We start from the raw sequence: 56,856 nt of genomic DNA, 5'->3' as shown, positions 1-56,856 counted from the left end.
TCTATGCGATCGCCTCGGAGGCGCGCGTCGCCGCGGCCTTGCGTACGACGTTTTTCATTTCCTTCGCGGCGGCGGTCGTCGATCTATTCTTTGGCCTGATCGTCGCGTGGGCGCTCACGCGCTATGAGTTCGTTGGGCGTCGCCTCCTCGACGCCTTCGTCGATCTGCCCTTCGCGCTGCCGACCGCCGTCGCCGGCATTTCGCTTGCGGCGCTCTATGCGCCCAATGGCTGGTTTGGCGCGCCGCTCGCTGACTATGACATCAAGATCGCCTTCACCCGCTGGGGCATTCTGGTCGCGCTTGTCTTCATCGGCCTGCCATTCGTGGTGCGCACCGTGCAGCCGATCCTCACCGAGTTCGAAGTCGAACTGGAGGAGGCTTCCGCGACGCTCGGCGCGGGCCGGCTGCAAACCGTTCTGCGCGTGATGCTGCCGACTTTGGCGCCGGCGTTATTGACCGGCTTCGCGCTCGCCTTCGCCAGAGCCGTCGGCGAATATGGCTCGGTCATCTTCATCGCCGGCAATATCGCTTACGTATCCGAGATCGCGCCGCTGCTGATCGTCGAAAAGCTCGAACAATATGATGTCGCCGGCGCGACCGGAATCGCGACGATCATGCTGGCGATTTCGTTCTCCGCGCTGCTCCTCATCAATCTGGTTCAGGCCTGGAGCGGCAGAAGGTTCGGCCATGTCTGAGATGACGATTGCGTCTGCGGGGCGCCGCGTCAAACATCGGCCGGTCACTGAGGACTCGCCGCTTGCGCGTTATGCGCTCATTGGCATAGCCGGGCTGTTTCTCGCGCTCTTCCTGTTCGCGCCGCTTGCAGTCGTGTTCGTCGAAGCGCTCAGCAAAGGGATCGTACCCTTTCGCGCCGCGTTCGATGATCCGGATGCGCAGGCCGCGATCCGTTTGACTCTTCTGGTTGCGGGGCTTGCCGTGCCCGCCAATCTCATATTTGGGCTTGCGGCGTCCTGGTCGATCGCCAAATTTTCCTTTCCAGGCAAGAGCGTTCTCGTCACGTTGATCGATCTGCCCTTTTCAGTGTCGCCGGTCGTCGCCGGCCTCGTCTATGTATTGGCGTTTGGAGGTCAGGGCCTCTTCGGCCCATGGCTCGCCGATCACGATGTGCGAATCATCTTCGCCATCCCGGGCATCGTGCTGGCGACGATTTTCGTCACCTTTCCTTTCGTCGCGCGCGAACTCATTCCGCTGATGCAGGAGCAAGGCAACGTGGAGGAAGAGGCGGCGCTCACGCTCGGCGCCTCTGGATTCAAGACGTTCCTCACAGTGACGCTGCCCAATATCAAATGGGGCCTGCTCTATGGGGCGCTGCTTTGCAACGCGCGCGCCATGGGAGAATTCGGCGCCGTTTCCGTCGTCTCCGGCCATATCCGCGGCCGCACCAACACGATCCCGCTTCAGGTGGAGATACTCTACAATGAATACAATGCCGTCGCCGCTTTTGCTCTCGCGGTTCTTCTTGCAGGGCTGGCGCTCGTCACGCTGGGATTCAAGACCTTCCTCGAATGGCGGCACGCCGACGCGCTCTCCGGACGAACGCGCCGACATTGACACGCGCAAGCGCGGCGCTGCGATCCGCATTGAGGGCGTCGCGCAGGACTTCGGCGCCTTCGCGGCGTTGCGCAACGTCAGCCTCGACATTCAATCCGGCGAACTCGTCGCGCTTCTCGGACCATCGGGTTCGGGCAAGACGACGCTGCTGCGGGTAATCGCAGGCCTCAATTCTCCCGACCGGGGGCGCGTCCTGTTCGATGGCGAAGACGCGACCAATCTTGCCGTGCAGAATCGCCGCGTCGGCATGGTCTTTCAGAACTATGCGCTCTTCAAACATATGACTGTCGCCGACAATATCGCCTATGGCCTGCGCGTGCGGCCCAGACGCGAGCGTCCCTCTCGGTCGGCGATCACGGCGCGCGTCGCGGAGCTTTTGCAATTCGTTCAACTCGACGGGCTTGGCGATCGCTATCCGGCGCAGCTCTCTGGCGGCCAGCGTCAGCGTGTGGCGCTGGCGCGCGCATTGGCGATCGAGCCGCGCGTGCTGCTGCTCGATGAACCTTTCGGCGCGCTCGATGCGCGCGTGCGCAAGGATTTGCGCCGCTGGCTGCGCGACATTCACAAGCGGACCGGCTTGACGACGGTCTTCGTCACCCATGATCAGGACGAGGCGATGGAGCTTGCCGATCGCGTGGTCGTGCTCAACGAAGGCCGTATCGAGCAGATCGGCGCGCCCGAGGAGCTTTACGATCGACCGGCTTCGCCTTTCGTCATTTCCTTCGTCGGCGAAGCGGTCGCTCTGCCGGTGGCCGTCGCCGACGGCCATGTCGAATTCGGCGGCCGCCGATTGCACGTCGACACGCTTGGCTTGCGTAGCGGTCCGGCGAAAGTCTTCTTCCGCCCGGCGGACATCGCGGTCGCCGCCGAAGGAAACGGCGATCTAGAAGGACGCATTGAAAGTCTGCGCCGCACCCCCGCCGGCGTTCGCGCCACCATCGCCATCGACGGCTATGATCAAACGCTGGAAATCGACTCTCCGCTCGATCGCTCGGCCTCGCTCGGCGGCCGCATTCCGCTTTCCTTGGGAAAAGCCCGCATCTTTCCGACTGATGAGAATCGCCAATACCTCAATATTGGAGACGGCATTTGAGTCCCGCGTTTGCCGAGGCGATCGATGCGAAGAACGCCCTCAATGATTGGAATTCGGCGCTCTATCTGAAATTCGAAGCGGAGCGCACGCGCGCCGCCCGCGATCTGCTTGCGCGCGTGCCCCATTGCGAGACGCGGCGCGTTTTTGATCTTGGGTGCGGACCCGGGAACAGCACAAGGCTTCTGGCGATGAGCTTCCCCGGAGCCGACATCGTCGGGATCGACAGGTCCGACAATATGCTGTCGGTCGCCCGCGCCTGCACGCCGACGGCGACTTTCATCAAGGAGGACATCGCGGATTGGCGGCCGTCGGAGCCGGCCGATCTCATCTTCGCCAATGCGGCGCTGCATTTCCTCCCCGACCATCGTAGGTTGATGACCAGGCTGGTAAGCTATTTGCGGCCCGGCGGGCGTCTCGCCGTTCAAATGCCGAATAATACGCATGAGCTTTCGCATGCCGCCATGCGCATGGTCGCGGCGGACGGACTTTGGGCGCCGCGTCTGCTGCCGGTCGCCAAATCAATCATGACGCTTGGTCCGATCGAGGAATATTACAATCTGCTGGTGCCGCTGAGCAGTAAGTTCGACATTTGGCAGACGGTCTATGTTCACCCGCTCGATGGTCCCGACGGGGTCGTCGAATGGTTCGAAGGATCGGGCCTCCGTCCATTTCTCGATTTGCTCGACGAGGATGAGCGCGTCGAATTTCTCTCCTGTTACAGAGCGAGGCTCGCGCAAGCCTATCCACGCCAGCCGGACGGCAAGGTGCTCTTGCGGTATCCGCGCATGTTCCTCGCCCTGCAGAAATAAAGGCAGGCGCCCCTGGGGCGCCCCTGGGGCGGGCGTGCGGCGCGGCGCCAATCGATCCGACAAAGTGTGACATTTCTGTAACAACACGCTTCGATCGCGCAAATAGTCTATAAAGTCGATAGACAAAAAGCAGAGTTTCCGGTTGACTGACTCACGCAGCGTTGATGAAGCAGTCGCGGAGGAACAGCCTCAGCGACAGACGTTAGAGAGCTGGAATGTCAAAGCGGAAGTTAAAACTGAGCTCTGCCGTGGCGGCGATGGCGCTTGCCCTCGCGCCGGATTTGTCTTTCGGCGAAGAGGCGACGGCCGGACGAAATGAAGCGCCGCAAAAAGCCGCGGTGAAGACGAACGCCGCCGAGAAGAAGGCGATGCGCTCGCCAGCTGCGCCCGCCGCGCCGGCGGAGAAGAAGAGCTATTACGTGCCGACGCGCGGCTATCGTTTAGAACCGCAGCCCGACATCCCGCCCTATGTGCGCAATCTCGCCAAAACCTACAAGGAATTCGAAGGCGTCGATTGGCTGAATGTTGGCCTCGACTCGCGCGTTCGCTTTGAATATCGCAAGGACGATTATCGGCCATGGACGAGCACGACGACCAATCCGCCGACGTCGCAGCGAAAATATTTTCCCAATTCGCTCTGGCTGTCGCGCACCCGCGCCTATCTCGGCGTCCAGAATATCCTCGATCCTTTCAGGTTCGCCGTCGAATTTCAGGACTCCCGCGCCTTTAACAGCATCTATGAATATCAAGGTCAGGAGATCAATCAGACCGATCTCATTTCGGCCTATGGCGAACTCTATTTCAAGAACGCCTTCGGCCAGGACGACCTCGGCAATGATCGGCCCTTGACCCTTCGCGCCGGCCGCTTTCACCTCGAACTGCTTGACCGCCGGTTGATCGCGGAGAACGAGTTCCGCAACACCACCAATAATTTTGACGGCTTCCGCGTCAAAATCGGCAAGAAGGAAAACGACTGGGATATCGACAGTTTCCTGATGCGGCCTGTCATTCGCTATCCCTATCAATTCGATCGGCCTGACTGGCAGAACTGGATTTACGGCAGCGTGTTCAGCATTCGGTGCTGGTCGGATTATGCGACGATCCAGCCGTATTTTCTGGGGCGCAAACAATTTGCTGATCCGTTCAACGTCTCGAACGCGCTGAAGGTTCATCGCGACACTTATGCGCCCGGCTTGCGCGTTTACGGCGTGATCGACAATTTCGATTATGATTTCGACCTCAATAAGCAGTTTGGCGAAACTGGCGAATTCCGCCAGCTCGGAAATATCCAAAACGCGGTGCAGACGACGGTTCAGCACGACGCCATCGCCTATGCGTTCGAGGCCGGCTACACATTTTCAGACCATCCGTGGAAACCGCGGATCAGCGCCAATTACGCTTATGGCTCCGGCAACAAGAGTCCTTACGACAGCGTCAACCAGACTTTCGACGTCTTCTATGGTTTCAACCAGCCGTTTTCGCGCGACGACTATATCGCATGGAACAACGTCAAGGCGCCCAAGGCGCGCATCGAATTCACGCCGTTCAAGAATCTGCAGGTTGACACGGCCTTCAGCGCCTATTGGCTGGCGAGCGCCGCCGCGGCCTGGGACCGCGTCAATCTCTATGCGCCGCTCGGCAATAGAGGCACGTTTCTCGGCACGGAATATGATCTTCGCATTCGCTACAGGCTTAATCAGTTCATCAATATGACGGCGAGCTACGCGCATTTCTGGCCCGGCTCATTTACGTCAAGCTTTGCGCAGGCGGTCGCGCTGCAGCCGTTTTTCCCGCAGTCTTTTCCCGGACAGACAACGACGACGAACGGCCTGACCGCGCGCCCGACCGACTTCTTCTATCTCGAAGTCTCCGCCAACGCCTTCGGCGACGGCAATCCGATCACGAAGCCGCCGGGCGCTGATTTCCTCGCCCTCGTTTCGTCTGAGGGGCCGCCTCCGCCGCCCGCCGCTCCGCCGAGCTGGCGCGATGTTTACGTCGGGCTTAACGGCGGCGGCGCCTGGTCGAGCCCGCGGTCGATCGTGCAGCCCTGGCCGTTTGGCGCCGCCGTGGCGAGTCCGGACATTGCCGTCAGCGCGACGCCGATCGACCAGAGCAACCATCTTGCCGGCTTCGTCGGCGGCTTCCAGAGCGGCGCAAATTGGAAATTGGCCGACAGCGTCCTGGCCGGCGTCGAGGCCGATCTTCATGCCGTCTCGGGCAACACCGACACGAGATGGCGAGCTTCAGCGACCTCCGCCGGCGGCAATAGTTTCGCCACTTATGCGCAGCGCACCGCGACGCTCAATTATCTCGGAACCATCCGCGGACGATTGGGCTATCTCATTACGCCGACGCTCGCCGTCTACGGCACGGGCGGCATGGCCTATGGCGGGGTCATCTCCAATGCCGCGATCCTTACCCGCCGCATTGGCGGAACCAATCAGACGCAGGTCAATCCAGCCTATCAGGATAGTCTCATCGGCTGGACCGCAGGCGGCGGCGCCGAATGGATGTTTACGCCCGAATGGAGCGTCAAAGTCGATTATCTTTGGTACGATCTTGGCGCCGCTCAGGCCTCCAGTTTTGCGGTTCAGCCGAATGGCTTTTACGCCACCGGAGCGTCGAGTTCGACGCGGTTTAATGGCAACCTCATTCACGCCGGCGTCAACCGCCACTTTGATCTTAGCAGCCTCGTCACGGCAAAATAGGTCAAGTCAAGCGCAAGATCGGTTCGACCCGTGGGTCCTCGGCCAAAGCTAATCAGAATGGTCGGAATGGGCGCCTGCGCAGATGCGTGAGCTTTTGGTTGTCTAACTTCGACAAGCAGCGCCTGCGCCGTGACGGCGCCGGCAAACTTCTTGCTCTTTAAGCTTTGGCGGCCGATAGATCAAAAACGCCGGGCTGGCGGGCCAGCCAGATGCAGGAGTTTGCTCATGTTCGTTGCGATGAACCGGTTCAAAATCGTCAAGGGAAAGGAGCAGGCTTTCGAAGACGTCTGGCGGTCGCGTCAGTCTCGCCTTCAGGAAAGGCCCGGCTTCATCGTCTTTCACTTGCTCAAAGGGCCTGAGCGGGAAGACCACACGCTCTATGCGTCGCATGCGCTGTGGGAGTCGCGGCAGAATTTCATCGACTGGACGCATTCCGAACAGTTTCGCGAGGCCCATAAAAACGCCGGTCAAAACCGCGATCTCTATATCGGCGGTCCCGAATTCGAAGGTTTCGAGGCCGTCTTGACTGAAACAAATCCAAACTGCGCGTCGTCCGCCGCGCAGACGGATCGCTCGGCTTGAACGAGCCGCATGAGGCTGAGCGCGGCGGACGCAAGTTCGGCGCTCCCGCGACTGCGATTGTCGTGGACCGAGCAAACTGAACAAGGCGCCGAAATCTGATTGCTGACGCCGCGCGAATGCGCGCGCGGCGTTTGCGGCCTTGCGCGGCTCCGACCGCTCAGCCATTCGGGAATGATTCTCCTGACAGATGCCTCGGCAGCCGCGACATTCGGAACCGCTTCCTTCGAAGCGCGGCGCGTTCAATCTCTCTCGAGCGAGCGTCAGTTCGCCGGGCCGCTCGATTCGCGACTCACAATCGTTCATCGGAGCGTCGCCTGCGCGCCGAGCGATATGCAGCCGCGAAGTGATCGCCTCGTCGTCACTGTGATTATGTTTTGAACAATAGCTACGTTTTCTTCTTTGAAAGTGAAATAAATCCAAACTGCTAATTGTAGATATTTAAAATGTTTCTGAATTTTGACTGACTCAATTGACCACAAAAAAGTATGTACGTTATCCGTAATCACTCTTTCGACGAACTATGCGCTGCAAAGCAGTAAAGGCGGAAAAATGAGCAAGTACTATTCCGAGACTTCCTGCTTCAATGCAGTGGAAATCGGGAAAAAATCCCTGCTCACTTGTGGCCTCGGCGCGTCGATCGCCTTTTCGTTCGAAATCCCTTCCGCCGGGGCGCAAAACGCCTCGCAAACCTTGCCGCCGGTGACCGTCGACGCGCCGCGCGAAAAGCCGGCATCGAAAGTGCGGCAGCCAACGCCGCGCCCGGTCGCGTCGAATGCGCGCGCCAGCGCGTTTCGTCAAAGCGGCCCGCGACCGCATGTGGCCTCGACGCCGAGCGCAACCTCCGGCGCCGGACAGGGTCTGGCGCTGCCCTCCGGGCCGAGCGTCGCGCCGTCTCCGCCGACGGGAGAGATCGGCAATCTGCCGCCCGCCTATGCCGGCGGCGAGATCGCACGCGGCGCGCGACTGGGCATGCTCGGCAACCGCGACTTCATGGATACGCCGTTCAATGTGACGAGCTACACGTCGGCGCTGATCGAGAATCAGCAGGCCCGCACGCTGCAGCAGGTGCTGGAGAACGACCCGTCGGTTCGCATGGCCACGTCGGCGGGGCAAATCCGCGAGAATTTCAGAATTCGCGGCTTTCCGGTGCTCGGCAGCGAGCTCGCGCTCAACGGCATGTATGGCCTTGCGCCCGACGGCCATGTGCCGACGGAGTTTCTGGAGCGGGTCGAAGTGCTCAAGGGTCCGGGCGCGCTGCTCAACGGCATGGCGCCGTTCGGCGCGGTCGGCGGCTCGATCAATCTCGTCACCAAGCATGCCGACGATACGCCGATCACCAGCGTCACCACGGATTACACGTCGAGCTCGCAATTCGGCACGCATATCGACGTCGGCCGGCGCGGCGGCGACCATAATCAGTTTGGCCTTCGCTACAATGGCGTTTACCGCAGCGGCGGGACAGCGCTCGACGAACAGTGGAAAGTGCGCGGGTTGAATGCGCTGGCGCTCGATTTCCGGGAAGAGCGCATCAGGCTGTCGATCGACGCCTATCACAGCCAGGAAATCTTCAAGAACGGCAGCTCATTTGTCGCGAGCTTCGCTGGAATTGGAGCGGCGGCCGCGCCAAGCGCAACCAGGAACATGTTTATCGGTTCGAACTCCCGCTTCGAGAACGCGGCGATCGAAGCGCGCGGCGAGCTCGACATTGCGGAGAATGTCACCGTTTTCGCCGGCATCGGCTTCCTGGACAGCCGGAACTTCGGCTTTACCAACGGCGTTCAGGCTGTCGGCGTAAATCTGCTCGGCAACTATTCCGGAAACCGAATCGTCAATCTGCGCGGCTATACTAGTTCGCTGTCGACGCAGGGCGGCATTCGCGGCCAATTGGACACGGGACCGCTGCGCCATCAATTCGTGCTGAGCGCCTCGGCGCTGAAATTCAGTCAAAGTTCCGAATTCGGATTTGTCTCGCCTTACAGCTCCAACATCTATCTGCCCGTCGTGCCGCCTCAGGCGCCGCCTCCTTCGGTCGTTCCGGGCACCGCTTTCAATCCCAGTCGGCCGTATTTCGTCACCGATCCGCGGAAGACGAGCGAGAACTATCTGGCAAGTCTCGCTTTCGCCGACACGGTTTCCGCCTTCGACGAACGCATCCAGCTTATCGGCGGTCTGCGCAGCCAGCGGGTGATGACCAAGAACTTCCAAGCGAATACGGGCATAGAGACGAACTCCTATGACAGCGATCGGCTCTCGCCAGCCTTTGCGCTGATCGTCAAGCCGTTCGATAAGCGCCTCTCGCTTTACGCCAACTATATCGAGGGCCTCACGCAAGGCCTTCGCGTCACCAATCCGCAGGCGGCCAATTTCAACGAGTCGTTTCCGCCCTTCGTTTCCAAGCAGATCGAAACCGGCGCGAAGCTCGATCTGGGCGTCCTTGCGAATACGCTGAGCTTCTATGAGATTACGCAACCCACTCTTGCGACCGTGACCACGGGAGGCCTGATCTCCTATAAGCCGGTCCGGCAGCGCAACCAGGGCATCGAATGGAGCGTCTTTGGCGAGCCTGTCGAAGGCTTCCGCGTGCTCGGCGGCGTCACCTATATGATCGGCGTCATCACCCAGAGCGCCGACGGAAAAACGACCGGCAAGAACGCCTTCGGCATTCCGCGATGGCAGGCGAATCTCTATGGCGAGTGGGATCTTCCCTATCTCGTCGGCGTGACGGCGGAAGGCCGCGTCATCTATACGAGCGCGCTCTATGTCGACTCGCAGAACTGGTATCGCATTCCTGAATGGACGCGTTTCGACGCCGGCGTGCGCTACGCCACGAAGGTGTACGGCGCGGATATGACGCTGCGGGCGAATGTGAACAATCTGTTCAACCACAGCTACTGGTCCGGCGCCTTCAACGACGGCTTCGCGACGCTCGATGCGCCGCGCACCGTCCTTCTATCGGCGACCGTCAACTTCTAGAAAATCGGGAGCGGACGATGGACCTCTCGCCCGCCGCCTTTCAGTCCGCGGCCTGCGTCGCGATCGCCTCGGGAGCCGCCAGCCTCTATCTCGGCGCGCCAAACCAGCGGTGGCTGTCGCGACGCTTGTCCGCCTGGCCGAGCCGAGCCGCTGGCGCGGCGCTGCTGTTGCTCGGAGTCGTCCTGTGGCGTGAGACGGTTCAGCTCTCGACCGCGATTTTCGCGGCGTTCGCCCTGACCATGCTTCTGTTCATCATTTTTCCGTGCCTGGGGGCGCTGCGAACCATCGTTGGAAAAGCCCCATGAGTCAGATGAGTCAGATCAGACGCGACTGGATCAGCAAGACTTCGGCCGGAGCCATTCTGGGCTTCACCCTCGCGATTGCCTTTGCCGGGCTGTTTGCCTGGTTGACGCCCGGAGGATTGGCGACGCCAAACAAATTTCAGGTCGTGATGTGGCTGATCGCGCCGATCTGGCTCACGACGCTCAGCCTTTGCTTCCTTTTTTATAGCGGCATGCGCGCCTGGCTCTGGCTCGGCGGCGCGAATCTCATCGCCTACGCCGGATTGTTCGCCTGCCGTCATTTTCTTCGCTAATCGAGACAACGCACGATGCGCAGCGACGTTGTTCGGCTCTATAAGACTGTCCATACATGGACCGGCATCACTGCCGGCATGTTTCTGTTCATCGCCTTCTACGCGGGCGCCATCACGGTGTTCGCGGAGCCGCTCGCGCGTTGGGCGTCTTCGCCGGCTCCGATCAGTCGCACGAAGCTCGAGCAGTCGGATCAATTGATCGCGCGTACGCTCGCCGCGCGGCCTGACGCAGCCAAAGAATTCACGCTCCATTTGGGCGAGACGGAAGATCTGTGGGCGCGCCTCACCTGGCGCAAGGGCAGGGATGATAAGGCGCCCTGGTCCGCGGATCTCTCCGCCGAAGGCAATTTGCGGCTGGCGCAGTCGCATCGCTCGAACCTCGCTGATTTCATCGACAAGATTCATCAAACCGCCGGCATTCCCGGCGCCAATGACATCGGCGAAACCGTCATGGGCGTCGTGAGCGCCGTCTATGCCGTCGCGCTTGTTTCCGGATTGATCATCGTTCTGCCGTCGCTCGTGAAGGATCTCTTCGCGCTGCGCATCGGTCCGAACCTCAAGCGCTTGTGGCTCGACGCGCATAATGTGGTCGGCGTCGTCAGCCTGCCTTTCCACATCGTCATCGCGCTGACGGCGGTCGTCTTCTGCCTACACGAGCAGCTCTATGACGCGCTCGATCATGTCGTCTACGACGGCGGTCTAAAGACAATCATCGCCGCCAGCAATCCTTTCAACGTGATCAAGAAGGACGAGCGGCCAGCGTCCATGCTGCCGGTCGATGCGCTGCTTGACCGGGTGAAGGCGGCCTCGCCAAGTTTCACGCCCGTCGAGATGCGCTACCGCAACGCCGGAACTCGCGGCGCGTCAGTTCAGATTTGGGGATATGACACGCGCCATATGACGAGAGGCATGGGGTTCGCGGTCGTCAGCCCGGTCTCCGGCGAGATCGCCAACACCGACTATTTTCCAGGCAAGGAGGGAAACTGGACAGGCATCGTCGCGACGTTCTTCGCCCTGCATTTCGCCAGCTTTGGCGGCGACGTCGTGCGCTTCTGTTACTTTCTTCTCGGCGTTGCGGGCGCGTTCCTGTTTTACTCCGGCAATCTGCTCTGGATCGAATCGCGCCGGCGAACCGAGCGGCGACACGGCGGGCCCGTCGTTCAGAAAACATCGACGCGTCTGATGTCGGCGGCCACGGTCGGCGTCTGTCTTGGCGCCATATGCGCGATATCGATGACGATCGTCGCGTCGAAATGGCTCGATGGAACCGTCGCCGACATCGAACATTGGCACAACGGCGTATATTATTCCGTCTTCGTCGCCAGCGTTCTCTGGTCGTTTTTCAGGGGCGCCGCGGCGGCGGGCGTCGAACTTCTCTGGCTCGCCGCGCTGGCGACAGTGGCGATTCCCCTCACGACATTGGCCGGTTGGACTTTTCCAGCGCTCGGGATGCATGCCTCGGCGAGCATCGCCGCGCTCGGCGTCGATGTCGTCTCGCTCGCCGCCGCCTTGTCCTTTGTCGTCATGGCGCGCGCGGCGTCGCGCCGCGCAAAATATGGGCCGGCCGACAGCGTATGGGCCGCGCCTCGCCGGTCGGCTGCGGAAAACAACGCGAACACTATGCCCTGCGAGCAATGGCTGAAGTCACGCTTCGGCGAAGATGTGGGATCCGATCGTTGGTGGCGTCGAGTCGCCGTCGAAGGCTGTCCAATCGTCTCGGCGATCGGCAGGCATCGCGCGCGCGTCTCCTTCCTGTGGCGCGATCCCGACGGCGATGCGACGAGATCGCGTACGCGGCGCGTCTATATCGATATTTGCTCGGTCACCGATCATCATCTCGGCGATCCTGTTTCGCTCGAGCGAGTCGCCGGAACCGATGTCTGGCGTTGGTCCTTTGAGGTGGAAGCCGACTGGCGCGGAAGCTACGGCTTCATTCCCGTCGATGATCGTCATCCTTCGCCGCCCGAGCGCGGCGCCGCCCGCGAAGTCGCGATGCGGGACTGGTGGCGTTCGGCGCTGAAGCTCGCGCAAGCCGATCCGCTCAATCCGGGCGTTTGTCATGTTGGACTGCGCGGACAGAAGTTCTCGCCGGCGCATCTGCCCCAGGCGCCGTTCCAAGCGGCGTGGCGGGACGTCGACCGAAAAAACCGCATCGCCGCGGATCAAGGCCGCTTGCGTCAAATCTCATGGGACAGCGCCCGGCTGCGCAATTCCCGTCGCGTTTGGATCTATCGCGCCGGCGCCGGCGTGGGTCGAGAACTTCCGCTCGTTCTGCTCCTCGACGGACAATATTGGGCCGAGGCCATGCCTGTCTTCTCGGCTCTGGATAATGCCACGCAGGCCGCTCTGCTGCCGCCGAGCGTCTTTGTGCTGATCGATTCGCTCGACGAAAATACGCGGATGCGCGAACTCGCCTGCGACGAAGCATTTCTTGAAGCGCTTCAGCAGGAGTTGTTGCCGCTGGCGTCGCGCGTTGCGCCATGCGCCAGCGATCCGCGCAGCACCGTTATCGCGGGTCAGAGCTTCGGCGGGCTGGCGGCGCTGTTCGCGGGACTGCGCGCGCCCGATCGGTTTGGATGCGTGCTCGCGCAGTCCGGCTCGTTCTGGTGGCCGGGAGCTTTTGCGCCGGAGCAATGGCGACCTTTGACGGAAGATATTCGAGGCGATGCGCCGGACGTTCTCTCTCGCCTGATCGAGGACAGCAAGCGCCGGTCGTCTCATCTTCGCATTTTCCTCGAGGCCGGAAGCTTTGAAAAAATCATACAGCCGGAGAACGACCGCGTGCATCGGGCGCTCATCGGCGCCGGGCACGACGCCTTCTATCGCGTCTACTCAGGCGGTCACGATCCGCTGTGCTGGCGAGGCGGATTGCTTGACGGACTTGCCCGCCTGCTTGCCGATCGGCGCGCAGCGTCCGCTGGCGCAAGGGCGTTGCGGACAGTCGTTTCGGCGTCGGCGACTTCAAATGCGATGGAGCAGTTGCATGAATGACTCTCAGCCCAATCCCTTTGACGACGAGAGCCTTGCCTTTCTCGTCCTGGTCAATGCGCAAGGGCAGCACAGTCTCTGGCCGACATTTGCGCCGGCGCCGACGGGCTGGCGGCAAGCGTTCGGTCCAAGCGATCGCGGCGCCTGTCTCAACTTTGTCGATGAACATTGGACCGATATGCGTCCCAAGTCGGTGCGGGACGCTGCTCAGCCTTGCTGATCGGCGATCGTCGTCAGACGGCATTTCCTTCGAATGGAACGACAGTGCTTCTTGCTCCGCCTTTGCGATCTTCCACGCCGAACGAGCTTGAACTTCCGCTTATCGCCGCTCAGCCCGGCATATGGATGGGCGACCAGCTGTCCTCGGCGCGAAACGCCTTCATCGTCGCGCAATATGTCGAGCTCGACGGCGAGCTCGACGTCGAACTCCTGCGCCAGACCATTCGTATCGGGCTTGCTGAGGCCGATACGGTTCACGCCCGCTTTATCGAGAAGGACGGCCGGCTTTTACAGATCATTTCTCAGCGCAAAGACGCCGCCGATATTCCCGAACCGGACGTCATTGACGTAAGCGAAAACTCGAGTCCGGAGACTGCCGCGCTTGCTTTCATGCGCGCCGATCTCGCGTCGTTCCTGCCGCTTGACGGCGATCGGCCGCTCTTTCGTCACGCGCTGATTCGTCTTGGCGAAACATCGAACGGCGGGCGTTGGTTCTGGTATCAGCGCTACCATCATCTGATGGTCGACGGGTACAGCTTTACCGCGATCGCACGCCGCATCGCCGACGTCTACACGGCGCTCAGACGTCGAAAGCCCGTGGGGGATTCGCCTTTCGCCTCTTTCGCCGAGGTGGTCGAGGAATATCAGTCCTATGAAGGCTCGCAGGCGCAGGCGGCGGATCGGGGCTTTTGGCTGGACCACGCATGCGATTTGCCGGCGCCGATCGCGCTGTCGCAGCCAATCGCGACGCCATCGCGGTCGGCGGATACGTCATTGCCGTTGCGGCGCAGAATATCGCTTGCGCCAAACATTATGGCTGCCTTTGAGACACAGGGCGCATCGGTTCGCGTCTCCGGCGTCGAAATGGCGATGGCGGCCGTCTTCGCCTATCTGCATCGAATGAGCGGCGCGACTCAATTGACCGTCGGCATGCCGTTCATGCGACGCATGGGATCGATCGCGCTTTTCGCCGTCGGTCCTGTCGTAAATGTCCTGCCGGTCCAACTCGCCGTCGAACCCGCAATGTCGCTGTCGCGGGCGGCGGCGCAGCTCGCCTCTGAACTGAAAGCGGTGCGGCGGCGCCAACGTTACGAAGCCGAACAGTTGCGACGCGATCTTGGATTGGTCGGCTCGGATCGGTCGCTCTATGGACCGATGCTCAATCTCAAAATATTCGACTACCGCCTCGACCTTGATGGCGTCGCGGGCGTGACGCATCAGCTGGCCTCAGGGCCCGTGGAAGACATCGAATTCGACCTTTATGTCGACGACGGCGGATTGACGATCGATCTCGTCGCGAATTGCGATCGTTATGACGAAGCGGCGTTGAACCTTCACGCGAACCGGCTCGCCCGTCTCACGCAGCGGCTCGCCGAAGATCCAAAGCTGCCAATCGGAGCGGCGCCGCTCCTTGCCGAAGACGAGCGTGCGCTGATCGCGGCCGCGAACGACACGGCGAAGGACATTCCGCGGCTGACATTATGCGACATGCTCGCCGCCCAGGCCGACAAGACGCCGGACGCGACAGCGCTGATCGATAAAGAGCATCGGCTGACCTATCGAGAGGTTCGGCGCAATGTGTCTCGGCTGGCGCAAATGCTGGCGGAAGCGGGCGTGGTCTGCGGGGACCATGTCGCCGTCGCGCTGCCGCGCACGGTTCACTTGAGTCTTGCCATCATGGCGGCGCTGGAGACTGGCGCCGCCTATCTGCCGCTCGACATAAATTATCCCGACGAGCGCCTGGCCTATATGGTCGATGACGCCGCGCCGCGCCTGATCGTCACATGCGAAAGTCTGCGCAGCCGCTTCGAAGCGATGGGGCCGGTTCTGATCTTTGATGAACTTGCGCCCGATGTCGAACAACATGACTTTGCATCGAAGATGGCGCCGACGCCCGATCATCCGGCCTATATCATCTATACCTCCGGTTCGACCGGGAAGCCGAAGGGAGTCGTGGTCTCTCACGGCGCCGTGGTCAATCTGCTGCTTTGGCTGCAAGACGAATATGCGCTGAACGCCGACGATGTGGTCCTGCAGAAGACTCCCTGCAGCTTCGACGTGTCGGTCGGTGAGTTTTTCTGGCCTTTGACTTGCGGCGCGCGTCTGGCGATGGCCCCGGAAGAAGCGGACCGCGATCCCGAAGGTCTGCTTCAAATCATTCGCGATTATCGCGTCACCACGATGAATTTCGTGCCGTCGCTGCTTGCCGCCTTCATCGCAGGCGTGCGGAGGACGACAAACGCCGCGCGCCACGCCAAGAGTCTGCGCGCGGTGTTTTGCATTGGCGAAGCGCTGTCGAAGGAATTGGCGCAAGCTTTCGAAGATCTGTTTCACGCGCCGCTGCATAATGTCTACGGCCCCACGGAAGCCACGGTCGAGGTCACCTATCAGCCGGCGTTCGGAGAGGCGTTGGCGTCGGCGCCTGGGCCGGGCGTGCCGATCGGCCGGCCTTTGTGGAACACCGGCCTGCGTATCTTGGACGCGCGGCTGCGTCCGACGCCGATCGGCGTCGCCGGCGATCTCTATCTGACCGGCGCGCAACTTGCGCAAGGCTATTGGCGTCGCGCTTCGCTGACTGCGACGCGATTCGTCGCCGATCCGCAGGCGGACGGCGAACGCATGTATCGCACCGGCGACATCGCCCGCTGGCTGCCGAATGGCGCCGTCGACTATCTTGGCCGTAGCGACGATCAACTCAAAATTCGCGGCCAGAGAATCGAACTCGGCGAGATCGAAAGCGCGTTGCGCGATCAGCCCGGCGTGGGGCAGGCGGCCGTCGTCGCGCGAAGGCTTGGCGGCGGGGAAGAGTTGGCGCTCGGCTCTGACGCGCGCCAACTGATCGGCTATGTCACGCCCGCAGCGCCCGGCGAGACCCTCGACGGCGAAGCATTGCGCGGGGCGCTGGCGACGCGCCTTCCGGCCTATATGACGCCCGTCGCGATCATCGTTTTGCAAGTATTTCCGCTGAGCGCCAATGGCAAGCTCGATCGGAAAGCCTTGCCCGATCCGTTGAAAGCGGCGCAATCGAAAGGCCGTCGACCGCTTCCCGGCGCGGAAACGATGCTTGCCGAAAGCATCGCCAGTATATTGCGCGTGGATGAGGTCGGCGCCGACGACGACTTCTTCTTTCTCGGCGGCGACAGTATTTCCGCGATCGGCCTGTGCGCCGCGCTGCGTCGGCGCGGCTATCTGTTGCGCCCGCGAGATATTTTCGAATGCCGCTGCGTCGCCCGCATGGCGAAGGCGCTTGAATCGCCGTCCGACGCGACCGCCGCGGCAATTCATGAAGCGACCGAAATCAGCGACGCCGAGTTCGATACGCTGCAGGCGCGTCACGGGCCGATCGCCGCCGTTTTGCCTGCATTGCCCCTGCAGGAAGGGCTGCTGTTCCATGCCCGCCTCGGCGAGCAGTCGAGCCGCTACAATGCCATCTCCCGTTTCGACTTCGAAGGGCCCCTTGATGTCGAAAGGCTGCAAGATGCATTGGAGACGCTGCTCCGCCGCCATCCTCAGCTCGCCGCGATTTTTGATGTCGAACAGGGCGCGCCGCTGCAACTCCTGCCGTTGATCGATGCGCGTTCCAGCGAACGTCGCTGGCCGTGGAAGCTCTGCGATTTCGCCGCGCGCGGCGAAGCGCAGCAACTCGCCGAAGTCGATCGCCTTGAGCGCGCCGAGCTTGATCGAGATTTTCTCGGCGGCGCGGCGAAAGGTCGGATGATGGCGCAGGCGACGCTCGTGCGTCTCGCCGCCGAGCGGCATGCGTTGCTCGTCTGCTCGCATCATCTGATCGGCGATGGCTGGTCTTCGGCCATCATGCTGCGCGAACTGCTCGCCGCCTATGCCGGCAATACGCTGCCGCCGCTCGCGCCGGATTATCCAACAGTCGTGCGCCGGCTCGCGAGCCGCGATCCGGCGCCGGCGCGCCGCGCTTGGCGGGAAGCGCTACAGGGCGTCGCGCCGACATTGTTGTTTGAAGGGTCCAATGATTTTGGGGCCATTCATGAGCTGTCGCTCAATCTTCGGCCCGGACTCATCGAAGAACTCGAGACGCTGCGCCGTAGCCGCGGCCTGACGCTCAATACGCTCATGCAGGGCGTATGGGGCGCCTTTCTCGCTACAATGTCAGGCCGCAATGACGTCGTCTTCGGATCGCCGATGTCGGGCCGTTCAGAGGCCGTTGAAGGCGTCGAAGCGCATATCGGGTTGTTCACCAATACGCTGCCGGTCCGTCTGCTTCTTGCTCCAGATCGGCCGCTTCTCGAACAGCTCGCCGATGTCCAGCAGCGACAGATCGGCCTGCTGGAGCATGACGGGATTGGCCTTGGAGACATCCAAAGACAGTGCGGCGCGTCGACATTGTTCGACACCTTGCTGGTGGTGGAGAACTACCCGGAAGACGCGAGCCTGTTCGCGGCGGCGTTCGGCAGACTGCGCTGCATCGGCGCACGCAATCGCGGCTATACGCACTATCCTCTGACGCTGATGGTGTTGCCTGGACGCCGCGGTCTGCAGCTGCGGCTCGAATATCGCGATGGCGTCAAAGAGCCTCATCGCATCGCGCGCCGCATTGCACGACTGATGGAGCAGATCGTCGACCGTCCTGACGCGCCGCTCTCGGCGATGGATTTCCTGCTCCCTGAGGAGCGAGATGTAATCGACAGCGTCAACAATACGGATGTCACGACGCTTCCGACCACTCTAAACGAGTTGCTCGAGGATCAAGTCCATCGCACGCCGAACGCCATAGCGTTGGTCGATGCTGACCATGCGCTGTCGTATCGCGAAGTTCGCCGGCAAGTATCGGCGCTTGCACACAAATTCGCGGCGACGGGCGTCACAAGCGGCGACATCGTCGCGATTGCGCTGCCGCGTTCAGTTCGCCTCGCCATCGCGCTGATGGCGGCCCAGGAAGCTGGCGCCGCCTATCTGCCGTTCGACGTGAGCTATCCCGAAGAACGTCTTGCTTACATGGCGCTGGACGCTCGACCTCGCCTCATCGTCACCACGCATGAACTGATGGCGCGCTTCGAGCGCTTAGGCGCATTGCTGATTTATGATGAGCTATTCGACGGGACGAATGAAGACTTATCGAAAGTCCCGGTCCGTCCGGGCCCGGAGGATGCGGCCTATGTCATCTATACGTCCGGCTCCACCGGCCGCCCCAAGGGCGTGACGATCTCCCATAAGGCGATCGTCAATCGTTTGCGCTGGATGCAGCATGAATATCGACTGACCGCCGATGACGTGGTTTTGCAAAAAACGCCAAGCAGCTTCGATGTTTCGGTGTGGGAATTCTTTTGGCCGCTGATCACGGGCGCCTGTCTCGTCGTCGCGCCGCCGGAGGCGCATCGCGATCCGCGCGAACTGCTGCGGCTCATTCAGGATCAACGGGTCACCGTCATCCATTTCGTTCCGTCGATGCTCGCGACCTTCGTAGCGGCCGCGCAAACGGAATCGCGGGGCGCGGCCGACGCCGGCAGCCTGCGTCTTGTCTTCTGCAGCGGCGAAGCCCTGTCGAAGGAACTGGTCCGGTCTTATGAGACGCTGTTCCACGCGCCATTGCATAATCTTTACGGTCCGACCGAGGCGGCCGTCGACGTCAGCTATCAGCAAGCCTGTGGAGCTGGCGCGGAAGACGCTGCTGAAGCGGCGAGCGTTCCGATCGGCAGGCCGGTGTGGAACACCGCCTTGCGAGTGCTCGATCCCTGGCTGCGGCCGACGCCAATCGGCGCGCCGGGCGAACTCTATCTTTCGGGCGTGCAACTTGCTGACGGCTATCTCAATCGGCCTTCGCTGACAGCCAATCGCTTTGTCGCCGATCCTTTCGCCGAGGGCGAAAGAATGTATCGAACCGGCGACATCGTTCGTTGGCTGACCAACGGTTCGCTGGAATATCTTGGTCGCGCCGACGATCAGATCAAGATTCGCGGTCAGCGGATCGAACTCGGCGAAATCGAAAGCGCGCTGCTGGACCAGCCCGGCGTCGCACAGGCGGCGGTCGCGGCCAGAACGACTGGCCAACGAATCGGCGGCGGCGCCGATGAGCGTCAATTGATCGGCTATGTCGTTCCCTCTGAAGGAACGGAACTCGACGGCGAGGCGTTGCGCGGCGCGCTTTCGCGTCGCCTGCCAAGTCATATGACTCCGGCGGCTATTATCTGCTTGAAGGCGTTTCCGCTCAACGCCAGCGGCAAGTTGGACAGGAAGGCGCTGCCGGCGCCGGGAGAGTTGCAAAGGCGGCAGGGCCGTAAGCCGCTTCCAGGAATCGAAACGAGTCTGTGCGAAATCTTCGCGCGCGTGCTGGGCGTCGATGAGGTCAACGCCGACGATGATTTCTTCGCGCTCGGCGGACATTCCCTGCTCGCCATGCAGCTCGCCGCCGAGTTGGAGAGAGAATTCAAGACGCCGGTTTCGGTTGGCGAGATCATCGTCAATTCCAGCGTCGAGCGGCTGGCGCGCGCGCTGTTCGACGAACAGGCCGGCGAAGAGCGAAAGGCGGGTTTCGGCGAAGCGCTGCATCTGCGCTCGGGCGCCGGCGCGCCGCTGATCTGCATTCATCCAGCTTCCGGCTTTTCCTGGCAGTTCAGCGTTCTCACCCGTTATCTCGAAAGCGAGTGTCCGTTGATCGGACTTCAGTCGCCGCGCCCGAACGGCGTCATCGCGGTCTGCGAGTCGATGGACGAGGTCTGCGCGAAACATCTGGAGACGATCCGAAAGATGCAGCCGCGCGGACCTTACCGGCTGCTCGGCTATTCGCTTGGCGGCGTGGTGGCGCAGGCGATCGCCGCGCGACTTGTCGAGGAAGGCGACGCCGTCGAATTTCTCGGATTGCTCGACACCTATCCGCCCGAAATTCAGGACTGGAGCAGACCGCCGACGGAAGACGAAGAGCGCGAGATCGAAAAGGAGCGCGCGCTGTTCATGAACGCCTCCAAGGACGCGCTCGACTCGGCGTTGGCGAAGGAAAAGGCGGAAATGTTCGGCCATATCATGAAGAACTATGAAGATTCAGTGCGTCTCCTCGCCACGGCGAGGACGGCGCACTATTCCGGCGCGGCAACGCTATTCGTAGCGAAGCGGACCTTGCCGCCCGAAATGGACGTCCAGAAAACCTGGCGTCCCTATGTGGGCCAGCTCCATGTCGTTGAACTGGACTGCGCCCACACGGACATTGTCTCTCCGCGCTCCCTGCAGGCATTGGGGCCGATCCTCAATGACCTGCTGTGCGACGTTGAGGCGAGGGGGTAGCGATGGACGCTCGGCAAGCCACGGAAGCGTCGCAGCAGACGCGCGATGAGGCCCACCACAAACCTGTTCGTGAGCCGGCCGACGCCGCCTCCAAACGCAAATCGTCGCTGATGCTGGACTTCAGCCTGTTGCGCCACAACGCGGCCTTCCGCACGATCGTCATCGCGCGAACATTGTCGGTGTTTTCGCTGGGCATGCTGACGGTGGCGGCGCCGGTTCAAATCCAGGATATGACCGGCGCGCCGATGCAAGTCGGCCTCGCCATGGCGCTCGGCGGCGGCGGCGCCTTCGCGGGGCTGTTGGCGGGCGGCGTGCTTGCCGACAGATTCGATCGGCGCAAGCTGATCCTCTTCGCACGAACCGTCTGCGGTCTTGGCTTCGCCGCGCTGGCGATCAATGGCTTCGTCGCCTCGCCTTCGCTGGCGACCATGTATCTGCTGGCGCTGTGGGATGGATTTTTCAGCGCGCTCGGCGTCACCGCGCTGCTCGCCGCAACGCCTTTTCTCGTCGGCCGGGAAAATCTCGCCGCCGCGGGCGCGTTCAACATGCTGACGGTGCGCGTGGGCGGCATTCTTTCTCCTGCGATCGCCGGAATTGTCATTGCGTCTTACGGCGTCGGCTGGGCTTACGTCGCGGCGACCGTCGGCACGCTGATCACCGTCACGCAGCTCATCCGGCTTCCGCCGATGCCTCCCACGAGAGGCGAGCCGCAGCACCCGCTGCGCGCGCTCGGGGAGGGGATAGGATATCTGTTCGTCAATCGGCTTGTCGGCGCCGTCATCGCGGTGGGCGCGCTTGTCAGTCTGGCCGCCGGCGTTCGCATTCTCTTGCCGGCGCTTGCGGAGGAGGTGTATCGCGTCGGACCGTCGGCGGTGGGTTTCATGTATTCGGCTGCGCCGCTCGGCGCGACGCTCGCCGCCGTGACCAGCGGTTGGCTTGGCAGCGTCGCTCGCCCCGGCGTGCTGCTGCTCGCGAGCGCCGCGTCCGCGTTCATCGCGCTTGGCGCGCTCGGACTCTCAAGCAATCCCCTTGTCGCTTTTGGCGCTCTCGCCGGCTTTGGCTATTTGAGCTCGATCGCGTCGCTTTTGCAGTTCACGCTCGTGCAACGCCATACGCCCGATCAGCTGCTTGGGCGCGTCAACGGCCTGTGGGCCGCGCAGACGGTCACCGGCGACGCCTTCGGCGCGCTTACGCTTGGAATGCTCAGTCGCGCGCTTCCGCCGACGTCGGCCATATTCGATTACAGCCTATTCGCGCTTCTCGCGAGCGCGGTAATGGCGATCGGATTTCGCATTCTGTGGCCCGTCTCGGTCAAGCGAAGCGATGAGGCGCCGACAAGCGTCGCCGACAAAAATCAGCGGCCACGGTCGGCAACGCTCGGGTAGCACAACGCTTGATCCGCGCTGTGGGCACATAAGCGCTCCTTAGTGAGGAAGATAATCGACAGCGACAGAGGTGCGGCATGAATGCGATTAGTCTTAACTCAACCGATGTTCCCATTGAAGCCAATCCCACATTCCTTTTCACGTCGCCCCATCGAAGCATCAGGGCCTATGGCGTCGCCGAAAGGATTTGCCTTTCAGCCTGCGGCGCGGCGCATTCGGACAGTTTCCTGCAGACGGCGGTGCAGGATGCGATCGATCGGGCGCGTCAGGCCGGACAGGCGAATCCCATCGTCGCGGGCGCCATTCCCTTCGACATAAGGCAGCCCTGCGCGCTGTTTGTGCCAATGAGCTATGCGGCTTTTGCCAGGGAGTCGCTGATCGCCGAGGAGCGACGCAGCGTCAACGCGCCCACCGTCCTCGGGATGCGCAGCCTTCCCGATAAGGATGGTTTCAAGGACGCGGTCTCGCGCGCGATCGCCATCTTCCGCGCCGGGACAATGTCGAAGGCGGTGCTGTCGCGCATCCTCGAAATCGAACTCGATCAACCCGTCGACGTTCCGGGGATTTTGAGCGCGTTGGCAAAGCAAAATCCAAGCGGCTATCATTTCAAGGCGCCGTTAAGCGACGGCGCCATATTGCTCGGCGCCAGTCCTGAATTGCTCATCCGGAAAGACGGCGTTTCCATCCGCTCAAATCCTTTGGCGGGCTCCACGAAGCGCAGATCGGATCCCGATGAAGATCGGCTGGCGAGCCGTCGACTGTTGCAGTCGAACAAGGACAATTTCGAACACAGACTCGTCATCGACGAGATACAGGAAGCGCTGGAGCCGGTATGCAAGGCGCTGTCGACGCCCGCCGAGCCGGCGCTGATGAATACCTCCACGATGTGGCACCTCTCGACGTTGATTACCGGCGAACTTGAGAACCGGCACACGTCGGCGCTGCAGCTTGCCTGTCGATTGCATCCGACGCCTGCCGTTTGCGGCTATCCGACCGCTGAATCACGATCGCTGATTGGCGATCTTGAGCCATTCGATCGCGGCGTATTCAGCGGTGCGGTCGGATGGTGCGATTCAGACGGCAATGGCGAATGGGCGGTCGCGATACGCTGCGGCACGGTTCGCGACAGGACCATCAGACTCTTCGCCGGCGCGGGCATCGTCGAGGCCTCTGATCCGGAATCCGAATGGGCGGAAACAGAAGCGAAGCTCGGCACGATGCTGCGCGCCTTCGGCATCGAGACGCCGGAGCGCCCCGCATGCCAATAGAATTCACGCCCTGGCCCGAAGCCTTCGCCCGCCAATATCGCAAAAAGGGCTATTGGCGCGGCGAGCCGCTGACGGAAATTCTGCATTCCGCGCGCCGGCGCCATCCCGACGCCGTCGCGTTGATATGCCAGGATCGGCAAATCACTTACGCCGAATTGGATGCGAAGTCGTCGCGGCTGGCGTCGAGCCTCATGCGGCGCGGAGTTTGTCCCGGAGATACCGCGCTTGTGCAGCTGCCCAACATCGCCGAATTCTACATCGTCTTTTTCGCGCTGCTCAAAATGGGCGTGGCGCCGGTCAATGCGTTGTTCAACCACGACAGGCTGGAGTTGATCGCCTATGTCGAACAGCTACGGCCGAAGCTTCTGATCGTATCTACTCAACATCATCTTTTCGCCGATGACGCTTATGTAAAATGCCTGCGGAGCGTCGCGCTGACGCTGAGCGTCGTCGCGGTCCACGGCCGAGCCGATTACGCTGAATGCCTTGAGTCGCTCTGCGACGGCGAGTCTGTCAGCGCGGTGGACGAACCGCGTCCTTCCGCGCCGGATCAAGTGGCGTTCTTTCAACTGTCGGGCGGCAGCACCGGCGTTCCCAAGCTCATTCCGCGCACGCATGACGACTATTTCTATAGCGTGCGGCGCAGCGCCGAAGTCTGCCGTCTGACGTCAGAGAGCCGCTATCTCTGCGCGCTGCCGACGGCGCATAATTTCCCGCTCAGTTCGCCCGGCGCGCTTGGCGTATTTCAGGCGGGCGGAACCGTGGTGATGGCGCAGAACCCGAGCGCGGACCTCTGCTTTGCGCTCATTCGACGCCACAAGATCAATTTCACGTCGATCGTGCCGACGATCGCTTCTCTTTGGCTCGACGCCGCCGACGGCGCGCTTGAGGCGCCGACTCTCAACGTCATCCAGGTGGGCGGGGCGCGGCTGAGCGAGGCGGTCGCCCGCCGCCTCGTCGCCGTCTTCGGCTGCCAGCTGCAGCAGGTTTTCGGCATGGCGGAGGGGCTGGTGAACTACACAAGCCTCAATGATGATTGCGAGCGAATTTTCACGACGCAAGGCCGGCCGATGAGTCCGGATGACGAGCTGAGAGTGGTCGACGCCAACGGCGAAGACGTCGGGACAGGCGAAATCGGCGAACTCCTAACTCGCGGTCCCTATACAATCCGCGGATATTATCGCAGCTCGGAACATAACGCAGATGCTTTCGACGAAAATGGCTTCTATCGCACCGGCGATCTCGTCGAGATGACGGCGGACGGATATTTGAAAGTCGTGGGCCGCAGAAAAGATCAGATCAATCGCGGCGGCGAAAAAATTGCGGCGGAAGAGATCGAGAATTTGCTGCTGCGGCATGAAGCCGTCGTGCATGCCGCGCTGATCGCCATGCCGGACGTTCTGATGGGAGAAAAAAGCTGCGCCTATATTGTCGCGAGCGACGCCGCGCTGCGGCCGATCGCCTTACGAAAACATCTGCGCGGCCAGGGGCTCGCCGAATTCAAGCTCCCCGATCGTTTCGAATTTGTCGATCGGATGCCGCTCACGGCTTTCGGAAAAATCGACAAGCAAACGCTGCGCAGCGACCTTCAGACGAAGCTCAGCGTCTAATCCGAACAGGAGTGGATCATGGCCATACAATCTCTAGCGTCATACGCTATGCCAAGCCCGGAGTCCTTCCGGATCAACAAGGTCGATTGGCGTCTCGCGCCCGAGCGCGCGGCGCTGCTCATCCATGACATGCAGGACTATTTTATCGGCTTCTATGGCGAGAACAGTCCGCTGGTCGATCGGCTCATTTCGAACATTCAACGGCTGCGCGCCTTTTTCAAATCTCAGGGCGCGCCGGTGATCTATACGGCGCAGCCGATCGAACAGAGCGACAATGAGCGCGGATTGCTGAACGACATGTGGGGACCGGGTCTCAATGCCCATCCGCATCTGCAAAAAATCGTCGAGCCGCTCTCGCCGGAAGCCGACGACATTGTGCTGACCAAGTGGCGTTACAGCGCATTCAAACATTCGACGCTCGCCGAGACGATGAAAAATTTGGGCAGAGACCAGCTGGCGATCTGCGGAGTCTATGGCCACATCGGCTGCCTGACCACGGCGCTCGACGCCTTCATGCAAGACATCAAGCCTTTCATGATTGGAGACGCCATCGGCGATTTCTCGCTCGACGATCATCTCATGACTCTCAACTATGTCGCCGGACGCTGCGGCAAAGTGATTGGCGTCGAGGATGCGCTCGCCGCAAGAAGCGTCCCTGCCGCTCTGCTGACCAGAGAAGACCTCAGGAATCAGCTCCTGGCGGCGCTCGAAGTCGAGGAATCGGAATTCGACGCAGACGAAAATCTTATCGACTACGGCCTCGATTCGGTGCGCGTCATGATGCTGGTCACCGAATGGCGTCGGCTCGGCATTGAGGTCGGCTTTGACGAATTGGCGAAAAAGCCAACCTTTAATGGTTGGTGGGGCATTATCGATCGGCGGCTTCCCGCGGGCGCTTCCGCATGAGCGCCGCGCGCCCGCAGATGGATTTTTCGGGAAAGCGGATTTGGGTCACGGGCGCAGGCCAGGGAATTGGCTATCAGACGGCCGCGACATTCGCCGCGCTCGGCGCCGACGTCGTCGGTTTGGATAAGAGCTTTGCCGCGCCGAACTATCCTTTCGCCACGACGCTGCTCGACGTGGGCGAAAGCGATCAAGTGCAACGCGTCTGTCGGGCCTTGCTGAAAGAGCGGCCTCGGCTGGATGTGCTGGTCAGCGCCGCCGGAGTCCTGCGTCTCGGTTTGACGGAGGAATTGAGCGTTGACGATTGGGCCGCGTGCATGACCGTCAACGCCTCGGGCCCATTTCACCTTTTTCAGGAGACCGTTCCGCAATTCAAGCGCCAACGTTCGGGCGCCATCGTCAGCGTCGCCTCCAACGCCGCGCGCACGCCGCGCATGCTGATGAGCGCCTATTGCGCGTCCAAGGCGGCGCTGAGAAGCCTGACGCTATGCGTGGGCTTGGAGCTCGCGCCCTATGGCGTGCGATGCAATCTCGTTTCTCCCGGTTCAACCGACACCGCGATGCAGCGATCGATGTGGCGCTCGGCCGATGGCGACAAGCAAGTCGTCGCCGGCGATCCGGGATCATTCAAATTGGGCATTCCGCTCGGAAAGATCGCCGCCCCGGAGGAGGTCGCCAGCGCCGTCGCGTTTCTGGCGTCGGATCTTGCGAGCCATATCACGCTTCAGGACCTTGTCGTCGACGGCGGCGCGACGCTCGCGGCTTAAGAGGGCGGCGTTCGGGCTTGTCGCCACCGAGCGGAGGTCCCGCCGCCATCTGGCGCCATCCTTGCGAGTTTTCCCGCAACTGGAGCGGCCCCATCGTGCTCGACGCTAAACAAACTCGCAGCCTCGCAACCGAAAAAGACTTCGAACACCCTGTCGAGGCCGTATGGCGCGCCATGACCGATTCCGAATGGCTCGCTGTCTGGTTCTTTCCAAACGATATCGAGCCAGTGGCGGGCCATAAGTTCACGATCTGGACGCGTCCGATCGAGCGTTGGGACGGCGAATTTAAATGCCAGATTCTCGCGGTCGAGCCTGGCGCCATGTTACGTTTCAGCTGGTCGGGCGGTCACGACGAACTCAAGGGTTTTGGCCGATATATGGACACGACAGTTACATGGACGATTTCGCCGTCGCAAAATGGCGGAACGCATTTCGTCTTTGTTCAGGATGGAATCGATGCCGCCCCAGAGGCGGACGCGGTCTATGACGTCATGCTCAAAGGCTCGGAGAGCGTGTTGAGATCGCTGGCCAAGAGACTTCCTGACCTCATCGAACACGGCGCCTGAGACGCTCCGCGTCGCCGATCGGCCAAGAGCGGCGAATGTTGGCGAGAGTTTTGCTCTCTTTAAAGGCGGCGAAGGCGCGTGACGCATCACATTTGCGCAAAAATTACCAACAGCGCCGCTCGCATGGGAGGAAAAGCATGGCTGATCATAAGGTTACGGTCGAGCAGCTGCCGAATGGAAAATGGGCCTGTTTCTTACATATTCCCGGCCGCGACGAGCCGGTGAATCTCGGCCGAGAATTTAAGAACGACGAACACGCCGAAAACTGGCTCAACGTATCGGAATCGGTGACGGCGATCGAAATGATGATCCGTAAATATCAAGAATAGCGCCGCGCTCGGCAGGAGCATTTTCCGTCGAAGCGGATGGCGGATCGGCGTGGAAAATGCGTCAATTCAAGACATTAGATCACATTCATGGATCGATGATTCATGAATGCGCTTGAGCGCGCATTCGATCGAGAGGTTGGCGAGCGTGGAGCGCCGCCGCTCGGCGCGGGATGTCAGGCGCATTGTCAGTTTCGCCCCACGAGCCTAATTGCCCGATCGAAGGCGCCCGCGCCGAACCTCGTGACCGAGATCGCGGATGATCCGTCCTCAATGAATTTATGGTACGGCGCTCACCGTAGAATAGAGCGTGCGGGTCAGAGGATCGAGACTGCCGAGTCCCAGAAGAATGATGAGCCAAAGCACGGCGGCGGCGGCGAACAGCCACACGGTCGCGCCTTCTCGGCGCAGGTCCATGAATCCAAACGCCGCGACGCACGCCATGGTCGCCGCGACGATGACGATTCCGCCGCGTCCCCAGCCCGGAAAGGCGAAGGCTGCGGCGAGTTCGGCCGCGAGAAGCGCATACATCAGCGATGCGACCGCGACGAGACGAACGATAACCGTCGTCATGATGCGCGTCCCATAAGATAGATGAGCGGAAACAGGATCAGCCAGATGATGTCGACGAAGCTCCAGTAGAGTCCGACGACATGCACCGGACTGTGGCGCTCAGCGGTATATCGTTTAGCCTGCAAGATGATCCAGGCGAGAAGCCCAAGGCCGACGACGAGATGCAGCCCGTGGAGCGCCGTGCCGAAAAAGTAGAAGGCGAAGAAAAGTTGCGCGCCGCTTCTCGCCGGCCCGTGAATGGCGAAGTTCGGACCCGGAAACAGACCTTTCCTTAGGTCCATTTGCCATTCGACTCCGAATTTCAGAACGACGAAGGCGGCGCCGAGCGCCCAGGCGATCGCCAGCCATACCACCATCCCGCGCCGGCGTCCGAATCCGATATAGGCTAGGCCGACGCTATAAGCAAAACTGCTTGCGATCAGCAGCGCCGTATTCGTCAAGCCGATCATCAGTTCGGTTTGTCGCGCGCCCGCGTCGAATGCGCTCGGATCGGCGTGACGCGCATAAATCCACGAGAGGAAGATCGGCCCAAAGAACAACGCTTCGCTCGCGAGAAAAAGCCAAATGCCGGAAATCGCCGTTTCACGCTGATGTTCGGCGCTGGCGAATTGGAAATCATGGGCCGCGGCGTTACTCATCGTTCGACGGCCTCCGCCTGCCGATATTGATAGGGCGCTTGCGTGACGATCGGCGTCAACGGGAAATTCTCGGTCGGCGGCGGCGAGGGCGTCGTCCATTCGAGGCCGGTCGCCCCCCACGGATTGGCCGGCGCGCGTTCGCCATAAAGCAGCGACCAGGCAAGATAGCCGAGCGGCAAGATGTAGCCGACGGCAAGAATCAAAGCGCCAGACGACGACAGCAGGTTCAGCGCTTCGAAATGCGGCGGATAGGCGAAATAGCGTCTCGGCATGCCGAGATAACCAAGCAGGAACTGCGGAAAGAAAGTGAGGTTGAAGCCGACAAAGATGATGATTGCGCCAGCGCGGCCCCACATCTCGGGATAGAGACGGCCCGTGATTTTCGGCCACCAGAAATGAAGGCCGGCGAAATAGGCCGACACCATGCCGCCCACCATCACATAATGAAAATGCGCCACCACGAAATAGGTTTGCGTGAGATGGACGTCGGCGGCGAGCGCCGCGAGGAAGAGGCCGGTCAGACCGCCGGTGGTAAAGAGGCCGATGAAGCCGATCGCGTAAAGCATCGGCGCGTCGAAACGGATGTAGCCCTTATGCATTGTGCCGATCCAGTTGAAGACTTTGATCGCCGATGGGACCGCAACCATATAGCTGAGCAGCGAAAAGACGAGCGCCGAATAAAGCGAGGTTCCCGCCACGAACATGTGGTGGCCCCAGACGAGAAAGCCGATGACGGCGATCGCGATGCTCGCCCAGACGACAAATTTATAGCCGAACAGCTCCTTGCGGGAGAAGGCGGGAATGATCTCGCTGATGACGCCGAAGCCGGGCAGGATCATCACATAGACGGCGGGATGCGAGTAGAACCAGAAGAGATGCTGAAACAGCAGCGGGTCGCCGCCGATCGCCGGATCGAATACGCCGATGCCGAAGAGGCGTTCGAAGACAAGCAGCAGCAGAGTCATCGCGAGCACTGGCGTCGCGAGCACGAGAATGACGCTGGTGGCGTAAAGCGACCACAGGAAGACCGGCATTTTGTACCAGCTCATGCCCGGCGCTCGGAGCTTATGGATAGTGACAATGAAATTGAGCCCGGTCGCGATTGACGAAAATCCGGCGATAAAGATGGCGGCGACGGCCGCAACCACATGTCCCTTGGAGTAGAAGGACGTGAGCGGCGTATAAAACGTCCAGCCGGTGTCGACGCCGCCAATGACGACTGCATAGAGCGCGACGAGGCCGGCGGCCATGAACAGATACCAGCTCAAAAGATTGAGGCGCGGAAAGGCGAGGTCGCGCGCGCCAAGCATCAGCGGGACCAGGAAATTGCCGAGCGTCACCGGGACGGCCGGAACGAGAAAGAACCAGACCATCAATATGCCATGCATCGAAAACAGCCGATTATAGGTCTCCGCTGACCCGATCAGCCCTTTCGGCGAGCTTAAGTTGTAGCGGATGAGAAAGGCCGCAAAACCGCCAGCGAAGAAAAAGAAGGTGATGGCGACGATATAGAGAATGGCGATGCGTTTGTGGTCGGTGGTGAGCAGCCAGCTGCGCAATGTATGGCCGTCGTCGAGATAAGAGACTTGAGCTGGCGCATGCGTCATGTCCGGCTCCCCGAGCGAAGCGATTTGATATAGGCGATGAGCCGCAACACATCCTCTTCGCCGATCTGGCCTAAGAAGGAGGGCATGATCCGCGGATAGCCCGCGATCCGAGTCCTGTCGGGCGTGAGAATGCAGTCGCGGAGAAATTCTTCATCGGCCGTAACGGTCGCGCCGGTTTGCAGCTTGACGAGCCGACCGAATAGTCCGGCCAAGGCGGGCGCGCTGACGCCTGTCGTCGCGGGCGATCCGCCGACTCCGCCTTCGCCATGACAACCGCTGCATCCATGCGCCGTAAAGAGCGCCTTGCCGGCGGCCGCCATGTCGTCGCGCTCGCCAGACGCAGCGGCGCCCGAGAGCCAGGCTTCGAATTCGGGCTGTGTCAAAGCGACGACTTCGCCGGTCATCGAATAATGGCCGACGCCGCAGAGCTGCGTGCAGAAGAGCTCGAAAATCCCAGGCGTCTCGACCTGAAACCAGAGCGATTCATAGCGTCCGGGAAGAACGTCATGCTTGATCCGAAAGGCCGGAATGGAAAAATCATGAATGACGTCTTCCGACGTCATCACCAGTTGAATCGACCGGTTGATCGGAATGTGCAGCGCGTTGATCTCGCGCTGGCCGCCCTGATGTTCGACCTTCCACATCCATTGCTTGCCGACCACATAGATTTGCAATGCGTCGGCAGGCGGCTGGAACAGCCTTACGTAAAGATCGCCGCCCCAGATGAACAACACGAAAAACACCGCGAGCGTCGCCGCCGTCCAACTAATCTCGAAACGCCAGGTCTTGCGCCCCGGCGCGCCGCGGTAGGCGCCGCTCTCGGCCCGATATCGAACCATGTAGAGAAAGATCAGCGCGAAGACGAGGACAAGAACGGCGCATGAGACGAGCGCGAGCGCGAGGATCAGAAAGTCGATCTCGCGACCCTCCGCCGTTGCGCTCGGCAAATAGCCGCTCATGCGCGCGCGCCTTTCCGGAATTCGCGATAAAGGATCGCGGCGAGCGCAAGCGTCATGACGACGGCGCCAAGCCGCAGGAATTTGAGGATGGCGAATGTGTAGCGGCCGGTCGTCGAGTCGAAGTCAAAGCACAGCAAAAGCGCGGGCGAGGCGCGCGTCGTCGCGTTTTCCGCCGCGGCGGCCCGAATCGCTTCGCTCATTTCTGCGGGGGAAGACCCGATGGCGGAGAGGTAGCCGGAGACTGCTCCGCTTGGCGTCGCGACAACGGCGCCGATCGGATGAATGAAGGTCTCGGGATCAGCGCCGTCGCGATAGCGATAGCCAACCGATTCCGCTAGCGCGCGAATGTCCTCTGACTTTCCAGTAAGGTAGTAAAATCCCCCGACGGTTCCGTGCGGCGCCGCCGCGGCGAAATCAATCTCGCGGGCCTTCCGCGCGGCGTCGGCCTTCTCCGCGGGATCGATGCTGACCGCGACGAACAGATAGTCGGCGCCAGCCGACAGACCCGCCTTCTGCGCGGCGCGCAACAAAGCGAGGCGCGCCACGGCGCAGAGCTTCTCGCAATGGAAATAGCCGAGCACGACAACAAGCGGCGCATGATTGAATAATTCACCAATACCAATGTCTCGTCCGTCGGCGTCGATGAAAACGCTTTTTGACGGCATGCGCGCGCCTTGTTTCTGCTCGAACGCAATCCCCGTTAGATTGGGCGTCCGTTGCGCATGGGTCGGAAGGCTGTTGAGAAGAAGCGAGGCCAGCAGCGTAAGAAGCAGCTTCATAGGCGTTCTCCTTTTGCAGCTGAGAAGTAAGCGTCGACCGGGGCGGGACGCTCGGCCAGTCGGGGATCCCATCCTTTGCGATTTTTCGCATCGCGATCGCGATCGGAATATGCGCCGCGCCCTTCGCCTGATCGGTCCAGCCGGCGCTGTTCATGCGGGCCAATTCGCGCCGGTGAAAGTCCGCCATGTCCTCCGCCGGGTCGATCTGCAGCCGCGGCTCCGGGTATGCCGGCAGGGGAAGATTCATCGTCCGGTCGATCATCGCGTCGGGAAAAAGCGCCCATGCGAGAAGCGAAAGAAAAATGACGGCGAATAAGGTTGACGCAAAGCCGACGGCGATGAAGCCGCCGCTCACGTCGCCGCCTTCGTGTGAAGCTGGAACGAGGTCTTTCTCTTGCATCGCGCTCACGCCTCGATCCAATTCCAGCTTCGTTTTCTCCCGCGCGTGACGATCGCAGTCGTGCAGGCCATGGCCAGCAAGGCGGAAAGCGTAAGCAGTGCGATCATTCCAGAACTAGAGCCGGCAAATGGCGCGACCAGCCAGAATTGATGAAGAATCCCGCCGATGGTGATTGAGGCCGCGGCAAATCCGATTGCCTTTCGTGAATGCTGCGCGGCCGACGACAGCAGCGTGAAAAAAGGCGTTACGAAATGGGTGAGGACAATCACTCCGCCGACAATGTCCCAGCCCGGGCTCCAGCGTCGAAGATACCATGCCGCTTCGCGCGGCAGGTCGGACTGCCAGACGATCAGCAGCTGCATGAAGGCGAGATAGCTCCATAGAATGACGAAGGCGAGCAGCAGGCGCGCGATCTGGCGCAAGGCCTCGGGGTCCGGCGACGCCGCTAGGATCAGCGCCAACGCCGCGATCGAGAGAGACAGCGCGCCGATCTCGCTGATCTGAACGAGCCCGAATATGCTCGACGCGAAAGTCGGGTCGAGCGACATGATCGCGTCGATGCAAGCGAATGTCGCTGTCAGCGCAAGCACAATGAGCCCAGGCGGCGCGAGCCGCGCAAGCTCGCTGGCGTCGTTGTCGGCGCGGCCGACGAGCACGGCCAGAACCAGCCAGATCAGCAAATAGATGACGCAGCGCAGCAGGAAGGCGGGGCCGTTGAGATAGAGCGAATTGTCGAATTGCGTCGCGCTGAGCCAAGGATAGACGCGTTGCGCCGTCAGCGCGAAGGGAATGACGAAAAGCGGCAGGAGAAACATGCTGCGCACGCCGGCCGCGAGCGCGCCGTGAATCGCCTTTCCCCAGCGCCCGCCAGTCAGCGCATGGATCAGCAGCAACGCCATGGCGCCGAGCGGCCAGGCGATCCAGACGCTCAACGCGGCGAGCCAGCCAAAGCCAAAGAGTTTCGGCGACAACGCCCAGCCAAGGGCGGCGCCGCCATATCCGATCGCGCCCGCGAGCGCTGCAAACATCAGGATCATGGCGCGCCTTCCGCTTGCGCGGCGGCGAGATCTTCGGCCGACGCATTCTGGCTTTTCTGCAAAGCCCGGATATAGGCGGCGATCGCCCAGCGATCGGCCGGCGGCACGCGCGCGGCGTAGGAATACATGGCGCCATGGCCTTGCGCGATCACATCGACAAAATGCCGCGTCGGCGCTTTCAGCAATCGCTCGCTGGTATAGGAAGGCGGCTCGGGAAAGCCGCGCTGCACGATCATGCCTTGGCCATTGCCAAGCTCGGAGTGACAGGGCGTGCAGAATATGCGAAAGCGCTGCTGGCCGCGCTCGACGAGCGCGAGCGTCAGCGGCGGCGGCGTCGGCGCTCGATAGAGAAATGTCACAACGTCCGGCGGCGTCGGTGCGGGACCGACGAGCGGCGAATAGCTTCGCTGCTTTGGTTGGCTGCTCATGTCGCTGCAGGCGGTCAGCGCGCAAAGCGAGAGCATGGCGAGCGCGCGGATCACAGTTCGGCCTCTTCGATCGCGCGCGCGCCGCAGCGTTCCAAAATGTCGCGCGACCGCGCCAAGGATTCTACATTGGAGGCGCGAATGACGATGACCCATCGATCGATCGTCGCGTCCCGCAGCGCGCGGATTTCGTCGATGGAGTCGTAATAGCGGGTGAAGCCGCAAAGCGCGCCGGCCCCGACGAATGTGGCGAGTACGACGGCGAGGATGCCCGCCTCGAAAGCGATCGGAATGAACGACGGCCAGGAGAAGGGCGGGCGCCCGCCGATATCGAGGGGATAGGCGACGACATTCGCGTAAGCTTGCAGGCCGAAGGCGCCGGCGGCGCCGAGCAGACCGAAGACGAGCGCTAAGGCGGGCAGGCGCGTGCGCTTTGGCGGCCCAGGCGGCGGGAGCGGGCTGAACAGCCGCGCGTCGCCGACGTCGGCCGCGTTCAAAGCGGCGAGCGCGGCGAACGAGGCGTTTTCGGTGAGGAAAGTCGCCGCCAGTCCGTTCGGCGCTTTGGTCTCGGCGTTCATCGATGTCGCCTCGCACTGCGCAGAATGACGTTGCGCATCTCGAACATCGAAACCGTCGGCAGCAGGCGGATGACGACGAGGAGGCCGGCGATGAACAGACCGATCGTGCCAAAGAGCGTCAGCCAATCCCAAATCGTCGGCGTAAAGTCGCCCCAGGCGGAGGGCAGATGCGCGCGCCGCAGGCTCATCACGACGATGACATAGCGCTCGCACCACATGCCGACGATCGCCAAGAGACTAATGAGAACGATGAGCGTTTCGTTCAGTCGAACGCTCCGGCGCCACATCAATTGCGGCGCGAGAATGTTGAAGAGAATCGTCGCCCAGTAGATTGGCGCCAGCTCGCCCACGACCTTATCGATGAAGAGCCGCTTCTCGGCGGCGTCCGGCCCATAGAAGGTGGTGAAGGCTTCCATCAGATAGGCGTAGCCCACGCAAAGACTGCTCGTTAGCAGCAGCTTGCCGAGAATGTCGAAATGACGGCCGGTGATGAAATCATCGAGCCCCAGCAGACGGCGCGCCGGGATGGCGACAAGCATCACTGTCGCGAAGCCCGACAGCAGGGCGCCGAAAACGAAGAAGGGCGGAAACACCGTCGAATGCCATCCGAGCGTCGCCGCGCCCGCGAAGTCCAGGCCGACGATGCTGTGCACGGAAATGACGAGCGGCGCCATGACCGCGGCGAGAAGCCCATAGCCGGCGATATAATAGCGCCAGGCGTTGGTCGAGCCGCGAAAACCCAAGGCGAGCACGCCATAGAAGCGACGCTTCTGCGGCGCGTCGGCCTTGTCGCGCATCGTCGCGAGATCGGGAACGAGGCCGAAATACCAGAAGAGTATTGAGGAAATGACATAAGTGAGAATCGCAACGAAATCCCAGAGCAGAGGACTGTGGAATTGCGGCCAGAGCCCCATGACATTGGGATAGGGGAACAGCCAGTAGAAGAGCCATGGACGGCCGAGGTGCAAGAGCGGATAGATGGCGGCGCAGGCGGCGGCGAAAATTGTAATCGTTTCAGCGATGCGGTTGAGCGCGCTGCGCCATTCGACCTCCACGAGATAGAAGAGCGCCGAAATAAAGGTGCCGCCCGAAGCGATGGCGATCCACCATACGTAATTGATGATCGCGAATCCCCAAACGACGGGCCAATCGATGCCCCAGACGCCGACGCCGGCATAGAACAGCCAGCCGATGGCGACGACGAGGATGAATACAAAGAGCAGCGCCACCCCCAGGCTGAGCTTCCACCACAACGGCCAGTTCCGCTGAAGAGGCGGCGCGCATATTTTCGACGTCATCGACGAGATGGTCTGCGCCGGGGAGACGATCGGGTCGTCGGCGCGCGGCTGGCGATTCCGCGCCGAGGCCACGATCGCCGAGCCGATCCGCAGCAGCGTCATTTCCCCGTCTCTTTCATTTCATCGACATTCAAGATGCGCGCTTCATAGGTGACGCGCGGCTTGGTGTTCTGGTCAGCGAGCAGCGCATAGGACAGCGATCCGGCGCGCCGCGCCGCGACGTCGCTGCCCTTGGCCGCGAGATCGCCAAAGGTGAAGGCCCGAGTGGGACAGACGGCCTCGCAGGCGGTCGTCGCCGCGGCCGCCTTCTCTCCGTCCCGGTCGGCGATGATTCGCGCGGCGGCGATGCGTTGCAGACAGAAGGTGCATTTCTCCATGACGCCGCGCGCGCGCACGGTGACGTCGGGATTGCGCGATTCGATCGCGCGGCGCTCTTCGCCGGCGAAGTCGAAATAATTGAAGCGCCGAACCTTATAAGGGCAATTGTTGGAGCAAAAGCGCGTGCCGACGCAGCGATTGTAGACCATCACATTGAGCCCTTCGGAGTCATGCATTGTCGCGCCGACCGGGCAGACCGGCTCGCAAGGCGCTTCCTCGCAATGCATGCACAGCACGGGCTGGAAGCTCGTTTTCGGCGACTCCGGCGGGCCGTCGTAATAGCGATCGATGCGCAGCCAGTGCATTTCGCGCTCGCGCAGCACCTCGGCCTTGCCGACGACCGGAATATTGTTTTCCGCCTGACAGGCGACGACGCAGGCGCCGCAGCCGATGCAGGCGTTGAGATCGATGCTCATGCCCCAGGCCGCCGGGCCTTCCGGCTTCCAATCATAGAGGGCCGGCCGCGGCTCGTCGCCGCGCCGAATGAATTCCGGATCGTTGAGGAATTGCGCGAGCGTTCCGTCGCGCGCATAGACGCCCCATTCGTCGAATATCGCGGCGTGATGTTGGGCGCTCGCCAATTCTTCCCTCGCGCCAGTTTTCTGAATGTCCGGCGCGGCGCAGGCGCGCCCCGCCAGCTCGAAGAAATCGACGCCGACATTCCGTCCGACCGGGCCCGCGTGACGCCTGCCGAATCCGAGCAGCGCGACGATGCAGTCGTCCGATTGGCCCGGCGCGACGATGATCGGCGTCGTCGCATGCGCGCCATCGATCGCGATGCGTACGACATCGCCGTGCTCCAGCGACAGTTCGCGCGCGCGACGGGGCGAGATTTGGAGCGGATTGCCCCAGCTCATTCTCGTCAGCGGTCGCGGCAATTCCTGTAGCCAGGGATTGTCGGCATAACGCCCGTCGAGAAGATAAGGATCAGGCCGAAACAATAGGACGATCCCGGCCTTTGGCGGCTCGGGCAATCGGACGCGCGCCGCGGCGCTGGACAGGGGGCGATTGCTGATCGAACGGGCGGCGCCTGGAATCACGCCCATTGCGAGAGCATCGGTCCACGCATCCGCTGCGCCGAGCTGATCCTTCCAAGTTTGTCGCACGAGATCGCGCGCTTTCGGCGCATCGGGCCCGAGCAGCAGCCCGAGCAAATCATGCGGACCGACGCCCTGATATAGAGGGAGAGCTTGCGGCTGCATAATGCTCGCCGTTCCGTCGAAGGCGCGCGCGTCGCTCCAGCCTTCCCAAGGGTGAATCATCGGGACTGCCCAGAGCGACGCTTCGCTGGTTTCGTTCGGCGTCGCGCTGAGACAGAGGCTGAACTCAACTTGAGCAAGCGCCTCGGCGAAATCGAGCGCGCCCGGCGCGGCGTAGACTGGATTGCTGTCGATGATCAGAAGCGAGTTGACGCGACCGGCGCGGATGTCGGCGACGAGCGTGGCGAACGAGAGCGCGTCGTCGGATGAAAAATGCGTCGGCTCATCGACAAGCGCATAGGCGGCGCTGCGACCGCCGAGCGCCTCATTCATCGCAAGGACGAGCGCATGCGCTTCCGGCGAATGATCGGGCCCGAGGTGAATGAAGCAACGACCGCGATTGGCTTTGAGGTCCGCTACGATCCGATCGAGCCATGGCGGACCTTCCGCTGGCGGCGCGCCGAGCAGCGCCGAAGCAAGCGCCAACAGAATTTTGTGCGTTTCTCGCGGCCCGGCGATGAAGCGCTCATCGGCCGCGGCGCCGGTGAGCGACGGCGCGGGTTCGATCGCATAAAGGCGATTCATTTTCGCGCGCGTCGGATTGCGCCGGGCCGCGAAGTCGCGCGCGAAGCTCAGATGGCCGGGCGCACCGCTCAAGAGATCGCTGTCGATCGCAAGAATGACGTCCGCGTTTTGAATGAGCGGCAAAAATGCGAGGCGCGCGCCATAGGCCAGCGCGAAGGCGTTCCTGACGTTCTCGCGTTCGATTGGCTCCCAATGCAGCCAGCGAATCTGCGGATAGGATTTACGAAGCGCGTCAAGCTGGGCGGCGAGCGTCGGCGATGTCGAAGCGCCGGTTAAGATGACAAAGTCGGCGCCGCGGGTAGAGGCCAGCCTCGCGCGCTGATCGGCGAGCGCCTGTTCCAGCGCCGGCCGGCTGCGCGGCAGCTTCGCGCGCGTGACCCCCCAGGATCGCCGAGGATCGTAAAAGTTGAGCAGTTCGGCCTGCGCCATTGGGCTCGTCGCCCCGAGGCTCGCGGGGTGAAAGGGATTGCCTTCGACCTTGATCGGCCGTCCCATGAAATGTTTGACGACGGTTCCTTCGGCGTAGCCGCCGTCGATATGCGCGCCGCTGTAATAATCCGGAACGCCTGGGACGACGCCGGGCGGCTGTTGCACAGCGGGGATCAGATGTCCTTCCGGCGCGCCGTTGCAGCCGCCCAGTCCTACGCCCGCGAGCGCCAGAGCGGCGGCCATCAGCGTCAACGCCTCGCGACGATCGCGCGGCGCCGTGAACGCTGCGCCCAGCCCCGGAAACTCCTGCTCGATGCGCGACAAAAATTGCGCATCCTGCGCCAGTTCCTCCAGGCTGCGCCATTGCGGATTCACCTGTGGCATATCGAGCAGTCCGTCAGGTTTCGCTGCGGGACGCCATAGGCGGCGAGCAGCAGTTCAGGCGCCGGCGTCGTCGCGTCGCGCGTCCAGCGCGTGTCGTAAATCCTGTCTTTCGGGCGCAGGCGCGGGCCTGGCTCGCGATGGCAATCGAGACAAAATTGCATGGTGAGCGACTTGGCCTTGTAGGTCAGCGCCATGCTGGCCACATCGCCGTGACAGCTCGAACAGCCGACCCCTTTGGCGATGTGAATGCTGTGATTGAAGTAGACGTAATCCGGAACGTCGGCGACGCGGCGCCAAGCTAACGGCCGGTCGTCCTTCATACTGTCGCGCACCGGCTCAAGCAGGGCGGCGTTGGTCCAGATCTGTGAGTGACAGGTCATGCAAGTATAGGTCGGCGGCATGCCCGCGTTGGACGAAACTTCGACGGAGGCGTGGCAGTAGCGACAATCGATTCCCAATCCGCTCACATGATGCTGATGGCTGAACGGCACTGGCTGCGCCGGCGCCCAGTTCATGCGCCGCGCATAATCGCCTTGCGGCCACAGCCAAATCAGAAACGAAAACCCCACCGCCGCGAGCGTCAGCATGAGGAGCGTGAGCGAAGCCCAGAAATTCATGGCAGGCTGAAAGACCGAGCGCATTTGCCGCTCCGCTTCCGGCATCGCGCCCCAGCGGCGCACTTAGATCCAGGATTACAGTTGGTTCAGCGCGCGCCTACGGCAATCGTCGTGACGATCTCACGCGCTGATGGCGGCGTCGATAAAGCGGCAGCCTGCGCCCTTCGTTACGCAATCTTCGACCCGCCGCCAGTCCATCGAGACCTCCGCCAAGCCGCTCGCTTAGCGTGCAAGCGGCTCGGGCATGCATCGCGTCCACAGTCGCGCCTCTGTCGTAAAATTTGATTGCGGCGAACCGCGATTGCAACTCGACGGTTCAACATTGCGTCAGCCTTGGGCCAAAGCGAAAGCTCAGGCTGGCAAGCTCGTTGAGGGGCGATAGTTGACGGGGGAGACGTTGCAACCGCAGAGCGTCCAACCGCCGTTAACGCCTGGCTCGGACCATTCTGACGTCCTGAGCGAAGTGAAAGGCGTCACCGAGCGCGAGATCATCGATATCGAGGAGAGAGCGCAGCCGCGCCTCTCGAGGAGTTGGACAATTATCGGCGGCAGTCGGGACCGCCGACATTCGAATGCGCCTTACAAGCGCTGCTCGAAGCGAGCGCGGCGGAGGCGACATGAAAATCGACTCCATCAGGGCGATCGCCAACGCCGTGCTTTAGGAGGGCCATATCCTCTATCCCTATCGGCCGTCGTCGATCGCACGTCTTCGCCGAGCGGGCAGGCGTGTTGCCCGGCGGGGTGGATCGCCCCAGCGCTCGCCGTCGCTAGCGGGTTCTACGCCAACCGGTTCATTGATCTCACTTATCTGACGGAAATATTCCGCAGGGCGGTGTCCGCCAATGATCGATGGGCTTTCGTGATCGTCTTCTATTTCGCAATCACGATCGGCGGCTATCTCGTTGGCCTTTTGGGGCGTTTGTTCATGAGGCGCGCAAGGCGGCGCTAGCACGACGCTTGATCGGGTCGCGACCGCGAATGCGCTGTCTTGAAGACTGACTGACCAATACGACGGCGTCGTCATGCGAATATCTCGGCGCGTTGTCGAGAGGGCAGAACGATGCGTGCTGAGGTCGAACTATTTGCGGCGAAGGCTGGGGCAATGAGTTACGACCTCGCCGCGATCATGCGGGACGCTCACAAGAGGTTTTGAGACGACAAGCGTCTAGGGTTCGGCTGGACGTTCGGGCAATGCCTATCGACGGCGTGGACGGCGGCGAAGGATCGGCGCAGGGCTCGCGCCAGAGCAATTGCGGCATGAGCGACAAGTAATTAGGCTTTCCGCAATTCGCCGGCTTTGGACCACTCTTTGCCGGCGTCAAGAAACGCCCCGCCCGTGGATGTAACGGCGGGGCGTTTCTTAGTCGGAATAAAATTGAAAGACACGAGGCAAAGAGACTCAAAGGGTTTGGTATTCGCCTAAAGAGCTTTGGCCCGTTCATGATATTTCGCTATTTCCAAGCCACCAAGCACGGACTCTAAGCAAAAAGCATAGAAATGGCCAAGGACATAAACTAGTAAAGCTCTTATGAAGGCCCAATCTCAAACCAATCTGTCCTCGCACTGTCAATGGAATGTAATAACGCGGAAATTCCACTTTTTTGAATCTATGACGACGCTTGAACTCCGTGATGCCGCTATTCTCTTTTTTGCCATAGGTAAATTTCCCGTAAATTAGATACTTTATCCGCTTTTTATTGCAGATCTCCGCAGCCGCAACAATTAGGGCGGTCATAGGACGTTTGTCCTGATGCGCCCTTAGGCAAAGTATCTGCATTATTCGAGCAACGTCGCCGACATATACAAATTTCATAAATCCAACCAACTGCCCCGAATAGTAGGCGCCAAGGAACTCGGAGCGGTCAGCATAGCTGCTGTTTTCCCGTCTGATCGCATTAAGATCTTTCGCGTAATGCCAAAATTTGCGACCCTGCCTAATCGGGGTCTCGTCGTAGATTGCTTTGATGCCGGCAACAAACTCGTCATCAAGCGTCGCGGTTCTAATTTCAATTCCTCGCTTCGCAGCGCGTCTTGCATTTTTGCGGACCTGCGGTGGAAGACCTTCCCACCATGCTCGGTAATCCTTCGTGTGGATCACGGCTATGTTGTCCATCTCAAATGGACATCCTCTCTGCCGCCGAGAGCCATCGATAGGGCCCGAAAATTCGAAAATATCCGCGCCTAATCCACTGCCGCGCAACGACCTCGCGAACCCGCTAAGGTCGACGATGGGGTCGAGTTCGCGCCAGTCTTGGTCCTTCAACGACGCAATGCGGAGCCAGCGACCGGTCACCGCCACCTCTCGCCCTTGAATCCTACATGCGGGGGCGAGAAATGACCTCCCTCTAGCGCTGACCTCTGCTTCGTAGGCGTTCATCGGGCCGTGCTCGCAGCCTTCAGCCGACAATGAACCTTGGTCGAAAATCGCTGCTCCAAAGCGTCCTCCCAGCTGCCATAAAAATTTCAATAAGGGCGATGCGTTTTTATTAGAGCCGCGTCCTTCCCGATTTGCTGCATTGTGTCTCGATTGTTGCCGACATTGCCGCGCCAATATTTGATCTGGTTGCGAAGGGAACGATGAGCCGTTTTCGGAATAGTCGCACCATCGCGCGTCGCGCTTAAACGCGAAGTGCGCGAGCGCACATGGTAATCCATTATCGCAAGCGCCCATCGCCGAATGTAAGCGCGGGCGTTTTGCATTGTGTCGGGCGACGAGATAAGGTGACGGCCAAGCTCGCCGCCCTTGCCGCGCCTTGGCGGGGCCGCTTGGCGCAGGTGACGAATACATGGCCCGCGTCAGAACTTCGGCAAGCCGAGCGGATAAGCGCTTCTGGTCGGCTTTCCGAGCTACCCAGCCGCGTCCTCGTTCAGCGCCCGCGCGATATTCTGTGCCCCCGCCTTGGCGTCGGCGCCCGAGAGCCGATTGACGAGTCCGCGGCGGGTCGAGTCGTCTTCGAAATAGACATCGGCGAGCGCGATCCCGTTCGCGTCTTCGACGACGAAGGAATCGGCGGCCTTGCGGGTGCGTATCGGTGAGGTATAGGGCTGATGCGTCATCTAAGCCTCGATATGGCGTGTCGGGTGGAGAAACGCATGTATGTTCCCTATCAAACGCTTGCCGTAATGTTGTTGGTCGGCCTCGTCGCAGGATGGACCGCCACAAAGGTCGTGACAAAACATGGCATGGGATTCGCCGGCGACGTTATTGTTGGAGTGATCGGCGCTTTCATCGGAGACTGGTTGCTGCCCCGACTCGGCGTTCATTTGGGGGCCGGACTCGCGCTTACTGTTTTCAACGCCACGGTCGGAGCCATCGCCTTGCTCGTCGTGGTTCGCGTGATCCGAGCCGTTTGAAGTGACTGTCGATGGCGTTGGTTACGGAACATGGCGCGCGCATGTAGTTTTCCCGTAGGCAACGCCCATATGCAGAGATGCCGGCGATCGTGGAAGGTGCGCCGCTGCGCTCTATACGGCCATCACCATTCGCGAAGTACCAGCAGAAGAAATGGCCCGGCTGGCGGTGCTTGAGAACTATCCCCCGCGGAAAACCCGCCGGGGGCTAGCGCATAATTAAGGTTAATGCTGCGTGTGCGCTGGCGCACTTCGGGCCTCGCCCGCACTTGCTAATACGCCTTCATCGAACAGTAGAGGGAGGCGGTCATGTCGATTTCCTTTGATCGGGAGGTTGCTCAGGAGTCAACGCTCAGGCAGTTTCGCGCGTCGATCTTGATGGTTGCCCTCTTGGCGACCGCGGCGTTCGTGATCGGCTTTGCGATGCCCATTAATTCCGTCCAAAGAACGACGCCAACGGCAGCTAACGGCGTCTTTGCTGGTCGCCTGATAACGGTGACAGAATAGTCGGAACGGACGCATGGCGAAACGGCCTCAAGCGACGATCGCCCGCTCGATCAGCGCAGAATCGGAGTCGCCAACATCCGACCTATTGACCCGCGGCGAAACGATCCATTCCTGCAAGGCGTCCGCCGCCATTTGCATGACGCGCGACGGCGCGCCTCTGCATAGAACTTCCCGTGTGTGCTCGCGCATTCCGTCGACGAATGGATAGGCGCCACTGTCGGCCATGGCGTCATGCGCTCAAAGCGAGCTTGACGGAATTCAATAGTGGGCATTCGCCATGAGCAGAAAGACAAAATCCGATTTGGTTGAAAGCTGGACCTTCGAAGCAATTCGAACACTTGCAGGCGCGGCGACGGTAGGAGAAGTTGAGTCAATGCGGGAGGCACTCAGGCGCCAGGCCGAGCTCTGTCGGCGGAACGGCGATGACGGCCGCGCGGCATTTTGGGATGCGCTGGCCAAAGGGATTGGCGACGCGGCTGGCCGATCGGACCAGCAAGCCAGTGGGGCTCGTCCCACGGCAGATGCTGTGTGAAACGTCCGCACATGGCGTTTGCATAGCGTTAACTGTCGCGGCTGGCCGCGCTTGTTCGGATTGCCCGACGCGCCTACGAATCGGCCTGTCGCCTGCTAGCAGGCGGCGATCCTTTCAACCGCATGACTCCAGCCCGGCCGGCGACGACCGGGCTTTTTCATGCATGAGGCGTGAAGCTGAAAAAAAGCCCGCGACCGCGAAGCCGCGGGCAAGGACTGCTGCGTTCGCTTTCCAGGAATCGAACCCGATCAACTAGCGCCGAGGCGTTCGGTGGCAAGCGTGGCGGGACAAGCGCCGCAAGGACGCCTATGAGGCGCTGCATCCAGAGACGAAGAACGGAACCAACCAATATTCGAGGGTTGGCAAAGTTTGCCAATCCCCCTTCGTAAAGGTTCAGCGGCGCGACTATCGCGTCTTCCGGCTCCTGCGCCAGTAGGAGGCGCGCTTCGACCTCGGCGGGTTTCGCGCGCGAAATTCGGCGGCTTTTGCCTCGAATGCCTTCGGCGACGTTGGCGCTTGACGACTTTGAGCGCGGAGCGATTGGCGTCAGCTCAAGCTGCGTTCACGGCACTGGTTGGCAACAAGCGAAACTCATCTGTTCACTGGAGAGAAATTCGATCATCATCTCCACCCAGACCGGCTCCTAAAAGCACGGCTTTTAAGGGAGATAAAGAAATGAAACGCGCGATAGTCGCCATCATGCGCGAAGCTTGGGGAGACCTACCAGAATCAAGTCTTGGCGAAATAGAGGATTACGCCCGCCGAATACTTCATATGGCGTTGAACGGTGAGTCAAAGGCAGCCATTGAAGAATATGTGGCCGCCCGCCAGCATGCGTTCGGAATTGCGTCGCCGACAGCATATAAGGACATCGTCGCGCGCGCTATCGCCCTAGTTAGTACTTCGAACTAGAACGTTTTGCACGCCGCCTTCGTGGCCGCGTTGCGGGACATCTCTGAGTCTTTCCGTGGTGGAATTTGTTCCGCCGCCGCGCCTAATATTTCTCTGCAAATCGCTCTATCGCGTCGATGAATGTCGCCGGAACAGCCATGACCTGCCGGATTATTCGCGCCGGAATTCTGGCGAGGAGCCGAACTGTTGACCGGGCTGCAATGGCTTTCGCAGTGGAAGCAATTCGCTGCATTAGTGTCTCCATTCGAATGCGCTGCGTCCAATTCTGACACTTGGCAAAGCCAAGCACTGATCGTGCCGCCGTTTTCGTAAACGTTCAGTTCATAAAGCGCGGGCTCGCGCCCTGGACGCGCCTCAGCACGAAGATCGGCGATCGTCGGAGGTCTGTGGCGAACGAACGGGAACGGACTGCCTATGGACCCGCCCCAGGCATGATCCGCAGGACCAAGCATGTCCCGCAAATCAGGCCGACGATGGCAATGGTCTGTTCGATCATTGACGCGCTCCAATACCGTGGCGAAGGCCGGGTGAAACCTGGAAACGCGAAAAACAGGAATAATGTTTCACCTGCAACTACGGCATGGGAAAAGCGCGGCCGCCGCTTGCAAGGACAAAATCAGTTGCCGAAAGTCGTCAGGGGTGTAACATTCCGCGACGGAATCGAAGTCGCGTTCGAAGCAAAATCCGCTATTTTATTCATACCGTCACCCCAAAATCCCGAATAGCTCGTCCGATATTGCTGGAGTACTGTTATGTCTGGCAGCATCAGCCCGTGGCCAGTGGTCAAAACCGGCTCCAACGGGCATCCCATAAAGACGTTGCAATATCTGTTGCGCGCGCGCGGGCATAGCGTCGTCGTCGACGGCGTATTTGGTCCGAAGACCGAAGCCGCGGTGAAAGCGTTTCAGTCAGGCCACGTGTTGACGGTGGACGGGATCGTCGGCCCCCTGACGTGGGCGGCTCTTGTCGTGCAGGTCAAAAAGGGAAGCCAAGGCGACGCGGTTAGGGGAGTGCAGGAGGAGTTTCAGTTCCGCAACCTGTCTGGCGACCCCAGCAAGGGACCCCAAATCGATGGAGTCTTCGGACCAGTGACAGACGCGGCGGTGCGCGGTTTTCAGCAAGCGCTTTCGCTCGATATTCCTACCGTAAAGGTAGACGGAATCGTTGGTCCGGTTACTTGGCAGGCCCTGGTAAGCGGCATGCTTTCTTTTTAGCAGCGGCTTCAAGGCGATCATCTGGAAAAAGTCACGAGTGACTTGGGTTCATGTCTTTTAGCAGGAGGGCACGTCATGGCGGAACCGGTGCTGAAGAAGGGGTCGAATGACCCTGCGGTGCGTGACCTGCAAGAGGCTCTGAAAGCTCTGGGATATGATGTCGGACCCGTTGACGGCGTCTTCGGGACAAAAACCGAGAACGCGGTCAAGAAGTTTCAGCAGACACGGGAAATTGCGGTAGACGGCGTGGTTGGCCGAGTGACCTGGATCAACATTGACGAAGCTGACCAGAGCCGTCCTGTGCTGAAGATCGGTTCGACCGGCTTACCTGTCCGTCGTTTGCAGAGCCGGATGAGCGCAGTTGGATACAATACCGGAGGCGTCGACGGGCGCTTTGGCGCCGTGACCGAAGCGGCAGTCAAAAAGTTGCAGCAAGATTACAAACTAAACATCGACGGCGTCGTCGGACCACAAACTTGGCAGGTGGTCGATGCCTTGGAGAATGAAGGCGGCGTAAGCTGACCTCATCCCGATTCAGCAGCCGAAACATGCATAGACGGCCGTTAAAGAATGAGACCGGAGAGGCTCTCGAGCGTTGCGCCCGCGGCGCCTGCGGGAGCCAGCCAGGTCCGCTCGTCCATGATCCCGGTGACTGGCAGCCCGGAGTTGGTTTGATACTGACGGACGACGGCCTCGGTAACCGGGCCGAAGATGCCATCGATCGCGCCGGAGTAACCAAAGCCAGTCTTGAGCACGCCTTGTAGCTTGGCCACCACCGGTCCGGTAGAACCGGCCTGGAGCGTCGGCGATGCCTCGCGGTATGGGTGCACGTGGCTCCAAGTGATCGGACCGACGATGCCGTCCACCGTCAACCCGTTCGATTGTTGGAAATCCTTCACGGCCTGTTCCGTCCGCGGTCCGAAGACTCCGTCGACATCGTCCGGTCCCAACACCTTGTCGCGGGCGAAGACCCGTTGAATTCGTTTCACGTCATCCCCGGTGTCGCCTAACTTGATGGTCGCCCGCATGTCGATGCTCCCCTCGTTTTTCGGTCTGCTTGCTTTAGAAGTCCTGCTCGATGAGTTTTCTCCATGTCAGCGGGCCGACGATAGCGTCCGTGGCGAGATGGGCCGCCGTTTGGAAGGCTAGTAGCGCCTGCTTGGTTTTCGCGCCGGCCGTCCCGTCCAGAATCAGCGGCGGGATCGGGCTGCCGTCCTCGCCGACATCGCCGGCTGTGAGGAAGAGATTTAGCAACGCCTGCAGCGTCTTAATGTCGTCGCCCGTGACCGGCTGCAGCTCGGCCTTCCGGAGGTCGATCGTCATTAATTTTATTACGACCTGCGTCATGATTTCCGCGCTCCTTTGGTTGCTGATCAATCATTTGGTCGTTGACATTTTAGCCCGCTCTACGCGCGGCCGTGCTCATGCAGTGAGGATAGCGCGTGAGCGCTGCGCCCGAAATTTCGATTTCTGCTTACCGGATGCTCACCGACATGCGCCTCGGCTCGCTCTGACCACGCTTCATGCATCTTAACATTTTGTTTTAATTGGTGAGCGCGCCGGGGCTCGAACCCGGGACCCCCTGATTAAAAGTCAGGTGCTCTACCGACTGAGCTACGCGCTCGCGTTAAGAAGCGGCGGGCTGACGCCGCTAAAGTCGACTGAGCGGGTCGGTCCGTTCGGCCGCGCGGACCTATCTCCGCGTCTCGCGTTCAACTACCGGGGGGCGCCGCGCCGGTCAACCCCGGCGGCGGCGCGCGCTCACTCGTTTAACTTGGCGAAAAGCGCCACCAGACCGAAAATAACGGCCGAGACCACGGTCGTGATCGCGGCTTTCTTGAGCAGCGCCGGCGATGCGGGGGCGCCTCGATCGGCGCCTTCAGGAAGCTCTTCTTCCGCTTCTTCCGACGAACGAATCCCGAGCGGCAGCACCGCGAACAGCACGATCCACCAGATCGTCAGATAGATCGCCGCCGCGAGCGGCAGTGAAAAGGGCATCAGGCCTGCTCGAGTTCGATCAGCGCGCCGCAGAAATCCTTGGGATGGAGAAACAGCACCGGCTTGCCATGCGCGCCGATTCTCGGTTCCCCGTCGCCCAGAACGCGCGCGCCCGAGGCCAGCAATTGTTCGCGCGCTTCCAGAATATTTTCGACCTCGTAGCAGATATGGTGAATGCCGCCCGCCGGATTTTTGGCGACGAAGCCGGCGATCGGCGAGTTTTCGCCCAAAGGTTCGAGCAATTCGATCTTGGTGTTGGGCAATTCGACGAAAACCACCGTAACCCCGTGCTCAGCTACGTTTTCCGGATCCGACACCTTCGCGCCAAGAGCGTCGCGATAGACGGCGGCGGCCCGTTCGACGCTTTCGACGGCGATAGCTACATGGTTCAGTCGGCCGATCATTTTCACCTTCCGGAAAAAAGCTGTGCTGCGCCAATAAGCGCTGCGCCGCGCGATTTCAACCGGCGGGACGCGTCTCGGACTGCGGCGCGGGGACGAGCTGGTCGATCGCGGCGCGCAAGGACGCCAAACGCGGATCGATCCGGACAAAGGAGCTCCAGGGGCAGCCTTCGGCAAAGCCACGGCGAATGGCGTCGAGCGCTTGCGCGCGCTTGCCGAGGGCGAAATAGGCGGGGCCAAGAAAGCAGGGCGGCGCATACAGTTCGGCGTCTTCGATCAGACTGCCAATGAGCGCCTCGGCTTCCTTGTCGGCGCCGGCGCGCGCCAGCACATAGGCGAGGACGGTCAATTGCAGCGGATCGTCGGGACTCGAAGCGACGGCCCGTCGCGTCGCGCTCACGGCCTGTTCGTGAAATCCCTGGAGGCTGTAGGCGATCGACATTACGAGATGCAGGGTCCCAGCGTCAGGCCGCAGATCGAGCCCGTCGCGGGCATAGCGGCGCGCCCGTTCGAGATCGCCGGCGCAGAGTATGAGCCAGGCCCGCACCGACAGCAGCGCCTGATCATGCGGCGAATTGACGAGACCCTCTTCGCTGTCGGCGAGTCCGTCATCGAGACGATCCGCCGCCGCGAACAGCCAGCTGCGGTAGACGCGCGCCTTGCCATAGAGAGGATCGTCGGCGACCGACTGATCGAGTAGGGCGACGCCTTCGGAAATCTTGCCCTGCAGAGCGCCGCGCGCCCAACCCAGGACCGACCGCGCCGGCGTGTGGTCGCACGCCGACGCCAGCGCCCGGCCAGCGAAGTCTTCAATCATCGCTAGTGCTTCGGCGGGACGGAGAAACCCCCGCGTCACCCGGCCGGCGGCGATATCGGCGGCGAGGGACCAGACCGATGGATTGGCGGGGTCGAGCTGGGCCGCCGAAGCGATCGCTTCCTGCGCCCGGGAGAAACCTTCGCGCGTTCGGTTTCCAGCCAGCTCATAGGCGGTCTGCCAGAGATCGAGAATATGCGGTTCGCTGGAGGGCGCGAGCCGAACCGGCTGAACGGCGTCCTGGTCGAGGATTTCGACCGTCGTTCGAAGGGCGAGCCCCCGGCCATAGGCGGTCGCGATCAAATCCTCGCCGCTGGCCTCGCGCAGCGGCTTGCGCAGGAGATAGGCGCAGCGGTCGATGGAATCGTCGGAGGCAGTGCGATTCGGCCAGAGCCGCTCGGCGATCTCGCTCTTGGTCACCAGGGCGCCCGGCGCGTCCAGCAGCAATTCGAGGAGTTGGCGCGCCTGAGGGCCCAGTTGGATTCGCGCGCCGTCCCGCTGCAGTCCTCCCTGGGCGCTGTATGTAAATCCTGAAAATCGCCTGACCACTTCGCCCATGACGCCCCTGCCCAGGACGATGATGGCAAGGTGACGCGGCTTCGGCAAGAACAGAATATGGTTAAGTCCCGTAAATCGCATGGACTTTTCTATTTAGCTTCACCTTAAGCGGCCGTTTTGGGGCGTTAAAATAAGGTCTTAAAATAAAAAACGCCGGACAAATAAAAAACGCCGGACGTACCTCCGGTCCGGCGTTTGAGCGCTCCCCTTACGCAGAACGTCGGAAGGCTCCGCGCAGTCTATGCGCGCCCAAGTTGACGGTCGCGTGACGGCGGCGTCTACCGCTCAGACGCGGCTTTCCTTTTGCTCCTCCTTGCCCCAGACGAAAATGGTCAGCGCCAGCACGCCGGCGGCGGCGATCAAGAAGTAAGGCATGCGCGCCGACAGTGGCCGGCCGCCAACGGTGAAGGGGAATCGCGACACCCAGTGCTCGCCGTTCGGCCCGTCGACCGTGACGATCCCGACGAATTCGCCGGGCTCCTTGAACACATGTTCGAAATTGAGCGTGCCGGCCGGATAGACCTTAGGCGGGAGATAGGCGACCGTCACCGAATCCAGCCGCTGCTGCTCCGCCTGTTCGCCGATGTCGCGGATGATGCGGAAGTCCGTCGACATGCCCCGCATCTCGTCCTGACCATAATCGAGGACGAAAATCGTATCACCGGTCGCGGGAATGTCCTCGCAGAACCTGTTTCGAGACGCCGCCGGCTGATAGCCGGAGAAATACATGAAGTCCGGTCCGACTTTCAGCAGACAGGCGCTGCGCTGGCGCTGCATTGCGCCATGGGCGCGCGCGCCAGACGGGGACGCGCTGGCGAACGCCGTGACTGCCGTCAGGAAAATCGCGTTAAGGAGCTTCGACATGCCGTCCTCCCGATTCGGCGGCTGGACGACGCGGCTCTTGGCGCGACCGCGGCGAAAACCTGCCGCTTGCGCCTGCTAGCGAGAGGGTAGGATTTTCCGCCTTATCCAGCCGCATCCTGTTCAACTCAAAAACGTCGCCGCGCCGAAACTTAAACTTGCGCCTCCCGCTCCTTCGTTCAATACCGGCGCATGGCGCCGCTCGGGCGCGCGCAACATTTTCTCCGGAAAGAACGCGTCAGGAACGAAAAAGATGCGCCGCCTAGCAGAATTCCTTATTCTCGCGCAGCTTTCGCTTGCGGGCGGCTCGGCCAAAGCCGCCGATCTCAACGATTATCCGACCGCCGCGCGCGCCGATTACGTCTTCGGCTGCATGAAGGCCAATGGCGACACGCGGCTCTCCCTGGACCAGTGCGCCTGCTCGATCGACGTGATTGCAACAATTCTGCCCTATGAGCGCTATGTCGCCGCCGAGACTGTGGCGAGCGTCAATCAGCAGGCGGGGCAGGTGGGCGCGTTGATGCGCAACACCGACGCGGCCCGCGATATGCTTCAGGAGTTGCGCCGCGCTCAGGCGGAGGCGCAGGTGCGGTGCTTTTAGTCTCAAGAAGATGCGGAAGGCGGAGCGGCCATGCTCATTCTCATTCTCGGAATTGTCATTTTTCTTGGCGTTCACACGCTCACGGCGTTTCGCGAAACCCGCTCGGGCCTGATCGAGCGTTACGGCCTTCAAAATTATAAGCGCGCCTATTCGCTTCTCGCCGCCGTCGGCCTGGCGCTCATCATCTATGGCTTCATCCGCTATCGCGCCGAGGGCATGATCCAAATCTGGACGCCGCCCCTATGGACGCATTATCTCGCGCCGCCGCTCGTCTGGTTCGCCTTTATCGCCTTCGCCGCGCGTCGCGCGCCGCCGGGCCGTATTCGCGGCGCGTTGCGCCATCCGATGCTGGTTGCAATCAAAAGCTGGGCGCTCGCCCATCTTCTCGTCAATGGCGATCTCGGCGGCATGATCCTGTTCGGGTCGTTTCTCGCCTGGGCGGTGTTTGACCGCATCGCCCTAAAGAAGCGCGGAGACGGCGGCGCGCCGCGCATTTCGGAATTTACCCGCGGCGACGCGATCGCGGCCGGCGCCGGCACGGCGGTTTTTGCCCTCGTGCTCTATCTGCACCCATGGCTCTTTGGCGTGCCGGCGGTGCTGGCGTGAAAGGGCGCGCTTGAAGCGCGTCTCATACGAATTCAGCTTGATCAGCTCGCTTCGACCTTGTCATTCCCGGCAGGCCGAAGGCCCGACTGGGAATCCAGAGCCACTCCAGGAGCGCTGCGTTTGCTCTGGATTCCCGATCGCGTGCCATGCGCGCGTCGGGAATGACACCCGAGCCGTTTAGACGGATATCGTATCACGATTGACCTGACTCGTCTTCGCTCGGCGATTGCGTCTCCAGGGTGCGGCCCTGCCAGGGCCAGCGGCCTTCGAGCTCCACTTCCATCGTGAAACTCATCGCCGTGCGGATCATCACGATGAGGCCGAGGACGAAGACATTTTCGAGGCTCGGATGTTCGACCGACACGGTTCGAATGATGTCGCCGCCGACGAGAAATTCCAGCCCGAGCAGAATCGACCGGCCGACGTCCCGTCGATATCCCCGATAGGTCAGCGCGTTCTGTCGCCAGCGCGCGAGATAAGCGAGAGTCGACAAAGCCGCGCCGATGACGATGATCAGCACGCCCGTGACGTCGAGGATCAGCCCCGCGATATTGATGATCGCATGAATGTTGGCGAGATAGGGCGCTAGCATGTGGCCCTCATGCGCCGGCGAGACGCGACAGCGCCTTGGCGTGGCCGATGAGTGGCAGCAGCGCGGCGAGTTCCGGCCCGCTCTCGGCGCCGGTCAGCGCAAGCCGCAGCGGATGAAACAACGCCTTGCCCTTCCGTCCTGTCGCCGACTTGACGTTGCTCGTCCAGGCCGACCATGTCGTCTCGTCCCAAGGCTCGGGCGGCAGAAGCCGCGCCGCGTCTTTCAAGAATGGCTCGTCTTCGCGGATCGGCGCGATGTCGCCCTCCACGACGCGCCACCATGTCAGAATATCGTCGAAGCGCGCAAGATTGCCGCGCGCTGCCCGCCACAGCGGCTCCGCTTTGCGGCCGACGATGGTCAGAGCTTCGAGACGTTCGCGCACGTCGCCAAATTCATAAAGCGCGAGCGTGCGATGCGTCAGCGTTTCGAGATCGGCCGGGTCGAAGCGCGCCGGATTGCGCGAGACATGCGACAGGTCGAAGCTCTGAGAGAGCTCATCGAGCGAGCGCATGGCGTGGACATTGTCGGAGGACCCGGTGAGCGTCGCGAGCGCCGCCACGGCCATCGGCTCGTATCCTTCCTCGCGCAGCGAGGCGATCGAGAGCGATCCGGTCCGTTTCGACAGCGCCTCGCCGCCGGCCCCGACCAGAAGATTGTGATGCGCGAAAATCGGCGCCGGCGCGTGAGGCGCGAGGGCTCGGGCGATTTGCATCTGGACGGCGGTGTTGGTGACATGGTCCTCGCCGCGAATGACATGAGTGATTCCCATGTCGATATCGTCGACGACGGAGGGCAGCGTGTAAAGAAAACTGCCGTCCTCGCGGATCAGGACGGGGTCGGAGAGCGCCGCGCAGTCGATATGCGCCGGACCACGAATGAGATCGTTCCATTCGACGACGCCGGGTTCGAGCAGGAACCGCCAATGCGGCCGCCGGCGTTCGGCCTCGAGCGCGGCGCGCTCTGCGGGTGAAAGGCGCAGGGCGGCGCGGTCATAGATCGGCGGCAGGCCGCGCGCCTGCTGCATCTTGCGGCGCTTCTCCAGTTCTTCGGCGGTTTCGTAACAGGCGTAAAGGCGGCCGGACCGCCGCAGGCGCTCGGCGGCCTCCTCATAGAGCGCGACGCGTTCCGACTGGCGGAAAATCGCGTCGGGAACGACGCCGAGCCAAGCGAGATCGATCTCGATTCCGCGCGCGAATTCCTCGCTGGACCGAGCAAAATCAGTGTCATCGAACCGTAGCGCGAATCGTCCATGGTGGGCGACGGCGAACAGGAAATTGAACAGCGCGACGCGTGCATTGCCGATGTGAATGCGGCCGGTCGGCGAGGGCGCGAAACGAACGATCGGAGAGGTCATGAGGAAGCTTCGTCAGGCGTTGCCAGAGGAGGGTCGGCGGCAGGGTTTTCAGCAGCAGATCTCCCCCAGCTCGCGCCGGGAGAAGATTCTCGCGCCGCCGTCCTTTTGCCAAGACGCGGCGCCTTTGTCAGGCGGAATATCACAATGGCCGCGTCCCGGCGTCGCGCGCCGGCGGCCAGGCGACTCCGCCAGCCTTCGCCGCCGCGACTCTCAGCATTACGACTCTTAAGGAAAAAGCGCCGTTCATGATTCTGGCCTACATCTGCGCCGGCTGGTGCGCCGTCATTCTCGTTCTCAATTTCACAAGCATGGCGCTGATGTCCCGAAAATGTCGGGCGCGGCCACGCGATCTGCCGCCGCCCGACAACGCGCCGCCGGTGAGCATCGTGCGGCCGCTGCGCGGGCTCGAGCCGTTCAGCGAGGAGACGCTCGGCGCGACCTTCGATCTCGACTATCCCGATTATGAGATCGTATTCTGCGTGCAATCGCCAAACGATCCCGTCATCCCGCTGGTCGAGCGGCTGATCGCGGCGCATCCCGAACGCGAAGCGCGGCTGCTCGTCGGCGACGATTACATCAGCGCCAATCCCAAGCTCAATAATTGCGTCAAGGGCTGGGACGCGGCGCGGCATCATCATGTGATTCTCGCCGATTCCAACGCGCTGCCGCCGCGCGACTATATCCAGACGATGCTCGCCGCCTTCCGCGACAATACCGCGATGAGCGTTTCGATGCCGATCGGGTCGCGACCGCAAGGCTTCTGGGCGACGGTCGAATGCGCGATCCTCAACACGTTCCAGGCGCGCTGGCAATATGGCGCGGAGGCGATCGGCGCCGGCTTCGCCCAGGGCAAGAATATGATGTGGCGGCGCGACGTGCTCGACAGGGCCGGCGGCATTCGCGCGCTGGCGAGCGAAATCGCCGAGGACGCGGCGTCGACCAAGGTCATCCGCGCCCAGGGTATGGACGTGCGCCTCGTCGACATGCCATTCGAGCAGCCGCTTGGCAAGCGCACCGCCCGCGAAGTCTATTCGCGACATGTGCGCTGGGCGCGCCTGCGCCGGGCGACCTTTCCGGCGCATTACCTTCCGGAATTCATGAACGGCAGTTTTGCGGCGATCGTGCTCGGGGCTTACGCCGCCGTGCAGCTCGACGGCGGGATCGCGACAGTGTCGTTCATCACCGCGCTCATCGTCCTTTCCCTGCATAGCGGCGAAATCTGGCTCGCGCGCGTCTGCGGTTTTCCGCTCGACTGGCGCACGCCCTTCGCGCTGATCGTGCGCGACCTGATGCTGCCGGTGATGTTCATCGACGCGCTGATCTATGACGACTTCGTCTGGCACGGCGCCGCGATGACCGTGCGCGAGGCGGAAGAGACGACCGGCTGACGCGCCGGCGTTGCTTCGTTTCATCAATTTGGGAAAAACAATTTTCCGCCGGTCCTGGCGGCGCCAATGGCCGCTCAGGGGAAGCGACGGCTCGGATTGAAAAGATGCGGGCCTCGAAAGGCCCGCCTCAAGTTGGCGGCGGACGCCGGACGATTGTGGGACCGGCGACCGCTACGAGTTCTCAGCGGTCAATCTCATAGCGCATCGCCGCCTTCGCCTCGTTGCGCGAATGTGTCTCGAATATTGCGCATGTCTGCGCGACTGTGGCGACACAGCGTCCCGTGTCGCCAGAAAAAACCTGGCGCTACTTAGCCGCCTTTCGCTCTAGCTAAAGCTTCACAATGTTGCGGCGCCTTGTCGAAAGCAAGAAGCGGAGGCATGCTGACGTTCGATAAGGGGCCTCATGGCGAACGCCCTACATAGAGAGGACGGAGCGCGGGGAGGCCGGCTTCGGTTCAAGAGTCCTGAACCTCGGGAGGAACGCCATGGAATCGAATGAAGCGGTTGCGCCAGAACAGAGCCGTGAATTTACCGAAGTCGTCGGTCTGTTCGATTCGCTTGAAAAGCTGCAATCCGCCATCGACGATCTGATGACTCACGGATTCGACAGATCAGAAATCAGCCTGCTCGCCGAAGACGAGAAGGCGCGCGAAAAGGTTGGGTCGAAACGCTCGGTGGAAATCGAGGACAGCGAGGAAGCGCCGCGCATGTCCTATGTCGAATCCGAGTCGCTCAATGAAGGCAAGGCGTCGCTCATCGGCCTGCTCTTCTATGTCGGGGCCATCGCTGGCGCGATCACCGTTTGGACCATCTACGGCAGTTTCGCCGAGGCGATTTTCGCGGGCGTCGCCGCCGGCACGGGCGCCAGCCTGATCGGCGTGGGCGTCATCAAATTCGTTCAACGCCGTCAGCGCAGCTGGGCGCAGGCGCAGTTGGCGCGCGGCGGGCTGCTGCTCTGGGCCCGGACCCGGACGGAAGAACTCGAACGCGCCGCCATGGACGCCATGGAGCACAATGGCGGCCATGACGTGCATGTCCACAGGGTCGCGGCGACGGCCTGACGAACCAAGCCGGACGCCGCCGGCGCCAGCTTTGACCAGACGCTCGAGCAGGGCAGGCGGCGGCGGTTTCGGCGTTCGCGGCTGATAGTCGACGTAAGGCTGCGATCAGGAAGACCACGCCAAACACATGATGTGAGTGGTGGGCGCACAAAAGCTCTGCGCCGCTTGTCGGATCGAACTGCAATTTCGTCGATCTGATCGGCGACATCCGCGATGAATTGCGCGCCAGGCCTTATGAGCTCGTCTTTCTCGCCAGCGGCTATCAATTGCGCACCAAGCCGCGGTTCGCCGCGGCGATCCGAGCCGCGAGCGGCGCCAATCTTCGCGACGCCGGCGCGCCGGAACTGACGCCAATGGAAGTTTTGGCCGTAACCTCGATCGCCTATCTGCAACCCGCGACGCGCGCCGAACTCTCCCGGCTCGCCACTCGTCATTGCTCGACGCAGCCGAGATGAGAACGTGTTCTTTATAGCCCTCCCCCCGCTCAAATAATCCATACGCCAAGATCACTTTAGGCATCGCGCCAAAGATGCCACAATTTGCGCGACGGCAATCGCATTCACGAGCCCAGACTGCCTTGTAACTGCCGCGGTGAAGTCAACGTTGGA

General features: G+C 61.5%; 52 protein-coding genes and 1 tRNA gene (1 of these 53 only partly in view). 30 read left to right on the top strand and 23 right to left on the bottom strand.

All coding sequences use genetic code 11. From position 1 onward, the window contains the following. The 19 genes from cysT to U1E20_RS09725 all read left to right on the top strand — a co-directional run. Positions 1-695, top strand: partial view of a sulfate ABC transporter permease subunit CysT gene (gene cysT / locus U1E20_RS09815; protein ID WP_409980427.1) — the 3' portion only. The gene continues 169 nt to the left of window position 1, outside the view; only the last 695 of its 864 coding nucleotides appear in the window; its start codon lies beyond the left edge, outside the window; the stop codon is at positions 693-695. Beyond that, on the top strand, positions 688-1,572 hold the full coding sequence (cysW, locus tag U1E20_RS09810; RefSeq protein ID WP_409980426.1) for a sulfate ABC transporter permease subunit CysW: 885 nt from the start codon (positions 688-690) through the stop codon (positions 1,570-1,572). Before cysT ends, cysW begins: the two co-directional genes overlap by 8 nt. Further along, positions 1,463-2,665, top strand: a complete 1,203-nt coding sequence (locus U1E20_RS09805) for a sulfate/molybdate ABC transporter ATP-binding protein (RefSeq protein ID WP_409980801.1) — start codon at positions 1,463-1,465, stop codon at positions 2,663-2,665. The genes cysW and U1E20_RS09805 overlap by 110 nt, the downstream gene beginning before the upstream one ends. Continuing rightward, a complete protein-coding gene (tam, locus tag U1E20_RS09800) occupies positions 2,662-3,474 on the top strand; it encodes a trans-aconitate 2-methyltransferase (protein ID WP_409980425.1) in 813 nt (270 codons plus the stop codon). Before U1E20_RS09805 ends, tam begins: the two co-directional genes overlap by 4 nt. A gap of 215 nt (positions 3,475-3,689) precedes the next feature. Then, positions 3,690-6,182, top strand: a complete 2,493-nt coding sequence (locus U1E20_RS09795; RefSeq protein ID WP_409980424.1) for an alginate export family protein — start codon at positions 3,690-3,692, stop codon at positions 6,180-6,182. A gap of 225 nt (positions 6,183-6,407) precedes the next feature. Then, positions 6,408-6,764, top strand: a complete 357-nt coding sequence (locus U1E20_RS09790; RefSeq protein ID WP_409980423.1) for an antibiotic biosynthesis monooxygenase family protein — start codon at positions 6,408-6,410, stop codon at positions 6,762-6,764. A gap of 549 nt (positions 6,765-7,313) precedes the next feature. Beyond that, positions 7,314-9,737: a TonB-dependent siderophore receptor gene (locus tag U1E20_RS09785; RefSeq protein WP_409980422.1), complete on the top strand. Its 2,424-nt coding sequence runs from the start codon at positions 7,314-7,316 to the stop codon at positions 9,735-9,737. 17 nt (positions 9,738-9,754) lie between these two features. Beyond that, positions 9,755-10,042: a hypothetical protein gene (locus tag U1E20_RS09780; RefSeq protein ID WP_409980421.1), complete on the top strand. Its 288-nt coding sequence runs from the start codon at positions 9,755-9,757 to the stop codon at positions 10,040-10,042. Further along, the gene (locus U1E20_RS09775; protein WP_409980420.1) at positions 10,039-10,332 is read left to right on the top strand and encodes a hypothetical protein; all 294 of its coding nucleotides are present in this window, start codon (positions 10,039-10,041) and stop codon (positions 10,330-10,332) included. Before U1E20_RS09780 ends, U1E20_RS09775 begins: the two co-directional genes overlap by 4 nt. Before the next feature lie 15 nt (positions 10,333-10,347). Further along, the gene (gene fes / locus U1E20_RS09770) at positions 10,348-13,323 is read left to right on the top strand and encodes an enterochelin esterase (protein WP_409980419.1); all 2,976 of its coding nucleotides are present in this window, start codon (positions 10,348-10,350) and stop codon (positions 13,321-13,323) included. Continuing rightward, on the top strand, positions 13,316-13,540 hold the full coding sequence (locus U1E20_RS09765; protein WP_409980418.1) for an MbtH family protein: 225 nt from the start codon (positions 13,316-13,318) through the stop codon (positions 13,538-13,540). The genes fes and U1E20_RS09765 overlap by 8 nt, the downstream gene beginning before the upstream one ends. Positions 13,541-13,584: 44 nt before the next feature. Continuing rightward, positions 13,585-20,787 carry an amino acid adenylation domain-containing protein gene (locus U1E20_RS09760; protein WP_409980417.1) on the top strand — a complete coding sequence of 2,401 codons (7,203 nt, stop codon included), beginning with the start codon at positions 13,585-13,587 and terminating at the stop codon, positions 20,785-20,787. Between the two features lie 2 nt (positions 20,788-20,789). Beyond that, positions 20,790-22,172: an enterobactin transporter EntS gene (entS, locus tag U1E20_RS09755; protein WP_409980416.1), complete on the top strand. Its 1,383-nt coding sequence runs from the start codon at positions 20,790-20,792 to the stop codon at positions 22,170-22,172. A gap of 77 nt (positions 22,173-22,249) precedes the next feature. Next, positions 22,250-23,440 carry an isochorismate synthase MenF gene (locus U1E20_RS09750; protein ID WP_409980415.1) on the top strand — a complete coding sequence of 397 codons (1,191 nt, stop codon included), beginning with the start codon at positions 22,250-22,252 and terminating at the stop codon, positions 23,438-23,440. Then, positions 23,431-25,050, top strand: coding sequence for a (2,3-dihydroxybenzoyl)adenylate synthase (locus U1E20_RS09745; protein WP_409980414.1), 1,620 nt, complete (start codon positions 23,431-23,433; stop codon positions 25,048-25,050). The genes U1E20_RS09750 and U1E20_RS09745 overlap by 10 nt, the downstream gene beginning before the upstream one ends. 18 nt (positions 25,051-25,068) lie before the next feature. Continuing rightward, entirely contained in the window at positions 25,069-25,956 is an 888-nt protein-coding gene (locus U1E20_RS09740; protein WP_409980413.1) for an isochorismatase family protein, read from the top strand. A 17-nt stretch (positions 25,957-25,973) separates the two neighbouring features. Beyond that, positions 25,974-26,720 (top strand): 2,3-dihydro-2,3-dihydroxybenzoate dehydrogenase, encoded by a 747-nt coding sequence (dhbA, locus tag U1E20_RS09735; RefSeq protein ID WP_409980800.1) that lies wholly within the window; start codon positions 25,974-25,976, stop codon positions 26,718-26,720. 95 nt (positions 26,721-26,815) lie between these two features. Next, entirely contained in the window at positions 26,816-27,286 is a 471-nt protein-coding gene (locus tag U1E20_RS09730; RefSeq protein ID WP_409980412.1) for an SRPBCC family protein, read from the top strand. Between the two features lie 137 nt (positions 27,287-27,423). Continuing rightward, positions 27,424-27,615: a hypothetical protein gene (locus U1E20_RS09725; RefSeq protein ID WP_409980411.1), complete on the top strand. Its 192-nt coding sequence runs from the start codon at positions 27,424-27,426 to the stop codon at positions 27,613-27,615. Positions 27,616-27,891: 276 nt separating this feature from the next. On the opposite strand, the gene U1E20_RS09720 is transcribed toward U1E20_RS09725, so the two are convergent. The 13 genes from U1E20_RS09720 to U1E20_RS09660 form a co-directional block, all read right to left on the bottom strand. Beyond that, positions 27,892-28,185, bottom strand: a complete 294-nt coding sequence (locus U1E20_RS09720) for a hypothetical protein (RefSeq protein ID WP_409980410.1) — start codon at positions 28,183-28,185, stop codon at positions 27,892-27,894. Further along, positions 28,182-28,823 carry a cytochrome c oxidase subunit 3 gene (locus tag U1E20_RS09715; protein WP_409980409.1) on the bottom strand — a complete coding sequence of 214 codons (642 nt, stop codon included), beginning with the start codon at positions 28,821-28,823 and terminating at the stop codon, positions 28,182-28,184. The genes U1E20_RS09720 and U1E20_RS09715 overlap by 4 nt, the downstream gene beginning before the upstream one ends. Then, the gene (locus tag U1E20_RS09710; protein ID WP_409980408.1) at positions 28,820-30,430 is read right to left on the bottom strand and encodes a cbb3-type cytochrome c oxidase subunit I; all 1,611 of its coding nucleotides are present in this window, start codon (positions 30,428-30,430) and stop codon (positions 28,820-28,822) included. Before U1E20_RS09710 ends, U1E20_RS09715 begins: the two co-directional genes overlap by 4 nt. Continuing rightward, a complete protein-coding gene (coxB, locus tag U1E20_RS09705) occupies positions 30,427-31,389 on the bottom strand; it encodes a cytochrome c oxidase subunit II (RefSeq protein ID WP_409980407.1) in 963 nt (320 codons plus the stop codon). The genes U1E20_RS09710 and coxB overlap by 4 nt, the downstream gene beginning before the upstream one ends. Further along, positions 31,386-32,168: an SCO family protein gene (locus tag U1E20_RS09700; RefSeq protein ID WP_409980406.1), complete on the bottom strand. Its 783-nt coding sequence runs from the start codon at positions 32,166-32,168 to the stop codon at positions 31,386-31,388. Before U1E20_RS09700 ends, coxB begins: the two co-directional genes overlap by 4 nt. Before the next feature lie 405 nt (positions 32,169-32,573). Beyond that, positions 32,574-33,605 carry a hypothetical protein gene (locus U1E20_RS09695; RefSeq protein WP_409980405.1) on the bottom strand — a complete coding sequence of 344 codons (1,032 nt, stop codon included), beginning with the start codon at positions 33,603-33,605 and terminating at the stop codon, positions 32,574-32,576. Further along, positions 33,602-34,087 (bottom strand): c-type cytochrome, encoded by a 486-nt coding sequence (locus tag U1E20_RS09690; protein WP_409980404.1) that lies wholly within the window; start codon positions 34,085-34,087, stop codon positions 33,602-33,604. The genes U1E20_RS09695 and U1E20_RS09690 overlap by 4 nt, the downstream gene beginning before the upstream one ends. Beyond that, entirely contained in the window at positions 34,084-34,608 is a 525-nt protein-coding gene (locus U1E20_RS09685) for a DUF3341 domain-containing protein (protein ID WP_409980403.1), read from the bottom strand. Before U1E20_RS09685 ends, U1E20_RS09690 begins: the two co-directional genes overlap by 4 nt. Beyond that, positions 34,605-36,008, bottom strand: a complete 1,404-nt coding sequence (gene nrfD / locus U1E20_RS09680) for an NrfD/PsrC family molybdoenzyme membrane anchor subunit (RefSeq protein ID WP_409980402.1) — start codon at positions 36,006-36,008, stop codon at positions 34,605-34,607. Before nrfD ends, U1E20_RS09685 begins: the two co-directional genes overlap by 4 nt. Continuing rightward, a complete protein-coding gene (locus tag U1E20_RS09675) occupies positions 36,005-38,881 on the bottom strand; it encodes a TAT-variant-translocated molybdopterin oxidoreductase (protein ID WP_409980401.1) in 2,877 nt (958 codons plus the stop codon). Before U1E20_RS09675 ends, nrfD begins: the two co-directional genes overlap by 4 nt. Then, positions 38,869-39,522 (bottom strand): cytochrome c3 family protein, encoded by a 654-nt coding sequence (locus U1E20_RS09670; protein WP_409980400.1) that lies wholly within the window; start codon positions 39,520-39,522, stop codon positions 38,869-38,871. The genes U1E20_RS09675 and U1E20_RS09670 overlap by 13 nt, the downstream gene beginning before the upstream one ends. Positions 39,523-40,936: 1,414 nt before the next feature. Beyond that, on the bottom strand, positions 40,937-42,286 hold the full coding sequence (locus U1E20_RS09665; RefSeq protein ID WP_409980399.1) for a hypothetical protein: 1,350 nt from the start codon (positions 42,284-42,286) through the stop codon (positions 40,937-40,939). Between the two features lie 59 nt (positions 42,287-42,345). After that, the gene (locus U1E20_RS09660; RefSeq protein WP_409980398.1) at positions 42,346-42,555 is read right to left on the bottom strand and encodes a hypothetical protein; all 210 of its coding nucleotides are present in this window, start codon (positions 42,553-42,555) and stop codon (positions 42,346-42,348) included. Between the two features lie 36 nt (positions 42,556-42,591). On the opposite strand from U1E20_RS09660, the gene U1E20_RS09655 reads away from it, so the two are divergent. Both U1E20_RS09655 and U1E20_RS09650 read left to right on the top strand, forming a co-directional pair. Beyond that, positions 42,592-42,852 (top strand): GlsB/YeaQ/YmgE family stress response membrane protein, encoded by a 261-nt coding sequence (locus U1E20_RS09655; RefSeq protein ID WP_409980397.1) that lies wholly within the window; start codon positions 42,592-42,594, stop codon positions 42,850-42,852. Between the two features lie 306 nt (positions 42,853-43,158). Continuing rightward, positions 43,159-43,356, top strand: a complete 198-nt coding sequence (locus U1E20_RS09650) for a hypothetical protein (protein WP_409980396.1) — start codon at positions 43,159-43,161, stop codon at positions 43,354-43,356. Between the two features lie 27 nt (positions 43,357-43,383). Here U1E20_RS09650 and U1E20_RS09645 read toward each other — a convergent pair whose 3' ends face one another. Then, complete coding sequence (locus U1E20_RS09645) at positions 43,384-43,581, bottom strand: hypothetical protein (protein WP_409980395.1); 198 nt, start codon at positions 43,579-43,581, stop codon at positions 43,384-43,386. A gap of 982 nt (positions 43,582-44,563) precedes the next feature. On the opposite strand from U1E20_RS09645, the gene U1E20_RS09640 reads away from it, so the two are divergent. From U1E20_RS09640 to U1E20_RS09625, 4 genes are all read left to right on the top strand, one after another. Then, the gene (locus U1E20_RS09640) at positions 44,564-44,800 is read left to right on the top strand and encodes a hypothetical protein (RefSeq protein WP_409980394.1); all 237 of its coding nucleotides are present in this window, start codon (positions 44,564-44,566) and stop codon (positions 44,798-44,800) included. Between the two features lie 431 nt (positions 44,801-45,231). Then, positions 45,232-45,525 (top strand): hypothetical protein, encoded by a 294-nt coding sequence (locus tag U1E20_RS09635; protein ID WP_409980823.1) that lies wholly within the window; start codon positions 45,232-45,234, stop codon positions 45,523-45,525. A gap of 27 nt (positions 45,526-45,552) precedes the next feature. Next, positions 45,553-46,014 (top strand): peptidoglycan-binding domain-containing protein, encoded by a 462-nt coding sequence (locus U1E20_RS09630; RefSeq protein WP_409980393.1) that lies wholly within the window; start codon positions 45,553-45,555, stop codon positions 46,012-46,014. A gap of 75 nt (positions 46,015-46,089) precedes the next feature. Beyond that, positions 46,090-46,536 (top strand): peptidoglycan-binding domain-containing protein, encoded by a 447-nt coding sequence (locus U1E20_RS09625; protein WP_409980392.1) that lies wholly within the window; start codon positions 46,090-46,092, stop codon positions 46,534-46,536. A gap of 41 nt (positions 46,537-46,577) precedes the next feature. Here U1E20_RS09625 and U1E20_RS09620 read toward each other — a convergent pair whose 3' ends face one another. The 7 genes from U1E20_RS09620 to U1E20_RS09590 all read right to left on the bottom strand — a co-directional run bounded on the left by U1E20_RS09620 (position 46,578) and on the right by U1E20_RS09590 (position 50,649). Then, entirely contained in the window at positions 46,578-47,042 is a 465-nt protein-coding gene (locus tag U1E20_RS09620; protein ID WP_409980391.1) for a peptidoglycan-binding domain-containing protein, read from the bottom strand. A 34-nt stretch (positions 47,043-47,076) separates the two neighbouring features. Beyond that, complete coding sequence (locus U1E20_RS09615; protein ID WP_409980390.1) at positions 47,077-47,361, bottom strand: peptidoglycan-binding domain-containing protein; 285 nt, start codon at positions 47,359-47,361, stop codon at positions 47,077-47,079. A 201-nt stretch (positions 47,362-47,562) separates the two neighbouring features. Beyond that, positions 47,563-47,638: transfer RNA gene (locus U1E20_RS09610), tRNA-Lys, on the bottom strand. A 137-nt stretch (positions 47,639-47,775) separates the two neighbouring features. Next, complete coding sequence (locus U1E20_RS09605) at positions 47,776-48,012, bottom strand: DUF1467 family protein (RefSeq protein ID WP_409980389.1); 237 nt, start codon at positions 48,010-48,012, stop codon at positions 47,776-47,778. Then, positions 48,012-48,416: a methylmalonyl-CoA epimerase gene (gene mce, locus U1E20_RS09600; protein WP_409980388.1), complete on the bottom strand. Its 405-nt coding sequence runs from the start codon at positions 48,414-48,416 to the stop codon at positions 48,012-48,014. The genes U1E20_RS09605 and mce overlap by 1 nt, the downstream gene beginning before the upstream one ends. Before the next feature lie 55 nt (positions 48,417-48,471). After that, entirely contained in the window at positions 48,472-49,866 is a 1,395-nt protein-coding gene (locus tag U1E20_RS09595; protein WP_409980387.1) for a winged helix-turn-helix domain-containing protein, read from the bottom strand. A 204-nt stretch (positions 49,867-50,070) separates the two neighbouring features. Beyond that, positions 50,071-50,649 (bottom strand): hypothetical protein, encoded by a 579-nt coding sequence (locus U1E20_RS09590; protein ID WP_409980386.1) that lies wholly within the window; start codon positions 50,647-50,649, stop codon positions 50,071-50,073. A 250-nt stretch (positions 50,650-50,899) separates the two neighbouring features. Here U1E20_RS09590 and U1E20_RS09585 point away from each other — a divergent pair, with 250 nt between their 5' ends. Next, positions 50,900-51,247 carry a hypothetical protein gene (locus U1E20_RS09585; protein ID WP_409980385.1) on the top strand — a complete coding sequence of 116 codons (348 nt, stop codon included), beginning with the start codon at positions 50,900-50,902 and terminating at the stop codon, positions 51,245-51,247. A 30-nt stretch (positions 51,248-51,277) separates the two neighbouring features. Continuing rightward, a complete protein-coding gene (locus U1E20_RS09580; protein ID WP_409980384.1) occupies positions 51,278-51,853 on the top strand; it encodes an NnrU family protein in 576 nt (191 codons plus the stop codon). 193 nt (positions 51,854-52,046) lie between these two features. On the opposite strand, the gene U1E20_RS09575 is transcribed toward U1E20_RS09580, so the two are convergent. Both U1E20_RS09575 and U1E20_RS09570 read right to left on the bottom strand, forming a co-directional pair. Next, positions 52,047-52,445, bottom strand: a complete 399-nt coding sequence (locus U1E20_RS09575) for a DUF1622 domain-containing protein (RefSeq protein WP_409980383.1) — start codon at positions 52,443-52,445, stop codon at positions 52,047-52,049. 7 nt (positions 52,446-52,452) lie between these two features. After that, the gene (locus tag U1E20_RS09570; RefSeq protein ID WP_409980382.1) at positions 52,453-53,799 is read right to left on the bottom strand and encodes a glutamate--tRNA ligase; all 1,347 of its coding nucleotides are present in this window, start codon (positions 53,797-53,799) and stop codon (positions 52,453-52,455) included. Between the two features lie 245 nt (positions 53,800-54,044). On the opposite strand from U1E20_RS09570, the gene U1E20_RS09565 reads away from it, so the two are divergent. From U1E20_RS09565 to U1E20_RS09555, 3 genes are all read left to right on the top strand, one after another. Then, positions 54,045-55,187, top strand: a complete 1,143-nt coding sequence (locus U1E20_RS09565) for a ceramide glucosyltransferase (RefSeq protein ID WP_409980381.1) — start codon at positions 54,045-54,047, stop codon at positions 55,185-55,187. Positions 55,188-55,672: 485 nt separating this feature from the next. After that, positions 55,673-56,248: a hypothetical protein gene (locus U1E20_RS09560; RefSeq protein WP_409980380.1), complete on the top strand. Its 576-nt coding sequence runs from the start codon at positions 55,673-55,675 to the stop codon at positions 56,246-56,248. A 194-nt stretch (positions 56,249-56,442) separates the two neighbouring features. After that, a complete protein-coding gene (locus U1E20_RS09555; protein ID WP_409980799.1) occupies positions 56,443-56,703 on the top strand; it encodes an SMC-Scp complex subunit ScpB in 261 nt (86 codons plus the stop codon). Positions 56,704-56,856 lie beyond the last annotated feature (153 nt).

Source organism: Methylocystis sp., assembly GCF_046349115.1.
Lineage (GTDB): Bacteria > Pseudomonadota > Alphaproteobacteria > Rhizobiales > Beijerinckiaceae > Methylocystis.
This window is presented reverse-complemented; position numbering and strand designations above follow the sequence as displayed.

What these genes read in the sequence shown, in the direction of transcription:
- cysW (WP_409980426.1), top strand. Translation starts at nt 688, where the DNA reads ATGTCTGAGATGACGATTGCGTCTGCGGGGCGCCGCGTCAAACATCGG.
- U1E20_RS09795 (WP_409980424.1), top strand. Translation starts at nt 3,690, where the DNA reads ATGTCAAAGCGGAAGTTAAAACTGAGCTCTGCCGTGGCGGCGATGGCG.
- U1E20_RS09790 (WP_409980423.1), top strand. Translation starts at nt 6,408, where the DNA reads ATGTTCGTTGCGATGAACCGGTTCAAAATCGTCAAGGGAAAGGAGCAG.
- U1E20_RS09785 (WP_409980422.1), top strand. Translation starts at nt 7,314, where the DNA reads ATGAGCAAGTACTATTCCGAGACTTCCTGCTTCAATGCAGTGGAAATC.
- U1E20_RS09780 (WP_409980421.1), top strand. Translation starts at nt 9,755, where the DNA reads ATGGACCTCTCGCCCGCCGCCTTTCAGTCCGCGGCCTGCGTCGCGATC.
- U1E20_RS09775 (WP_409980420.1), top strand. Translation starts at nt 10,039, where the DNA reads ATGAGTCAGATGAGTCAGATCAGACGCGACTGGATCAGCAAGACTTCG.
- fes (WP_409980419.1), top strand. Translation starts at nt 10,348, where the DNA reads ATGCGCAGCGACGTTGTTCGGCTCTATAAGACTGTCCATACATGGACC.
- U1E20_RS09765 (WP_409980418.1), top strand. Translation starts at nt 13,316, where the DNA reads ATGAATGACTCTCAGCCCAATCCCTTTGACGACGAGAGCCTTGCCTTT.
- entS (WP_409980416.1), top strand. Translation starts at nt 20,790, where the DNA reads ATGGACGCTCGGCAAGCCACGGAAGCGTCGCAGCAGACGCGCGATGAG.
- U1E20_RS09750 (WP_409980415.1), top strand. Translation starts at nt 22,250, where the DNA reads ATGAATGCGATTAGTCTTAACTCAACCGATGTTCCCATTGAAGCCAAT.
- U1E20_RS09745 (WP_409980414.1), top strand. Translation starts at nt 23,431, where the DNA reads ATGCCAATAGAATTCACGCCCTGGCCCGAAGCCTTCGCCCGCCAATAT.
- U1E20_RS09740 (WP_409980413.1), top strand. Translation starts at nt 25,069, where the DNA reads ATGGCCATACAATCTCTAGCGTCATACGCTATGCCAAGCCCGGAGTCC.
- dhbA (WP_409980800.1), top strand. Translation starts at nt 25,974, where the DNA reads ATGGATTTTTCGGGAAAGCGGATTTGGGTCACGGGCGCAGGCCAGGGA.
- U1E20_RS09725 (WP_409980411.1), top strand. Translation starts at nt 27,424, where the DNA reads ATGGCTGATCATAAGGTTACGGTCGAGCAGCTGCCGAATGGAAAATGG.
- U1E20_RS09720 (WP_409980410.1), bottom strand. Translation starts at nt 28,185, where the DNA reads ATGACGACGGTTATCGTTCGTCTCGTCGCGGTCGCATCGCTGATGTAT.
- U1E20_RS09715 (WP_409980409.1), bottom strand. Translation starts at nt 28,823, where the DNA reads ATGAGTAACGCCGCGGCCCATGATTTCCAATTCGCCAGCGCCGAACAT.
- U1E20_RS09710 (WP_409980408.1), bottom strand. Translation starts at nt 30,430, where the DNA reads ATGACGCATGCGCCAGCTCAAGTCTCTTATCTCGACGACGGCCATACA.
- coxB (WP_409980407.1), bottom strand. Translation starts at nt 31,389, where the DNA reads ATGAGCGGCTATTTGCCGAGCGCAACGGCGGAGGGTCGCGAGATCGAC.
- U1E20_RS09700 (WP_409980406.1), bottom strand. Translation starts at nt 32,168, where the DNA reads ATGAAGCTGCTTCTTACGCTGCTGGCCTCGCTTCTTCTCAACAGCCTT.
- U1E20_RS09695 (WP_409980405.1), bottom strand. Translation starts at nt 33,605, where the DNA reads ATGATCCTGATGTTTGCAGCGCTCGCGGGCGCGATCGGATATGGCGGC.
- U1E20_RS09685 (WP_409980403.1), bottom strand. Translation starts at nt 34,608, where the DNA reads ATGAACGCCGAGACCAAAGCGCCGAACGGACTGGCGGCGACTTTCCTC.
- nrfD (WP_409980402.1), bottom strand. Translation starts at nt 36,008, where the DNA reads ATGACGCTGCTGCGGATCGGCTCGGCGATCGTGGCCTCGGCGCGGAAT.
- U1E20_RS09675 (WP_409980401.1), bottom strand. Translation starts at nt 38,881, where the DNA reads ATGCCACAGGTGAATCCGCAATGGCGCAGCCTGGAGGAACTGGCGCAG.
- U1E20_RS09670 (WP_409980400.1), bottom strand. Translation starts at nt 39,522, where the DNA reads ATGCGCTCGGTCTTTCAGCCTGCCATGAATTTCTGGGCTTCGCTCACG.
- U1E20_RS09665 (WP_409980399.1), bottom strand. Translation starts at nt 42,286, where the DNA reads ATGTATTCGTCACCTGCGCCAAGCGGCCCCGCCAAGGCGCGGCAAGGG.
- U1E20_RS09660 (WP_409980398.1), bottom strand. Translation starts at nt 42,555, where the DNA reads ATGACGCATCAGCCCTATACCTCACCGATACGCACCCGCAAGGCCGCC.
- U1E20_RS09655 (WP_409980397.1), top strand. Translation starts at nt 42,592, where the DNA reads ATGTATGTTCCCTATCAAACGCTTGCCGTAATGTTGTTGGTCGGCCTC.
- U1E20_RS09650 (WP_409980396.1), top strand. Translation starts at nt 43,159, where the DNA reads ATGTCGATTTCCTTTGATCGGGAGGTTGCTCAGGAGTCAACGCTCAGG.
- U1E20_RS09645 (WP_409980395.1), bottom strand. Translation starts at nt 43,581, where the DNA reads ATGGCCGACAGTGGCGCCTATCCATTCGTCGACGGAATGCGCGAGCAC.
- U1E20_RS09640 (WP_409980394.1), top strand. Translation starts at nt 44,564, where the DNA reads ATGAAACGCGCGATAGTCGCCATCATGCGCGAAGCTTGGGGAGACCTA.
- U1E20_RS09635 (WP_409980823.1), top strand. Translation starts at nt 45,232, where the DNA reads ATGATCCGCAGGACCAAGCATGTCCCGCAAATCAGGCCGACGATGGCA.
- U1E20_RS09630 (WP_409980393.1), top strand. Translation starts at nt 45,553, where the DNA reads ATGTCTGGCAGCATCAGCCCGTGGCCAGTGGTCAAAACCGGCTCCAAC.
- U1E20_RS09625 (WP_409980392.1), top strand. Translation starts at nt 46,090, where the DNA reads ATGGCGGAACCGGTGCTGAAGAAGGGGTCGAATGACCCTGCGGTGCGT.
- U1E20_RS09620 (WP_409980391.1), bottom strand. Translation starts at nt 47,042, where the DNA reads ATGCGGGCGACCATCAAGTTAGGCGACACCGGGGATGACGTGAAACGA.
- U1E20_RS09615 (WP_409980390.1), bottom strand. Translation starts at nt 47,361, where the DNA reads ATGACGCAGGTCGTAATAAAATTAATGACGATCGACCTCCGGAAGGCC.
- U1E20_RS09605 (WP_409980389.1), bottom strand. Translation starts at nt 48,012, where the DNA reads ATGCCCTTTTCACTGCCGCTCGCGGCGGCGATCTATCTGACGATCTGG.
- mce (WP_409980388.1), bottom strand. Translation starts at nt 48,416, where the DNA reads ATGATCGGCCGACTGAACCATGTAGCTATCGCCGTCGAAAGCGTCGAA.
- U1E20_RS09595 (WP_409980387.1), bottom strand. Translation starts at nt 49,866, where the DNA reads ATGCGATTTACGGGACTTAACCATATTCTGTTCTTGCCGAAGCCGCGT.
- U1E20_RS09590 (WP_409980386.1), bottom strand. Translation starts at nt 50,649, where the DNA reads ATGTCGAAGCTCCTTAACGCGATTTTCCTGACGGCAGTCACGGCGTTC.
- U1E20_RS09585 (WP_409980385.1), top strand. Translation starts at nt 50,900, where the DNA reads ATGCGCCGCCTAGCAGAATTCCTTATTCTCGCGCAGCTTTCGCTTGCG.
- U1E20_RS09580 (WP_409980384.1), top strand. Translation starts at nt 51,278, where the DNA reads ATGCTCATTCTCATTCTCGGAATTGTCATTTTTCTTGGCGTTCACACG.
- U1E20_RS09575 (WP_409980383.1), bottom strand. Translation starts at nt 52,445, where the DNA reads ATGCTAGCGCCCTATCTCGCCAACATTCATGCGATCATCAATATCGCG.
- U1E20_RS09570 (WP_409980382.1), bottom strand. Translation starts at nt 53,799, where the DNA reads ATGACCTCTCCGATCGTTCGTTTCGCGCCCTCGCCGACCGGCCGCATT.
- U1E20_RS09565 (WP_409980381.1), top strand. Translation starts at nt 54,045, where the DNA reads ATGATTCTGGCCTACATCTGCGCCGGCTGGTGCGCCGTCATTCTCGTT.
- U1E20_RS09560 (WP_409980380.1), top strand. Translation starts at nt 55,673, where the DNA reads ATGGAATCGAATGAAGCGGTTGCGCCAGAACAGAGCCGTGAATTTACC.